Consider the following 57671-nt stretch of genomic DNA (forward strand, 5'->3'; position numbering starts at 1 on the left):
AGGCATACTGCTGGGCAAAATCGAGCAGCTCTGGCGCATCAAGCGGTTTTTCCGGGGCGTCATAGGGCAGATTAAGTAAGTGATATTTGTTGATGCCCAGCGTGTGGTAGGGCAGAAAATGAATTTCGCCAACGTGCAGCTCGTCGGCGGCAAAATCGGTAATGGCTTTTACAGAGGTTTCGTCGGCATTAAAGCCCTGAATCAGCGGCACGCGGATAATGATTTTTTTGCCCGCTGCGGCGAGTTTTTTCAGGTTATCCAGCACCCTGGCGGCGTTACCGTCGGTCCACTGTTTAAACGGCGCGTCGGCAACGTGTTTTAAATCGGCAAGAAACAGATCGATATAGGGCAGAGAAGGGGCGATATATTTCCACGGCACATGCAGACAGGTTTCTACCGCAGTATGAATGCCTGCCTCGTGGCAGGCTTGCAGCAGCGCCGTCGCCATTTCCGGCTGCATGAAGGGTTCACCACCCGAAAGCGTTAAGCCGCCGCCGCTGCGATCGTAAAACGGTTTATCGCGCAGAACGGTCGCCATGATCTCCTCAACGCTTTTCACTTCACCACACACGGTTAACGCCTGTGTCGGACAGCAGTCGGTTAACGCCGTCAGATGCTCCGGGGTTAACTTTTCCCGATGAATAAGCAAACCATTCAGCGCGCGCTCAATCACTTCCGGCGCGGCCTTAGCGCACAGCTCGCAGCCTTCCAGACACAGTCGTGCGTCATACAGCAGATCCTGCGTACGGGCGCGGCTTTCCGGGTTCTGACACCAGCGGCAGCCCAGCGAACAGCCTTTAAGAAATACGACCGTGCGGATACCGGGGCCATCATGGGTCGAGTAGCGCTGAATATTGAAAATCATAGTTGCCTCTCTGTTTCGTTCAAACATTAAAATACTTTCGAATGAAAGTTAGATTGATGTGCGTCAACTGTTCAGAGAGTTTTCCCGTGATAGTCTACATTCAGACAAAAAGTACATTTTGAGGATGGTTATGGAACTGTATCTGGATACTTCAGACGTTGTTGCGGTGAAGGCGCTGTCACGTATTTTTCCGCTGGCGGGTGTGACCACTAACCCAAGCATTATCGCCGCGGGTAAAAAACCGCTGGATGTTGTGCTTCCGCAACTTCATGAAGCGATGGGCGGTCAGGGGCGTCTGTTTGCCCAGGTAATGGCTACCACTGCTGAAGGGATGGTGAATGACGCGCTTAAGCTGCGTTCTATTATTGCGGATATCGTGGTGAAAGTTCCGGTGACAGCCGAGGGGCTGGCAGCGATTAAGATGTTAAAAGCGGAAGGGATTCCGACGCTGGGAACCGCGGTATATGGCGCGGCACAAGGGCTGCTGTCGGCGCTGGCAGGTGCGGAATATGTTGCGCCTTACGTTAATCGTATTGATGCTCAGGGCGGTAGCGGCATTCAGACTGTGACCGACTTACACCAGTTATTGAAAATGCATGCGCCGCAGGCGAAAGTGCTGGCAGCGAGTTTCAAAACCCCGCGTCAGGCGCTGGACTGCTTACTGGCCGGATGTGAATCAATTACTCTGCCACTGGATGTGGCACAACAGATGATTAGCTATCCGGCGGTGGAAGCCGCTGTGACGAAGTTTGAGCAGGACTGGCAGGGAGCGTTTGGCAGAACGTCGATTTAACCGGACGTTCTGCATCCTCATAAATTGCTGATGACGTGGCGGAGTGCACCGATGCCTGCCGCGCTTGGAAATCTGTGCCCGAACCGTAGGCCAGATAAGGCGTTCACGCCGCATCTGGCGTCTGGAGCAAATGCCTGATGCGACGCTTGTCGCGTCTTATCAGGCTTGGAGGTGGCAATTACTGCCCGCACACCTCACACCCCGGATTGCGCATCAGTTTCATTTCGCGAAACTGACAGGTCATCGCATCGTACATGACGATTTTCCCGCTGGCCGGTTTGCCATAACCTGCCAGCAGTTTGATCGCTTCCATTGCCTGCAACGAACCAATTACGCCTATCAACGGTGCCATCACGCCTGCTTCTACGCAGGTTAACGCGTTCTCGCCAAACAAACGGCTAAGGCAGCGATAGCACGGTTCGCCGTCCTGATAAGTGAAGACCGTGATTTGCCCTTCCATACGAATTGCCGCGCCGGAAACCAGCGGCACCTTCGCGGCAAAACAGCCTGCGTTCAGTTGATTACGTACCGCAACGTTATCCGTACAGTCGAGCACCAGATCGTGTTCAGCAATCAATGCTGCAAGTTCTGCGTCATCTAGCAGTGCATTGACTGGCGTAATCGCGATATGTGGGTTGATCCGCGTCAGGGCGTCACGGGCGGATTCCACCTTCGGTTGCCCGACCGTGGCATCACTGTGCAGTGTCTGGCGTTGCAGATTCGAGAGCGAAACCGTGTCGAAGTCGAGCAGCGTCAGGTTGCCGACACCGGCGCTTGCCAGATACTGCGAAGCTGCGCAGCCGAGTCCACCGAGGCCGACTACCAGCACACGAGAATCTTTTAGCGCCTCCTGACCGTCAAAATCAAAACCGCGCAGAATGATTTGCCGGTTGTAGCGCAGCATCTCCTGATCGCTGAGTTCCGCCATTACAGGCCTCCGAACAACGCGTTAAACGGTTCTACTTCCACCCATTCGCGCACGTCCACATTGCCGCGATCGCGTTCCAGCACGATAAAGCAGTTGCCGAGACTAAAGGAGCTAAATATATGTGAACCCTGATGTCCGGTGGTCGTCACTTCAAGTTCACCGTCGGCGTTGCGTTGCAGCACGCCGCGCTGGAAATCAAGACGTCCTGGCGTTTTTTTCAGGCGGGACGCTGTGCGTACGCGCTGGCGCGCGGGCAGGCCGCTGGCGGTGTTGCCGCTTAGTTTTGCCAGCAAAGGCTGTACCAGTTGATAGAAGGTCAGCGTCGCTGAAACCGGGTTGCCCGGCAGGCCGCAGAACCAGCTATTGCTGAGTTTACCGAACGCGAACGGTTTACCTGGTTTAATCGCCAGCTTCCAGAAGGCGATCTCCCCCAGCTCTTCAAGAATCATTTTGGTGTAATCCGCTTCACCCACTGAAACACCGCCGGAACTGATCACTACATCCGCCTGGCTGTCGGCTTCAATAAATGCGGCGCGCAGGGCATGTGGATCGTCGCGGATAATCCCTAAGTTGATTACCTCGCAACCCAGCTGTTCTAACATCAGGTGTACGGCGAGACGGTTGGTGTCGTAGATTTGGCCGTCGCCCAGCGGCTGACCGGGCAACTGGAGTTCATCACCGGTAGAAAAAAGCGCTACACGCACTTTACGAATCACCGGAACTTCGGCAATCCCCAGTGAAGCAATTACTGGCAGCTCTGCGGTAGTCAGGCGAGTTCCCGCCGGGAAAACAACCGCACCTGCAGAGATATCTTCACCGCGACGGCGAATATTTTGCCCGCTACGCACTTCAGCAGTAAAACGCACGCCATTGTCCGTTTGTTCAGTCTGCTCCTGCATCACCACCGCTTCGCAGCCTTCCGGCACCGGCGCACCGGTCATAATACGAATGCAGGTACCCGCAGGCCATTCACCATGGTATGGCTGACCGGCAAAGGATTTACCGGCAACGGGCAGCGGTTGCCCGGAGGCAATATCGGCTAAACGCACCGCGTAGCCGTCCATAGCGGAGTTATCAAACCCCGGGACATCCAGTGGCGAAACGACATCGCTCGCCAGAATACGACCAAAACACTGAACCAGTGGCAGCGTTTCCTGGGTGGTCAGTGGGGTAACGCGAGAAAGCATCTCATTAAGCGCGGTGTCGAGCGACATCAATCCGGTGGTAAATTCCATGAAAACACTCCTGCGGAGGCAAAATCGAATTTGCCTATTATGTCAGAAAAACGCCATAGACTGTATGCCACCTCGGGCGTAGCGTTGGCTCCTGCCTTTACATGCCATATCCATCTTTCTATATTCAAAAATTGAATGAGTAATTCATAAAAATTCTGATATTTATAGCAAAAGTGGCGAGCCACCCTTAATGGACGAATACTATGGGCAAAGCAGTCATTGCAATTCATGGTGGCGCAGGTGCAATTAGCCGCGCGCAGATGAGTCTGCAACAGGAATTACGCTACATCGAGGCGTTGTCTGCCATTGTTGAAACCGGGCAGAAAATGCTGGAAGCCGGCGAAAGTGCGCTGGATGTGGTGACGGAAGCGGTGCGTCTGCTGGAAGAGTGTCCACTGTTTAACGCCGGAATTGGCGCTGTCTTTACGCGTGATGAAACCCATGAACTGGACGCCTGTGTGATGGATGGTAACACCCTGAAAGCCGGTGCGGTGGCGGGCGTTAGTCATCTGCGTAATCCGGTTCTTGCCGCCCGGCTGGTGATGGAGCAAAGCCCGCATGTGATGATGATTGGCGAAGGGGCAGAAAATTTTGCGTTTGCTCATGGCATGGAGCGCGTCTCACCGGAGATTTTCTCCACGCCTTTGCGTTATGAACAACTACTGGCAGCGCGCGAGGAAGGGGCAACAGTCCTCGACCATAGCGGTGCGCCACTGGATGAAAAACAGAAAATGGGCACCGTGGGGGCCGTGGCGTTGGATTTAGACGGCAATCTGGCGGCAGCCACGTCCACAGGCGGAATGACCAATAAATTACCCGGACGAGTTGGCGATAGTCCCTTAGTGGGTGCCGGATGCTACGCCAATAACGCCAGTGTGGCGGTTTCTTGTACCGGCACAGGCGAAGTCTTCATCCGCGCGCTGGCGGCATATGACATCGCCGCGTTAATGGATTACGGCGGATTAAGTCTCGCGGAAGCCTGCGAGCGGGTAGTAATGGAAAAACTCCCTGCGCTTGGCGGTAGCGGTGGCTTAATCGCTATCGACCATGAAGGGAATGTCGCGCTACCGTTTAACACCGAAGGAATGTATCGCGCCTGGGGCTACGCAGGCGATACGCCAACCACCGGTATCTACCGTGAAAAAGGGGACACCGTTGCCACACAGTGATGAACTTGATGCCGGTAATGTGCTGGCGGTTGAAAATCTTAATATTGCCTTTATGCAGGACCAGCAGAAAATAGCTGCGGTCCGCAATCTCTCTTTTAGTCTGCAACGCGGTGAGACGCTGGCAATTGTAGGCGAATCCGGCTCCGGTAAGTCAGTGACTGCGCTGGCATTGATGCGTCTGTTGGAACAGGCGGGCGGTTTAGTACAGTGCGATAAAATGCTGTTGCGGCGGCGCAGTCGTGATGTGATTGAACTTAGCGAGCAGAGCGCTGCACAAATGCGCCATGTGCGCGGTGCGGATATGGCGATGATATTTCAGGAGCCGATGACATCGCTGAACCCAGTATTTACTGTGGGTGAACAGATTGCCGAATCAATTCGTCTGCATCAGAACGCCAGTCGTGAAGAAGCGATGGTCGAGGCGAAGCGGATGCTGGATCAGGTACGCATTCCGGAGGCACAAACCATTCTTTCACGTTATTCGCATCAACTCTCTGGCGGGATGCGCCAGCGAGTGATGATTGCGATGGCGCTGTCATGCCGCCCGGCGGTGCTGATTGCCGATGAGCCAACCACCGCGCTGGATGTCACTATTCAGGCGCAGATCCTGCAATTAATCAAAGTATTGCAAAAAGAGATGTCGATGGGCGTTATCTTTATCACTCACGATATGGGCGTGGTGGCAGAGATTGCCGATCGGGTACTGGTGATGTATCAGGGCGAGGCGGTGGAAACGGGTACCGTCGAACAGATTTTTCATGCACCGCAACATCCTTACACCCGTGCGCTGTTAGCTGCTGTTCCGCAACTTGGTGCGATGAAAGGGTTAGATTATCCCCGACGTTTCCCATTGATATCGCTTGAACATCCAGCGAAACAGGAACCCCCCATCGAGCAGAAAACGGTGGTGGATGGCGAACCTGTTTTACGGGTGCGTAATCTTGTCACCCGTTTCCCTTTGCGCAGCGGTTTGTTGAATCGCGTAACGCGGGAAGTGCATGCCGTTGAGAAAGTCAGTTTTGATCTCTGGCCTGGCGAAACGCTATCGCTGGTGGGCGAGTCTGGCAGCGGTAAATCCACTACCGGGCGGGCGTTGCTGCGCCTGGTCGAATCGCAGGGCGGCGAAATTATCTTTAACGGTCAGCGAATCGATACCTTGTCACCTGGCAAACTTCAGGCATTGCGCCGGGATATTCAGTTTATTTTTCAGGACCCTTACGCTTCGCTGGACCCACGTCAGACCATCGGTGATTCGATTATCGAACCGCTGCGTGTACACGGTTTATTGCCAGGTAAAGACGCGGCTGCACGCGTTGCGTGGTTGCTGGAGCGCGTGGGCCTGTTACCTGAACATGCCTGGCGTTACCCGCATGAGTTTTCCGGCGGTCAGCGCCAGCGCATCTGCATTGCTCGCGCGTTGGCATTGAATCCAAAAGTGATCATTGCCGACGAAGCCGTTTCGGCGCTGGATGTTTCTATTCGCGGGCAGATTATCAACTTGTTGCTCGATCTCCAGCGTGATTTCGGCATTGCGTATCTGTTTATCTCCCACGATATGGCTGTGGTAGAGCGGATTAGTCATCGTGTGGCGGTGATGTATCTCGGGCAAATTGTTGAAATTGGTTCACGGTGCGCGGTCTTCGAAAACCCGCAGCATCCTTATACGCGTAAATTACTGGCGGCAGTTCCGGTCGCTGAACCGTCCCGACAACGACCGCAGCGTGTACTGCTGTCGGACGATCTTCCCAGCAATATTCATCTGCGTGGCGAAGAGGTGGCAGCCGTCTCGTTGCAATGCGTCGGGCCGGGGCATTACGTCGCACAACCACAATCAGAATACGCATTCATGCGTAGATAACATTCAGGCGGAGAATAAAATGGCAAGAGCTGTACACCGTAGTGGGTTAGTGGCGCTGGGCATTGCGACAGCGTTGATGGCATCTTGTGCATTCGCTGCCAAAGATGTGGTGGTGGCGGTAGGATCGAATTTCACCACGCTCGATCCGTATGACGCGAATGACACGTTATCTCAGGCCGTAGCGAAATCGTTTTACCAGGGGCTGTTCGGTCTGGATAAAGAGATGAAACTGAAAAACGTGCTGGCGGAGAGTTATACCGTTTCCGATGACGGCATTACTTACACCGTGAAATTGCGGGAAGGAATTAAATTCCAGGATGGCACCGATTTCAACGCAGTGGCGGTAAAAGCGAATCTGGACCGGGCCAGCGATCCGGCGAATCATCTTAAACGCTATAACCTGTATAAGAATATTGCCAAAACGGAGGCGATCGATCCGACAACGGTAAAGATTACCCTCAAACAGCCGTTCTCAGCGTTTATTAATATTCTTGCCCATCCGGCGACCGCGATGATTTCACCGACAGCGCTGGAAAAATATGGCAAGGAGATTGGTTTTCATCCGGTGGGAACCGGACCGTATGAACTGGATACCTGGAATCAGACCGATTTTGTGAAGGTGAAAAAATTCGCGGGTTACTGGCAGCCAGGATTGCCCAAACTGGACAGCATAACCTGGCGTCCGGTGGCGGATAACAACACCCGCGCGGCAATGCTGCAAACCGGTGAAGCGCAGTTTGCTTTCCCCATTCCCTACGAGCAGGCCACACTGCTGGAGAAAAACAAAAATATCGAGTTGATGGCCAGTCCGTCAATTATGCAGCGTTATATCAGTATGAACGTGACGCAAAAGCCGTTCGATAACCCGAAGGTCCGTGAGGCGCTGAATTACGCCATTAACCGTCCGGCGCTGGTGAAAGTTGCCTTTGCGGGCTATGCAACTCCAGCTACTGGTGTGGTACCGCCAAGTATCGCCTACGCGCAAAGTTATAAACCGTGGCCTTACGATCCAGTGAAAGCGCGCGAATTACTGAAAGAGGCGGGATATCCCAACGGTTTCAGTACCACGCTGTGGTCGTCACATAACCACAGCACCGCGCAGAAAGTGCTGCAATTTACCCAGCAGCAGTTAGCGCAGGTCGGGATTAAAGCCCAGGTGACCGCGATGGATGCCGGACAGCGGGCGGCAGAAGTTGAAGGTAAAGGGCAAAAAGAGAGTGGCGTGCGGATGTTCTACACTGGCTGGTCGGCTTCAACCGGCGAAGCCGACTGGGCACTATCGCCGCTGTTTGCCTCGCAAAACTGGCCACCGACGCTGTTTAATACCGCGTTTTACAGCAATAAACAGGTGGATGACTTCCTGGCTCAGGCACTGAAAACGAATGATCCGGCGGAAAAGACCCGCTTATATAAGGCGGCGCAGGATATCATCTGGCAAGAATCGCCGTGGATCCCGCTGGTGGTAGAAAAACTGGTGTCGGCACACAGTAAAAACCTGACCGGTTTTTGGATCATGCCAGATACCGGCTTCAGCTTTGAAGACGCGGATTTGCAATAAGCAACGCAGGGAGTGGAATGCTTTATTACGTTATCAAACGATTACTGGGGTTGATTCCGACGCTGTTTATCGTCTCGGTGCTGGTGTTTTTATTTGTCCACATGCTGCCCGGCGATCCGGCGCGATTGATTGCCGGGCCCGAAGCTGATGCGCAGGTTATAGAACTGGTGCGTCAGCAGCTGGGGTTGGATCAGCCGCTGTATCACCAGTTCTGGCACTATATCAGCAATGCTGTGCAGGGGGATTTTGGCCTGTCGATGGTGTCGCGTCGTCCGGTTGCCGATGAGATTGCCAGCCGCTTTATGCCAACGCTATGGCTGACCATAACCAGTATGGTCTGGGCGGTGATATTTGGTATGGCGGCGGGAATTATCGCCGCCGTCTGGCGTAATCGTTGGCCGGATCGATTGAGTATGACCATTGCGGTGTCGGGGATCTCGTTTCCGGCATTTGCGCTGGGGATGTTTTTAATTCAGGTATTCTCCGTTGAACTGGGCTGGCTGCCTACTGTGGGAGCAGACAGTTGGCAGCACTACATTTTACCCTCCCTGACGCTCGGCGCGGCAGTGGCCGCCGTGATGGCGCGCTTTACCCGTGCGTCATTTGTCGACGTTTTAAGCGAAGATTATATGCGTACCGCGAGGGCGAAAGGGGTGAGCGAAACCTGGGTTGTCCTCAAACACGGGCTACGCAACGCGATGATCCCGGTAGTGACCATGATGGGCTTACAGTTTGGCTTTTTGCTCGGTGGTTCTATCGTGGTGGAGAAAGTTTTCAACTGGCCCGGACTTGGACGCTTACTCGTTGACTCTGTAGAAATGCGCGATTACCCGGTGATTCAGGCGGAAATTCTGCTTTTCTCGCTGGAATTTATTCTTATCAACTTAGTGGTGGATGTGCTTTACGCCGCCATTAACCCGGCTATCAGGTACAAGTAAGGATGCGACTATTTAACTGGCGACGTCAGGCGGTGTTAAACGCCATGCCACTGGTCAAACCTGACCAGGTACGTACACCGTGGCATGAATTCTGGCGACGATTTCGCCGTCAGCATATGGCGATGACCGCCGCATTATTCGTTATTTTATTGATTGTGGTGGCCATTTTTGCACGCTGGATCGCTCCCTATGACGCCGAAAATTATTTTGATTATGACAATCTGAATAACGGACCTTCTTTGCAGCACTGGTTTGGCGTCGATTCACTGGGGCGCGACATTTTCAGCCGTGTCCTGGTTGGTGCGCAAATCTCGCTGGCGGCGGGCGTGTTTGCCGTGTTTATCGGTGTGGCGATAGGGACGTTGCTGGGCTTGTTGGCTGGATATTATGAAGGCTGGTGGGATCGGCTGATCATGCGCATTTGCGATGTGCTGTTTGCCTTCCCGGGTATTTTACTGGCGATCGCTGTTGTTGCGGTGTTGGGAAGCGGCATTGCTAACGTGATTATCGCAGTCGCCATTTTTTCCATCCCCGCGTTTGCCCGCCTGGTGCGCGGCAACACGCTGGTGTTGAAACAGCAAACCTTTATTGAGTCAGCACGCAGTATTGGTGCCAGCGATATGACCATTTTATTGCGTCATATCCTGCCTGGGACCGTCTCTTCTATCGTGGTGTTTTTCACCATGCGCATTGGCACCTCGATTATCTCTGCCGCCAGCCTGTCATTTCTCGGCCTCGGTGCGCAGCCGCCGACACCAGAGTGGGGAGCAATGCTCAATGAGGCACGAGCGGATATGGTTATCGCGCCGCATGTCGCTGTTTTTCCGGCCCTGGCTATTTTTCTGACCGTACTGGCGTTCAATTTGTTGGGCGATGGTTTACGCGATGCGCTGGATCCGAAAATTAAAGGATAGTTACGTTTGAATATTGCTTGAAAGGGTAATCACCTCACAGGAAATTATTGCCCTAAGCAAGTGTTGTAACTTTCTGCTGATTTTGTAGAATCGGGTAATTTGGTTAAAAAGCCGCAGCAAGGGACTATTTTTGCAGCGGCACAGCGTTCAGATAGTTATTTTGTTAAATGTATTAACATGCTGAGTTTATACGAAAAGATAAGGCTGATAATTTTATTTTTATTGGCAGCACTGTCATTTATTGGTCTTTTTTTCATGATTAACTATCAACTGGTATCGGAACGCGCGGTAAAACGTGCCGATAGCCGCTTTGAACTTATTCAGAAAAACGTTGGCTATTTCTTTAAAGATATTGAACGTTCGGCCCTGACATTAAAGGACTCACTGTATTTATTAAAAAATACAGAGGAGATTCAACGCGCCGTGATTCTGAAAATGGAAATGATGCCATTTTTAGACTCGGTGGGACTGGTACTTGATGATAATAAATATTATCTCTTTTCGCGGAGGGCGAATGATAAAATCGTTGTTTATCATCAGGAACAAGTAAATGGACCGCTTGTCGACGAGTCAGGGCGGGTTATTTTTGCCGATTTTAACCCATCGAAACGACCGTGGTCGGTGGCTTCAGATGACTCTAACAACAGCTGGAATCCGGCATACAATTGCTTTGATCGTCCGGGTAAAAAATGTATCTCTTTTACGCTACGTATCAACGGCAAAGATCACGATTTGTTAGCGGTAGATAAAATTCATGTCGATTTAAACTGGCGGTATCTGAACGAGTATCTTGATCAAATCAGCGCTAATGATGAAGTTCTATTTTTGAAACAAGGTCATGAGATCATTGCCAAGAATCAACTCGCTCGTGAAAAACTGATTATTTATAATAGCGAAGGTAATTATAATATTATTGATTCTGTCGATACGGAGTATATTGCAAAGACATCAGCAGTGCCAAATAATGCATTGTTCGAAATCTATTTTTATTATCCTGGCGGTAATTTATTGAACGCATCAGATAAACTTTTTTATCTACCGTTTGCGTTCATTATTATCGTGTTGCTGGTGGTATATTTCATGACCACTCGTGTGTTCCGTCGGCAATTTTCTGAAATGACCGAGCTGGTTAATACGCTGGCGTTTTTGCCCGACTCAACGGATCAGATCGAGGCTCTGAAAATTCGCGAAGGCGATGCGAAAGAGATTATCAGCATCAAAAATTCGATCGCGGAAATGAAAGATGCCGAAATTGAACGGTCAAATAAATTGCTCTCACTGATCTCTTACGATCAGGAAAGCGGTTTTATTAAAAATATGGCGATTATTGAGTCCAACAATAATCAGTATCTGGCTGTGGGGATCATCAAACTGTGTGGTCTGGAAGCCGTGGAGGCGGTGTTTGGTGTTGATGAACGCAATAAAATCGTCAGGAAATTGTGTCAGCGAATTGCCGAGAAATATGCGCAATGCTGCGATATCGTGACATTCAATGCCGATCTCTATTTACTTCTGTGTCGGGAAAATGTACAGACATTTACCCGTAAAATAGCGATGGTAAACGATTTTGACAGCAGCTTTGGCTACCGCAATCTGCGCATCCATAAGTCTGCCATTTGTGAACCTTTGCAGGGGGAAAACGCCTGGAGTTACGCAGAAAAACTGAAACTGGCGATTTCCAGTATCCGTGACCATATGTTCTCCGAGTTTATTTTCTGTGATGACGCGAAACTCAACGAAATAGAAGAGAATATCTGGATTGCGCGTAATATTCGCCATGCAATGGAAATTGGCGAACTATTCCTCGTCTATCAACCGATCGTTGATATTAACACCCGCGCCATTCTGAGCGCGGAGGCGTTGTGCCGTTGGGTTTCTGCGGAGCGGGGGATCATTTCACCGCTGAAGTTCATTACCATTGCTGAAGATATCGGGTTTATCAATGAGCTGGGTTATCAGATTATTAAAACGGCAATGGGTTAATTCAGACATTTTAGTCAACGTGCGTCGCTGAAGGATGATTTCTTACTGCATATTAATGTTTCGCCCTGGCAGTTAAACGAACCGCACTTTCATGAGCGTTTTACCACCATCATGAAAGAAAATGGCCTGAAGGCGAACAGCCTCTGTGTTGAGATCACTGAAACCGTGATCGAGCGAATTAATGAACATTTTTATCTCAATATTGAACAACTGCGTAAACAAGGGGTACGGATATCGATTGATGACTTTGGCACCGGTTTGTCAAACCTGAAACGTTTTTATGAAATTAATCCAGACAGCATAAAGGTGGACTCGCAATTTACCGGCGATATTTTCGGTACTGCGGGAAAAATTGTGCGCATTATTTTCGATCTGGCACGCTATAACCGGATCCCGGTGATTGCGGAAGGCGTAGAGAGCGAAGACGTTGCGCGCGAATTAATTAAATTAGGATGTGTTCAGGCTCAGGGGTATCTGTACCAGAAACCCATGCCATTCTCCGCTTGGGATAAAAGTGGAAAATTAGTAAAAGAGTAGTTTACGTATGTCCAGAATCAATAAGTTCGTACTTACAGTCAGTCTGCTGATTTTTATCATGATTTCAGCAGTTGCCTGCGGGATCTACACTCAAATGGTAAAGGAACGGGTGTATAGCCTGAAACAGTCCGTTATTGATACTGCTTTTGCGGTGGCAAATATTGCTGAATATCGGCGTAGCGTGGCAATTGATCTTATCAACACGCTAAATCCCACGGAGGAACAGCTGTTGGTTGGTTTGCGCACAGCTTACGCCGACTCGGTTTCCCCCTCTTATTTGTACGATGTCGGTCCTTATCTGATTTCCAGTGACGAATGTATTCAGGTAAAGGAGTTCGAGAAAAATTATTGTGCAGATATTATGCAGGTTGTGAAGTATCGACATGTCAAAAATACAGGGTTTATCTCTTTTGACGGTAAAACCTTCGTCTATTACCTCTATCCGGTAACTCACAATCGTAGTCTGATATTTTTGCTTGGTCTGGAGCGTTTTTCTTTACTGTCAAAATCGCTGGTGATGGACAGCGAGAACCTGATGTTCTCTCTATTTAAGAACGGTAAACCGGTGACCGGTGATGAATATAATGCTAAAAACGCCATCTTCACCGTTTCGGAAGCGATGGAGCACTTCGCCTATTTGCCGACCGGATTGTACGTATTTGCGTATAAAAAAGATGTTTATTTGCGGGTTTGTACATTGATTATTTTCTTTGCCGCATTGGTGGCAGTGATATTGGGTGCCAGTTGCCTCTATCTGGTACGCAGAGTGATTAATCGTGGTATTGTGGAGAAAGAAGCCATCATTAATAACCATTTTGAACGCGTACTGGATGGCGGGCTTTTCTTTTCGGCTGCCGATGTCAAAAAACTCTACAGTATGTATAACTCGGCGTTCCTGGACGACCTGACCAAAGCAATGGGCAGAAAATCCTTTGATGAAGATTTAAAAGCGCTGCCGGAAAAAGGCGGTTATTTGTGTCTGTTTGACGTCGATAAATTCAAAAACATTAACGACACCTTCGGTCATTTGCTGGGCGATGAAGTGTTGATGAAAGTGGTGAAAATCCTTAAATCACAGATCCCGGTAGATAAAGGTAAAGTCTACCGCTTCGGAGGTGACGAATTTGCGGTGATTTATACTGGCGGCACGCTGGAAGAGTTGCTATCGATACTAAAAGAAATCGTTCATTTCCAGGTGGGAAGCATTAATTTAAGCACCAGTATCGGTGTAGCGCATTCAAATGAATGTACTACCGTCGAACGCTTGAAAATGCTGGCGGATGAGCGGCTGTATAAGAGTAAGAAAAACGGCAGGGCACAGATTAGCTGGCAGTAATCATTATTCGCAGGCCGGACAAATGATTTTGCCCGGCCTGAATTAATTAAACCCGGCTACCCCACAAATCGTACTCATCGGCGTGCTCGACTTTCACACGCAGGATATCACCCGGCTTAACGTTGGTTTCACCATTGAGATAAACCGCGCCGTCGATTTCCGGTGCATCTGCCATGCTGCGACCAATCGCGCCTTCTTCGTCCACTTCGTCGATAATCACCAGAATTTCACGGCCCACTTTCTCTTGCAGGCGCTCGGCGGAAATCTGCTGCTGCAGCTGCATGAAACGGTTCCAGCGTTCTTCTTTCACTTCTTCCGGAACCTGGTCAGGCAGGGCATTGGCGTCTGCACCTTCAACCGGGCTGTATTTAAAGCAGCCAACGCGATCCAGACGTGCTTCTTTCAGGAAGTCGAGTAGCATCTGGAAATCTTCTTCCGTCTCGCCAGGGAAGCCGACAATAAAGGTTGAGCGTAGGGTCAGTTCCGGGCAGATTTCGCGCCACTGTTTGATGCGCGCCAGTTGGCGATCTACAGAACCCGGACGCTTCATCAGTTTGAGAATGCGCGGGCTGGCGTGCTGCAACGGAATGTCCAGATACGGCAGGATTTTGCCTTCTGCCATCAGTGGGATGACGTCGTCCACATGCGGATAAGGGTAAACGTAGTGCAGACGTGTCCAGATCCCCAGTTTCGATAACTGTTCGCACAGGCTGACCATGCTGGTTTTTACCGGCTCGCCGTTGTGGAAGCCAGTACGATGTTTAACATCAACGCCATAGGCGGAAGTATCCTGCGAGATCACCAGAATCTCTTTAACGCCCGCATCTACCAGACGTTTCGCTTCACTTAACACTTCGCCAATCGGACGGCTCACCAGGTCGCCGCGCATAGACGGAATAATGCAGAAGGTGCAGCGGTGATTACAGCCTTCCGAAATTTTCAGATAGGCATAATGACGCGGCGTCAGTTTCACACCTTGTTCTGGCACCAGGCTCAGGAATGGGTTGTGTTTCGGTTTTGGCACGTAGTGATGAACGTGCTCCAGAACCTGCTCATAGCTATGAGGCCCGGTGATTTCCAGCACTTTCGGGTGGACTTCGCGGATCTGATCTTCTTTTGCCCCCAGACAACCGGTCACAATTACCTTGCCGTTTTCATTCAACGCTTCACCAATGGCTTCCAGTGATTCTTGTACCGCGCTGTCAATAAAGCCGCAGGTGTTGACGATCACCATGTTCGCATCGTCATAGCTCGGTACCACGTCATAACCTTCAGTGCGGAGTTCGGTGAGAATACGCTCTGAATCGACAAGGTTTTTCGGACAGCCAAGGGAAACAAAGCCGATTTTCGGCTGGGGAGTTACTTTGCTCATAGCTTAAAAAATATTCAGTTACAGGAAAGGTCAGGGCAGGGATTCTACAGAGTTCTGGATAAAATTTGTATCGCAATCTCATTCGCTGGCGGAGGCGAAGGAAATGTAAATTTTGTTAATTCGGCGTGAAGAATTGATCCTGGACAGCATTTTGCTCAAAAAATAGCCATACTATTTAATTGCAACAAGGCTGGAAAGAGGAGGATCGAAGTATGTTCGTTGACAGACAGCGAATCGATCTGCTGAACCGGTTGATCGACGCACGCGTTGACCTCGCTGCATACGTGCAACTGAGGAAGGCAAAAGGATACATGTCCGTCAGCGAAAGCAATCATCTACGAGATAACTTTTTTAAACTGAATCGCGAACTGCACGATAAATCGCTGCGGTTGAATCTTCATCTGGATCAGGAAGAGTGGAGTGCTCTTCATCATGCTGAAGAAGCATTAGCGACAGCCGCAGTATGTTTGATGAGTGGGCACCATGATTGCCCGACTGTTATTACCGTCAACGCCGATAAGCTTGAAAATTGTCTGATGAGCTTAACGCTGAGTATCCAGAGCCTGCAGAAGCACGCCATGCTTGAGAAGGCCTGAAAACTAAGGGGGAGAAAGCGTCTCCCCCTTCATGTTTAAGTTTTTGTAAAAATGAATTTGTTATCTCCTCCACTGACTACGCTTTAAGCCAGAGTCAATCCGGAGGCGTTATGCATCGACAATCCTTTTTCCTTGTGCCCCTTATTTGTCTTTCTTCCGCTCTCTGGGCGGCTCCTGCAACGGTAAATGTCGAAGTACTGCAAGACAAACTCGACCATCCCTGGGCACTGGCCTTTTTACCCGATAATCACGGTATGTTAATCACTCTGCGCGGCGGCGAGTTGCGTCACTGGCAAGCAGGAAAAGGATTATCTGCGCCGCTTTCCGGAGTTCCGGACGTTTGGGCGCACGGGCAGGGCGGCCTGCTGGACGTGGTTTTAGCGCCTGATTTTGCTCAGTCTCGCCGCATCTGGTTAAGTTATTCCGAAGTTGGCGATGATGGCAAAGCCGGAACTGCTGTGGGTTATGGCCGCTTAAGTGATGATCTCTCAAAAGTGACCGACTTCCGCACCGTCTTCCGCCAGATGCCAAAACTGTCTACCGGCAACCATTTTGGCGGGCGGCTGGTATTCGACGGTAAAGGTTATCTTTTTATTGCTCTGGGCGAAAACAATCAGCGCCCGACGGCGCAGGATCTGGATAAATTACAGGGCAAACTGGTGCGTCTGACCGACCAGGGCGAAATCCCGGATGATAATCCTTTTATAAAGGAATCCGGTGCGCGCGCCGAGATCTGGTCTTATGGCATTCGTAATCCGCAAGGAATGGCGATGAATCCGTGGAGTAATGCACTGTGGCTGAATGAACATGGCCCGCGCGGTGGTGATGAAATTAATATCCCGCAAAAAGGCAAAAACTACGGCTGGCCGCTGGCAACCTGGGGAATCAACTATTCAGGCTTTAAGATACCGGAAGCGAAAGGGGAGATCGTCGCCGGGACCGAGCAACCTGTTTTTTACTGGAAAGATTCGCCCGCTGTGAGCGGCATGGCCTTCTATAACAGCGATAAATTCCCCCAGTGGCAGCAAAAATTATTTATTGGGAGCTGAAAGATAAAGATGTCATTGTGATGAGCGTCAACGGCGACAAAGTGACAGAAGATGGCCGTATTTTAACGGACAGAGGGCAGCGAATTCGTGATGTTCGCACTGGACCCGACGGTTATTTATACGTTCTCACCGACGAGTCCAGTGGGGAATTACTTAAAGTTAGCCCACGCAATTAGCTAACGGGAATCATCACCACTTTGCGCACTGCGGGGCGTTCAGTGAGTTGCTGATACCAGCGTTGCAGATTTGGACGCGGTGTCCAGGTCAGGCCAACGTTAAACAAATTGTAGATGAACGGTGCGATAGCGATATCGCCCACACCAAACTCGTCGCCAGAGAACCATTTTACTTTTGCCAGTTCCGCATCGAGCAGGGCAAACAGGGCGTCGCACTCTTTGCAACTGGCATCAATGGCGGCCTGATCGCGCTCTTCCGGTGGTGTTCTGACTAATCCCATCAGGATCCCGCGATGAGCATTACTGAGCGTCTGGTTTGCCCAGTCCATCCATTTTTCCGCTTCCGCACGACGTGCCGGTGAGTCGATCCACAGGCGTTTTTGCCCGTACTGTGCCGCCAGATAGCGGACAATGGCGTTTGATTCCCAAAGAATGAGATCACTTTCGTCGTCACGCAACAACGGCACCAGCCCGTTAGGGTTCATCGCCAGAAAATCAGCATCGTGATTTATCCCAAACTCACGGCCCGCGAGAATTTGCTCATAAGGTAGTTCCAGTTCTTCGAGCGTCAGCAATACTTTTTTTACGTTAGTTGAATTATTCCGACCCCACAGCGTAATCATACTCACCCCTTTTCCGACAGGCAGCCACAGACTGAACAGGACTCCGATGGTGAAGTAAAGTTAACTTTTAAGCAACAGCTGGCAAAAAAATGACACCAGAAGCAGCGAAGCGGCAGGATATTGCATAAACTTTAAAAACTTTACCAACTTACGGTTTCTTTAAGTTTGTGTGTGCGTTATTAATCACCGAACTTATCATACGGCGATATAACGTATTTTTTTGAATGGATACTCGGGTGGCATTTATGACGCAATACTCCTCTCTCCTTCGTGGTCTTGCAGCGGGTTCTGCATTTTTATTCCTTTTTGCCCCAACGGCATTCGCGGCCGAACAAACCGTTGAAGCGCCGAGCGTGGATGCGCGTGCATGGATTTTAATGGATTACGCCAGCGGTAAAGTGCTGGCAGAAGGCAATGCGGATGAGAAACTGGATCCTGCGAGCCTGACTAAAATCATGACCAGCTATGTGGTTGGGCAGGCGCTTAAGGCCGATAAGATTAAACTCACCGATATGGTGACGGTCGGTAAAGATGCCTGGGCGACGGGAAATCCGGCACTGCGTGGTTCATCGGTAATGTTCCTCAAACCGGGCGATCAGGTTTCGGTGGCAGACTTGAACAAAGGTGTGATTATCCAGTCCGGTAATGACGCCTGTATTGCGCTGGCAGATTACGTTGCCGGGAGCCAGGAGTCCTTTATTGGTCTGATGAATGGTTATGCCAAAAAACTGGGGCTGACCAACACTACCTTCCAGACGGTGCACGGCCTGGATGCGCCGGGGCAGTTCAGTACCGCGCGCGATATGGCATTGCTGGGTAAAGCATTGATCCACGATGTGCCGGAAGAGTACGCCATTCATAAAGAGAAAGAGTTCACCTTCAACAAAATTCGTCAGCCTAACCGTAACCGTCTGCTGTGGAGCAGCAATCTGAATGTTGATGGCATGAAGACAGGAACCACGGCAGGTGCGGGATATAATCTGGTTGCTTCGGCTACCCAGGGTGATATGCGTTTAATCTCCGTAGTGCTGGGGGCGAAAACTGACCGTATCCGTTTTAATGAGTCTGAGAAATTATTGACCTGGGGTTTCCGCTTCTTTGAAACTGTGACGCCAATTAAACCTGATGCCACCTTTGTGACTCAGCGCGTCTGGTTTGGTGATAAGATCGAAGTGAATCTCGGGGCAGGCGAAGCGGGCTCCGTGAGAGGTAGCCTGAGTTTAACGGACACTCCTTCCTGAAATAGAATGGCATCAGAAGGAGCTAATAATGAGCAGAAAAACCCAACGTTACTCTAAAGAGTTCAAAGCCGAAGCTGTCAGAACGGTTCTTGAAAATCAACTTTCGATCAGTGAAGGCGCTTCCCGATTATCTCTTCCTGAAGGCACTTTAGGACAATGGGTTACCGCCGCCAGAAAAGGGCTCGGTACTCCTGGTTCCCGCACGGTGGCTGAACTGGAATCTGAAATTCTGCAACTGCGTAAGGCGTTAAATGAAGCTCGCCTTGAGCGCGATATATTAAAAAAAGCAACAGCGTATTTTGCACAGGAGTCGCTGAAAAATACGCGTTAATCGAACAATGGCGACAACAATTTCCCATTGAAGCGATGTGTCAGGTATTTGGTGTATCCAGGAGCGGTTATTACAACTGGGTACAGCATGAACCCTCAGACAGAAAACAAAGTGATGAGCGGCTAAAACTGGAGATTAAGGTGGCACATATCCGCACTCGCGAAACATATGGAACCCGGCGGCTCCAGACGGAGCTGGCAGAGAATGGCATCATCGTTGGTCGTGACCGACTGGCACGTCTTCGTAAGGAGCTGAGGCTACGCTGTAAGCAGAAACGCAAGTTCAGAGCAACTACGAACCCGAACCACAATCTGCCAGTTGCGCCAAATCTGCTGAACCAGACGTTCGCTCCTACAGCACCAAATCAGGTCTGGGTGGCGGACCTGACGTATGTTGCCACCCGGGAAGGATGGCTGTATCTCGCCGGCATCAAAGATGTTTATACGTGTGAAATTGTCGGCTACGCCATGGGAGAGCGCATGACAAAAGAGCTGACAGGTAAAGCCCTGTTTATGGCGCTCAGGAGCCAGCGCCCACCTGCCGGGCTAATCCACCACTCTGATCGAGGTTCACAGTACTGCGCATACGATTACCGGGTCATACAGGAGCAGTCTGGTCTGAAAACATCAATGTCGCGTAAAGGTAACTGTTACGACAACGCTCCGATGGAAAGCTTCTGGGGAACGCTGAAAAATGAGAGCCTGAGCCACTATCGTTTTAATAACCGGGATGAAGCCATCTCAGTAATACGGGAATACATTGAGATTTTCTACAATCGTCAGCGTCGTCACTCTCGTCTGGGGAATATCTCCCCGGCAGCCTTCAGGGAAAAATATCATCAGATGGCTGCTTAAAAAAGAACAAATGGTAGTGTCCGCTATTGCCAGTACACCTCACCGTGACCATACCGCGTGGGCAGCTGAAAAACCTGAAGGCGAGCTACACGTTAACGGAACCGCAGCTTACCGCACCGCTGAAAAAAGGTCAGGTTGTCGGGACCATTGATTTCCAGCTTAACGGTAAATCCATTGAGCAGCGTCCGCTGATCGTGATGGAAAATGTGGAAGAGGGCGGATTCTTTGGTAGGATGTGGGATTTCGTGATGATGAAATTCCATCAGTGGTTCGGCAGCTGGTTCTCTTAATCTTCTGATAACCGGATGGCGCGAAACGTCATCCGGTTATACGTCATTAATACATCAACTTAATACGGTGCGTCTGCGCGTACTTCACATACTCATCTTCCGGGCAACAATCACTCACCACAATATCAAAGCGTTTCAGGTCACCCATGCGCGCCGGACGCACCTTGCCAAATTTACTGTGGTCGACAACCAGCACATGCTTTTGCGCCATCGACATGGCCCAGTGTTTTACCGGCAACTCTTCAAGATTAAAACAGGTAGCGCCTTTACTGACATGCACGCCCGCCGCGGAATAAAAAGCGATATCCGGGCAAAAATTATTCAACGTTTGCTGAAAATCGATGGGTTTGAAAATGGCGTTGCTGGCGTGAAATTCACCACCGCACAGAAATGCGCGGCAATGGGGTTTCTCTTTCAGCGCCAGAAAGGTATTTAGCGAATAACAAACGGCGGTAAAAGGGATTTCATTATCAATCGCTTCAATAATCCACGGCGTGGTGGTGCCACAGTCAAAAAAGAGGGTCTGATCGGGTTCTACCAGTGTCGCAGCCAGTTTTGCCGCCCGGCGTTTTTCTTCCACCAGGCGGGATTTTTGATCGCTTAACAGGTAATGGCTGGCACTGCGCGGTTCCAGAACAATATAGCCGCCGAGCAAAACGACGGGCGCACTGTGGTTGTTCAGATCGCGACGAATCGTCATCTCCGAAACCCCAAGCAGGGCGGCGGCGTCTTTAAGATGTAACTTATCGCTGCGTTTTAATTCTTGCAGCAGCTGCCCGATACGCTCTTCGCGACGTGTTTCCATAATCCCTCTGAATAGTTATTGAAGCGAGCCGCTCAATACTACACTTTTTAGCAGAGATCAGTCACGCACCCAGCCTTTGCGGATCGGTAATGCAAAACAGACGCGATACCACGATTGCAGACGTTGATAGAGTTTATGCCCCATCGCTTGCCAGATAATCTGGGCACTAAGGCAGCCAATCATACCTGCCAGCAATCCACCGAGCATATCCAGCGGCCAGTGGACGCCAAGATAAACGCGCGACCAGGCAATGACGACGGCCAGCACCATTAAAAGTGAGCCGGACCACAGGCGATGCCAGCATAAAAATGCCAGTGCAAAGGTGAAAATCACCGTACCGTGATCGCTCGGGAATGAGTCATCCGCCGCATGATGCAGGAAGTTATAGCCGATATTTTCGACAAAGGGTCGGTCGTGCGGAAAAAGATGTCCCATCGTCCAGGACACAAACAGGCTGACCGCCAGCGCGATAGCGATTTTTATCACCAGTTGCCGTTGTGCTGTAAGCCCCCACAACCAAAGTACCGCGGCCAGCAACGGCACCACGGTAATCAAATCTTTAGCAATAAAAATCGCCAACGAGATCATCCACGGAGCCGAGTCTGGCGTCGCGTTAATAAGAGAGAATAGAGAGAGATTCAAATTTTCCAGCATAACTTCCCGACGCAAAGTGATTAAAAGGGAGCCAATACAGGCAAGTCGTTGAGAATAAAGTGCAGGTTAAACTGGGTAAAGCGGCATCGTCTTATTTCCCTCAAGCGGCCTGTTTACGGTGGGTGATTGTAACGGGCATAGGTTAAATAAAACTTAAAGAAAGCGTAGCTATACTCGCAATAATGTAAGAATGTGCTTAACCGTGGTTTCAGCTACAAAATTCGCTTTCTCGTTAGCTGCGCTTTTATTAAACTCTGCGCGATTATTATTGGCGAAGAAATTGCATGCAAAATAAATTAGCTTCCGGTGCCAGGCTTGGACGTCAGGCGTTACTTTTCCCTCTCTGTCTGGTGCTTTACGAATTTTCAACCTATATCGGCAACGATATGATCCAACCCGGTATGTTGGCCGTGGTGGAACAATATCAGGCGGGCATTGATTGGGTTCCTACTTCGATGACCGCGTATCTGGCGGGCGGGATGTTTTTACAATGGCTCCTGGGGCCGCTGTCGGATCGTATTGGTCGCCGTCCGGTGATGCTGGCGGGTGTGGTGTGGTTTATCGTCACCTGTCTGGCAATATTACTGGCGCAAAACATTGAACAATTCACCCTGTTGCGCTTCTTGCAGGGCATAAGCTTCTGTTTCATTGGCGCTGTGGGATACGCCGCAATTCAGGAATCCTTCGAAGAGGCGGTTTGTATCAAGATCACCGCGCTGATGGCGAACGTGGCGCTGATTGCTCCGCTACTTGGTCCGCTGGTGGGCGCGGCGTGGATCCATGTGCTGCCTTGGGAGGGGATGTTTGTTTTGTTTGCCGCATTGGCAGCGATCTCCTTTTTCGGTCTGCAACGAGCTATGCCTGAAACCGCCATGCGTATAGGCGAGAAACTGTCACTGAAAGAACTCGGTCGTGACTATAAGCTGGTGCTGAAGAACGGCCGCTTTGTGGCGGGGGCGCTGGGATTCGTTAGCCTGCCATTGCTGGCGTGGATCGCCCAGTCGCCGATTATCATCATTACCGGGGAGCAGTTGAGCAGCTATGAATATGGCTTGCTGCAAGTGCCTATTTTCGGGGCGTTAATTGCGGGTAACTTGCTGTTAGCGCGTCTGACCTCGCGCCGCACCGTACGTTCGCTGATTATTATGGGCGGCTGGCCGATTATGATTGGTCTGTTGGTCGCTGCTGCGGCAACGGTTATCTCATCGCACGCGTATTTATGGATGACCGCCGGGTTAAGTATTTATGCTTTCGGTATTGGTCTGGCGAATGCGGGACTGGTGCGATTAACCCTGTTTGCCAGCGATATGAGTAAAGGTACGGTTTCTGCGGCGATGGGAATGCTGCAAATGCTGATCTTTACCGTCGGTATTGAAATCAGCAAACATGCCTGGCTGAACGGGGGCAACGGACTGTTTAATCTCTTCAACCTTGTCAACGGAATTTTGTGGCTGTCGCTGATGGTTATCTTTTTAAAAGATAAACAGATGGGAAATTCTCACGAAGGGTAAAAAAATGCCTGATTGATTTGTGCGATCAGGCATTCTCGAATTAATGGTGATGGTCGTCAATCTGGTGTTCGATAACCATCCCTTCACCTACGCTGGCAAGATGGCGAACATAAGGATGCGGGCGGTAAGCCGGAGCTGGCGCAGGAGCCACATAGACGGTTTGCGGCACAGTCGCGACGCTGACCGCTTGTGGAACGCTGACTGAATCAGGAACCACAACCACTTTGTATCCACTCGGCACATCGACGGTGACACTTTGCGCCATCGCCACACCAGTAAAGCCCATTAAAAGCGCGCCCAACAGTAGACAATTTTTCATAATCATTTCGCCTGAAATAATGCAGCGGGTTAATTTCCGCGAATTATGCAGCCTTCATTCAGGCATTGTGTTGCCGGGCGTGCTGCCGTTTTTATTGGTCAAATGGCGCTTCGTGTTTAAGAACTTTATCGATCACATCCAGTACGCCTTCACGGTTATTGTAGCCTGCCCGGTATTTTGCCGCTGCGACGACTGCGCTGCCGGCATTTTCCATTGCAAAACTAAAGCCTGCCTGACGCAGCATCTCAATATCGTTACCGCCATCGCCAAAGACCACCACTTCGCTGTCGTCTATTCCCCATAATTTCTGCAGTTGGCGAAGGCCATTGGCTTTATGTACGCCGGGGATAATCAGATCGATGCTGCCGTTGCCGGTGTGGACTGGCACCATAATATCGCCGATGGCCTCATGTAATGCTTTTTGTACTTGTGGAATCAGTTCATCGGAAAGATTCAGGCCAAACTTAAAGAAAATATCTTCTAAGTTGTCAAAGTTATCGACGTATTCCAGACGGTGATAATACATTTCCGCCACCGTTTTCATGGCATCGTCATATTTTTTGAGTGTATAGGCGCTATTTTTTCCGCAGGCAATAATTTCCACTTCCGGGCGCGTCAGCAAATGTTCCACGACAGTAGCAAACGCATCCTTCGACAGCTCGCCATTAAAAACATCTTTGCCTTCACTCATTACCCAGCCGCCGTTTTCAGCCACAAAGGCAATTTCATTCGCAATTTCAGGGAAGAAAGAGATCAACTGATAATATTGATTCCCGCTGGCGACCACAAAGCGAATGCCTTGTGCTTTCATTTGCTGATACTGAGCCATAAACCGCTCACGGTTATAGGTTTTTTGATCGCTTAAGAAAGTACCATCCATGTCTACCGCAATTAATTTAATGCTCATCAACTATTCTCCATCGCCGTCTGCGTTTTGGTATCGGGTTTGGCGACGGCTTTCGCGACAATAGCCGCGAGAATAACCAGCGCCAGTACAACCAGCATTGCACTACGTAATCCATAATGTTCGCCGAGATAGCCCAGCAGCGGCGGCCCGACGAGGAAAGCCAGATAACCGGTCGTTGCTACCACACTGACGCGGGTTGGTGCATCGGGGCCGGTATCGCTGGCGGCAGAAATGGTCAGCGGGAAGCCCAGCGAGGCACCCAGTCCCCAAAGTACAACAGACACTCCTGCGACCCAGGCGCTATCGACAAAAATAATCAGCCCAATACCCAACGCCCCCATTAGTGCACTGGCCCGAACCACGGCAACGCGACTGTAACTGTCGATGAACCAACCGCCGGTGAAGCGTCCAACGGTCATCCCCAGGGTAAAACCGGCATAAATCAGTGAGCCGGAAGTGGGGCTAAAACCGTGACCATCAACCATTAATAAGGGTAACCAGTCGTTGGCAGAACCTTCGGCAAAGGCCATCGCCAGCACTACAACACCAATCAACAGCAACTGGATATCGCGATAAAAAGGAATGCCTTTTTCGCCATGCTGGGTGCCATCGGCAGCATTTTTGCCCGTACCGTCAGGGATTGCCTGAATGGCGATATAAATAGGCGCGATACCTACCAGCGCCGCCAATAAAATGTGCACCGTTGCCGGAACGCCAAAGGCCGTCAGTGCCATCCCGACACCAGCGCCTGCCAGCGTGCCCAGGCTATAAAAACCGTGCATCATCGGCAAAACCGTTTTATTCATTTCTCGCTCAACGGCGGCACCTTCAACGTTTATCGCCACTTCCGCAGAACCAAAACTTGCCCCAAAGACGCCGAGACCAACGGCAAAGAGCAGGGGCGATGTCAGCCAGAGTGCCAGACTTAATATCATCATCCCGATCAATGCGCAGGACATCGTGACCAGGATGACATTACGTGTCCCAAAGCGTTTCACTAACCACGCCGAGCAGAGAATACCGCTCATCGAACCGATCGACAGACCAAAGAGAACACCGCCCATTTCAGCGATCGAGACAGAGAGAATATCGCGGATAGCAGGCGTACGGGTTGCCCAGGACGCCATTAACAGGCCTGGCAAAAAGAAGAACATAAACAGCGCCCAGGTTCGGCGTTTCAATGCATTACGTGAAGAATTTACGGTCATAGATCACGTCAAAATAAGAAGAGGGAAGACAACATTAGCAAGGTTGTGTACATTTGTACACAATTGCAGACAGAGGAAATGACATGCGTCGCGCTAACGATCCGCAACGGCGAGGAAAGATGATCCAGGCCACGCTGGAGGCGGTGAAACTTTACGGAATACATGCTGTTACGCACCGCAAAATTGCTACCCTTGCCGGGGTACCGTTGGGATCGATGACCTACTATTTTTCAGGAATTGATGAGTTGTTGCTGGAGGCGTTCAGCAGTTTTACTGAGATTATGTCCCGGCAATATCAGGCATTTTTTAGCGATGTTAGTGATGCTCAAGGCGCATGCCAGGCTATCACCGATATGATCTACAGCTCACAGGTTGCAACGCCGGATAATATGGAGCTGATGTACCAGCTCTACGCGCTGGCTAGCCGAAAACCGCTATTAAAAACGGTAATGCAAAACTGGATGCAGCGCAGTCAGCAAACGCTCGAACAATGGTTTGAACCCGGAACCGCCCGCGCGCTTGATGCGTTTATTGAGGGGATGACGCTGCATTTTGTCACCGACCGTAAGCCGCTATCGCGCGAGGAGATTTTGAGGATGGTTGAGAGGGTTGCAGGGTAGTAGATAAATTTTAGATAACAAAAAACCCATCAACCTTGAACCGAAATGGCGGGGTTGATGGGCTCCACAAAATGGGGACATCAAAGAAAAGCAGTGGCACTAATTAAGACTGATGCCCTGCGGAAAAGTTCTGCGGTTGTGCAAAAAAATTTCATTTTCAGGGCAACTTCAGTTTTATCCTAATCCTGGCCATACCATGACGATGATTGTCCCTGCCAGCGTCAGCAGGACGTTGGCGATTGCGTAGGTGCCCGCATAGCCCAGCGCAGGGATGTTACTGCGAGCTGTATCACTGATGATCTCCATTGCCGGCGCGCAGGTGCGTGCGCCCATCATTGCGCCGAACAACAGTGCGCGGTTCATTCGCAATACATAAGCACCGAACAAGAAACAGATAACCACGGGCACAAGACTGACAATTAATCCGGCAATCAACATCTGACCGCCAATCGCGCCCAGGCCGTTATTAATACCGCTACCGGCGCTCAGACCAACGCCTGCCATAAACACCATCAAGCCGAACTCTTTCACCATGCTTAATGCACCTTGCGGAATGTAACCGAAGGTCGGGTGGTTAGCACGCATAAAGCCCAGCATAATTCCGGCGAATAACAACCCGGCAGCGTTCCCCATGCCGAAACTGAATGTGCTGAACTGGAAGGTGATCATCCCGATCATCAGCCCAATAACAAAGAAGGCGCAAAATGCCAGCAGGTCAGTGACCTGGCTGTGAATCGAGATAAAGCCGATGCGATCGGCGATGGTTTTTACGCGACGGGCATCACCGCTGACTTGTAAAACGTCACCTTTGTTAAGCACGACGTTGTCATCTATCGGCATCTCAATCTGGCTACGAATGACGCGGTTAAGGAAGCAACCGTGATCGGTCAACTTCAGTTGTGCGAGACGTTTACCTACAGCGTTATGGTTTTTAACGACCACTTCTTCAGTGACGATACGCATGTCGAGAAGGTCACGATCGAAAACTTCTTTACCGTTACGGAAGCTGGGATCGAGTCGGGCATGGGCGTCGGGATAGCCTACCAACGCTATTTCATCGCCCATTTGTAGCACGGCATCACCGTCTGGATTTGCCAGAATCCCGTTACGTCGAATACGTTCAATGTAGCAGCCGGTTTGTCGATAAATACCCAGTTCACGCAGATTTTTGCCGTCGGTCCAGGCCACCAGCTCCGGGCCGACGCGATAGGCGCGGATCACCGGTAAATAAACCTTACGGTTGGCATCAGTGTCCAGGCCACGTTCGCGGGCGATTTGCTGGGCGCTGGTCTGTAAGTCCTGATGCTGCAATTTCGGCAAGTAACGCGCACCAACAATCAAACTCACCAGACCGATTAAATAGGTTAAGGCATACCCGAGGCTCAGATTATCCAGTGCCAGTGAGAGCTGCCTGCTTTCCATGCCGGAATGATGCAGTGTATCGCCAGCACCGACCAGAACCGGTGTCGACGTCATAGAGCCTGCTAACATACCGGCCGTCAGGCCAATATCCCAGCCAAACAGCTTACCTAACCCTAAGGCGATCACCAGCGCACTGCCAACCATCACCAGTGCTAACATTAGGTAATTTTTCCCATCGCGAAAAAAAATGGAAAAAAAGTTCGGTCCGGCTTCGACCCCGACGCAGAAAATAAACAGCATAAAGCCAAGATTAAGCGCATCGGTGTTAATGCTGAAATGTTGTTGGCCTAATAACAGCGATACGACTAAAACGCCAATGGAATTACCCAGTTGGATCGAACCAAGTCGTAACTTTCCGAGACATAGCCCAAGCGCGAGGACCACAAATAATAACAGAATGTAATTCCCATTTAACAATTCGGCGACGTTTATATTCACGGAGGCTAACTTCTTGTTTACTAGTAAGCTGTTGAAAGAAATGGTAATTTACGATAATGTGTTTTACCAGAATTCAGGGCGCAGATTCATTCAGCGCACCTAAACGATAGTAAAGTAACAATATATTTTACTAGTGTAATCACATTAGGTATCAACGGCTATATGAATTGCGTTGGCCTATATTAGCATGGAATGCGAAGCGGCTTTATCTTACTGAACGCCACACTGGCGAAAAATGTGTTCGATAGACGCAGTGTCAGGAGGAACGAGTGAAACATAAACAACGTTGGGCGGGGGCAATCTGCTGTTTTGTCCTCTTCATTGTGGTGTGCCTTTTTCTGGCGACGCACATGAAAGGCGCTTTTCGGGCTGCCGGGCATCCTGAAATCGGCTTGCTGTTTTTCATTCTTCCTGGAGCAGTTGCCAGTTTCTTTTCACAGCGTAGAGAAGTCCTGAAACCTCTATTTGGCGCAATGCTGGCGGCACCCTGTTCAATGCTCATTATGCGGCTGTTTTTTTCACCGACGCGCTCATTCTGGCAAGAGCTGGCATGGTTACTAAGCGCGGTGTTCTGGTGTGCGCTGGGGGCACTGTGTTTCTTATTTATCAGTAGTTTGTTTAAACCACAGCACAGAAAAAATCAGTAAAGCCCTCAACGCGAGGGCTTGTCAGACGATCAGGCGTCCAGATTTTCTTTCACCCATGCAGCAAAATCGGTATAGCCGCCGATATGTTGCTGATCGACAAAAATCTGCGGCACGGTTTCTACGGGTTTACCTGCCTTTTGTTGTAGATCTTCTTTAGTGATCCCTTCCGCACGAATATCTACATACTGATACTGAAAATCATCGCGTTCATTGCTCAATTTCTCAGCCAGATCTTTTGCACGCACACAGTAAGGGCAACCCGAACGACCAAAAATAACGGTTTGCATTATTTCTCTCCTCATAGATTTATGCCTGTAATGATCACGCTAAAATGTATTCGCTGAAAGTAGGTTTAACCTGTTGCATTAATTGCTAAAAGCTATAACTGTTAAACACAATACAGTGAAAAGTTTTAGACTGAAGGCTCACTTTGCAGAGGGAAGCGTATGCGCGCGATCGGTAAATTGCCTAAAGGCGTGTTGATACTGGAATTTATCGGAATGATGCTACTGGCGGTGGCGCTGCTGTCGGTAAGCGACTCCCTGTCGCTGCCTGAGCCATTTTCTCGGCCAGAAGTGCAGATTCTGATGATTTTTCTCGGTGTTTTGCTCATGCTTCCCGCTGCGGTGGTGGTTATTCTTCAGGTGGCAAAACGTCTTGCCCCACAGCTGATGAACTGTCCACCGCAATATTCACGTTCAGAAAGAGAAAAAGATAATGACGCCAACCATTGAACTTATTTGTGGCCATCGCTCCATTCGCCATTTCACTGATGAACCCATTTCCGAAGCGCAGTGCTGAGAGATCCCCTCATAATTTCCCCAAAACGTAACCATGTGTGAATAGATTTTGAGTAAGCAGGGTTGCAGCCACGAGTGAGTCTTCCCTTGTTATTGTGTAGCCAGAATGCCGCAAAACTTCCATGCCTAAGCGAACTGTTGAGAGTACGTTTCGATTTCTGACTGTGTTAGCCTGGAAGTGCTTGTCCCAACCTTGTTTCTGAGCATGAACGCCCGCAAGCCAACATGTTAGTTGAAGCATCAGGGCGATTAGCAGCATGATATCAAAACGCTCTGAGCTGCTCGTTCGGCTATGGCGTAGGCCTAGTCCGTAGGCAGGACTTTTCAAGTCTCGGAAGGTTTCTTCAATCTGCATTCGCTTCGAATAGATATTAACAAGTTGTTTGGGTGTTCGAATTTCAACAGGTAAGTTAGTTGCTAGAATCCATGGCTCCTTTGCCGACGCTGAGTAGATTTTAGGTGACGGGTGGTGACAATGAGTCCGTGTCGAGCGCTGATTTTTTCGGCCTTTAGAGCGAGATTTATACAATAGAATTTGGCATGAGATTGGATTGCTTTTAGTCAGCCTCTTATAGCCTAAAGTCTTTGAGTGACTAGATGACATATCATGTAAGTTGCTGATAGGTTTCCAGTTTTCCGCTCCTAGGTCTGCATATTGTACTTTTCCTCTTACTCGACTTAACCAGTACCAACCCAGCTTCTCAACGGATTTATACCATGGCACTTTAAAGCCAGCATCACTGACAATGAGCGGTGTGGTGTTACTCGGTAGAATGCTCGCAAGGTCGGCTAGAAATTGGTCATGAGCTTTCTTTGAACATTGCTCTGAAAGCGGGAACGCTTTCTCATAAAGAGTAACAGAACGACCGTGTAGTGCGACTGAAGCTCGCAATACCATAAGCCGTTTTTGCTCACGGATATCAGACCAGTCAACAAGTACAATGGGCATCGTATTGCCCGAACAGATAAAGCTAGCATGCCAACGGTATACAGCGAGTCGCTCTTTGTGGAGGTGACGATTACCTAACAATCGGTCGATTCGTTTGATGTTATGTTTTGTTCTCGCTTTGGTTGGCAGGTTACGGCCAAGTTCGGTAAGAGTGAGAGTTTTACAGTCAAGTAAGGCGTGGCAAGCCAACGTTAAGCTGTTGAGTCGTTTTAAGTGTAATTCGGGGCAGAATTGGTAAAGAGAGTCGTGTAAAATATCGAGTTCGCACATTTTGTTGTCTGATTATTGATTTTTGGCGAAACCATTTGATCATATGACAAGATGTGTATCTACCTTAACTTAATGATTTTGATAAAAATCATTAGGGGATTCATCAGTGCGCAGTGTGAGGCGATTATTAACAGCGCCCGTGCGACGTCCAGTTCCAGTTTTTTGCAGTGTAGTAGCATTATTCGCATTACCGACAAAGCATTACGTGAAGAACTGGTGACGCTGACCGGCGGGCAAAAACACGTAGCGCAAGCGGCGGAGTTCTGGGTGTTCTGTGCCGACTTTAACCGCCATTTACAGATCTGTCCGGATGCTCAGCTCGGCCTGGCGGAACAACTGTTGCTCGGTGTCGTTGATACGGCAATGATGGCGCAGAATGCATTAACCGCAGCGGAATCGCTGGGATTGGGCGGGGTATATATCGGCGGCCTGCGCAATAATATTGAAGCGGTGACGAAACTGCTGAAATTACCGCAGCATGTTCTGCCGCTGTTTGGGCTGTGCCTTGGCTGGCCTGCGGATAATCCGGATCTCAAGCCGCGTTTACCGGCCTCCATTTTGGTGCATGAAAACAGCTATCAACCGCTGGATAAAGACGCACTGGCGCAGTATGACGAGCAACTGGCGGAATATTACCTCACCCGTGGCAGCAATAATCGCTGGGATACCTGGAGCGATCATATCCGCCGAACAATCATTAAAGAAAGCCGCCCATTTATTCTGGATTATTTGCACAAACAGGGTTGGGCGACGCGCTAAAACCGCCACGTCGATGTATGATACGCGGGCTTTTGACCAGGTCTGACAGAGAGGTGCAGGGTGAAAATTGCCATATTGTCCCGGGATGGAACGCTCTATTCGTGTAAGCGGCTGCGTGAAGCCGCTATACAGCGCGGTCACCTGGTTGAAATTCTTGATCCGCTTTCTTGCTACATGAACATAAATCCTGCGGCGTCTTCTATTTACTACAAAGGCCGCAAGTTACCCCATTTTGACGCAGTGATCCCGCGTATTGGCACCGCCATTACCTTTTATGGGACGGCGGCACTGCGCCAGTTCGAGATGCTGGGGAGCTATCCGCTCAATGAGTCGGTCGCCATTGCCCGGGCGCGTGACAAATTGCGTTCCATGCAACTGCTGGCGCGTCAGGGCATCGACCTGCCTGTCACGGGCATTGCGCATTCGCCGGATGATACCAGCGATTTAATCGACATGGTCGGTGGTGCGCCGCTGGTGGTCAAGTTGGTTGAAGGCACGCAGGGAATTGGCGTCGTGCTGGCGGAGACTCGTCAGGCGGCGGAAAGCGTGATTGACGCTTTCCGCGGTCTGAACGCGCATATTCTGGTGCAGGAATATATCAAAGAGGCGCAAGGGTGCGATATCCGCTGTCTGGTTGTTGGTGATGAAGTGGTCGCTGCGATTGAACGGCGGGCGAAAGAGGGCTATTTTCGTTCCAATTTGCATCGTGGCGGCGCGGCAAGCGTCGCCAGTATCACACTACAGGAGCGTGAAATCGCGATAAAAGCCGCGCGAACGATGGCGCTGGACGTTGCTGGTGTGGATATTCTGCGTGCTAATCGCGGGCCGTTGGTGATGGAAGTGAATGCGTCGCCGGGGCTGGAAGGAATAGAAAAAACCACCGGTATCGATATCGCGGGTAAAATGATCCGCTGGATCGAACGCCACGCTACGACAGAATATTGCCTGAAAACGGGTGGTTAGTCGCAATCACATTACTGATCATGGTTTTGCCTGCGCTTTTTGCGTAAGCTGTGCCGGTCTTTTTATCGAAAGAGGTTGTACAAAATTATGACATCGCTGGTCGTTCCTGGTCTGGATACGCTGCGTCAATGGCTCGATGACCTGGGGATGAGTTTTTTTGAATGTGATAACTGTCAGGCTCTGCATCTGCCCCATATGCAGAATTTCGACGGTGTCTTTGATGCCAAAATCGATCTGATCGATAACACGATCCTGTTTTCTGCCATGGCGGAAGTCCGACCTTCAGCCGTATTGCCGCTGGCGGCGGATTTATCTGCCATCAATGCCAGTTCGCTGACCGTGAAAGCATTTCTTGATATGCAGGATGATAATCTGCCAAAGCTGGTGGTTTGCCAGTCTTTATCCGTTATGCAGGGCGTAACCTATGAGCAGTTTGCATGGTTCGTGCGTCAGAGCGAAGAGCAGATTTCGATGGTCATTCTTGAAGCTAATGCCCATCAACTGCTGTTACCGACTGACGATGAAGGGCAAAACAACGTTACCGAAAACTATTTTCTCCACTGATAATTCCTTTCGAGCACGCAGTCGCTGCCGCAGTGACTGCGCGCTGCAAAATTATCTGCTGTTTTTAACCTTTTCTTAAAGATTATTTCACTTCTCTTGTGTCGATTTGGCTTTATCACATAGAGCAAATACGCATAAAAATTTGTTAAATACCGTTTTTTAATCCGAGCTATAGTCTCAAACCCTGGCTAAAGTTATTCTTGCGATGCTTCTATATAGCGAGCAGTGCTGGCCGGGAGAGAGTTCTCTTTTCTTACACCGCGCCGATAAAAAAATATGCACGTTTATTGCATATCTTTCAGTGTGACAACTTTTGTTCGTTTGTTAACGAACTTTCAGAAGGAAAGAGATGTGACCGCCTTAAATAAAAAATGGCTATCGGGTCTGGTTGCGGGTGCTCTGATGGCCGTCTCTGTCGGCACGCTCGCGGCTGAACAAAAAACACTCCACATTTATAACTGGTCTGATTATATCGCCCCTGACACGGTGGCCAATTTTGAAAAAGAAACCGGTATTAAAGTCGTCTACGATGTTTTCGACTCTAACGAAGTACTGGAAGGCAAATTAATGGCGGGTAGCACCGGCTTTGACTTGGTGGTTCCATCTGCCAGCTTTCTAGAACGCCAGTTGACTGCGGGAGTTTTCCAGCCGCTGGACAAAAGCAAATTGCCGGAGTGGAAGAATCTCGACCCGGAGCTGCTGAAGCTGGTCGCCAAACACGATCCCGACAATAAATTTGCTATGCCCTATATGTGGGCGACGACCGGGATTGGCTATAACGTTGATAAAGTTAAAGCTGTGCTGGGCGAAAACGCGCCCGTCGATAGCTGGGACTTGATCCTCAAACCTGAAAATCTGGAAAAACTGAAAAGCTGCGGTGTCTCTTTCCTGGATGCGCCAGAAGAAGTTTTTGCTACCGTGTTGAATTATCTCGGCAAAGATCCCAACAGCACTAAAGCGGATGATTACACCGGACCGGCAACCGATCTGCTGTTAAAGCTGCGCCCGAACATTCGTTATTTCCATTCATCTCAATACATTAACGACCTGGCAAACGGCGATATTTGCGTCGCTATCGGCTGGGCAGGTGATGTCTGGCAGGCGTCAAACCGCGCGAAGGAAGCGAAGAATGGAGTGAATGTCTCGTTCTCGATTCCAAAAGAAGGGGCGATGGCGTTCTTTGATGTATTCGCCATGCCAGCGGATGCCAAAAACAAAGACGAAGCCTATCAGTTCCTGAATTACCTGCTGCGCCCGGATGTAGTAGCGCATATTTCCGACCATGTGTTCTATGTCAACGCCAATAAAGCAGCCACGCCGCTGGTGAGTGCGGAAGTCCGTGAGAACCCGGGTATTTATCCGCCTGCGGATGTTCGTGCGAAGCTGTTCACTCTGAAAGTGCAGGACCCGAAAATCGACCGTGTGCGCACCCGCGCGTGGACCAAAGTGAAGAGCGGAAAATAATCCGCAGCCTTAGATGCCGGGCGGGCGCACCACACCCGCCGGCAATTCGCACCATCATGGTGCGCTTGCACACATTCAATGCCGGAGAGCAGCCGTGAATGACGCTATCCCTCGCCCGCAGGCGAAAACCCGTAAGGCGCTGACGCCGCTATTAGAAATCCGCAACCTCACCAAATCCTACGATGGTCAACATGCGGTGGATGATGTCAGCCTGACCATCTACAAAGGTGAAATCTTCGCGCTGCTGGGCGCATCCGGCTGTGGCAAGTCCACGCTGCTGCGTATGCTGGCAGGTTTCGAACAACCTTCTGCCGGACAGATAATGCTTGATGGCGTCGATTTGTCACAGGTTCCGCCTTACCTGCGCCCCATCAATATGATGTTTCAGTCTTACGCGCTGTTTCCGCATATGACCGTGGAACAGAACATCGCTTTTGGCCTGAAACAGGACAAACTACCGAAAGCGGAAATTTCCAGTCGGGTCAATGAGATGCTCGGCCTGGTGCACATGCAGGAGTTCGCCAAACGTAAACCGCATCAGCTTTCTGGTGGTCAGCGACAGCGTGTGGCCCTGGCCCGAAGCCTTGCCAAGCGCCCGAAACTATTACTGCTCGACGAGCCGATGGGCGCGCTGGATAAAAAGCTGCGTGACCGGATGCAGCTTGAAGTGGTGGATATTCTGGAGCGCGTCGGTGTGACTTGTGTGATGGTCACCCACGATCAGGAAGAGGCGATGACCATGGCGGGGCGCATCGCCATTATGAATCGTGGGAAATTTGTCCAGATTGGCGAACCGGAAGAGATCTACGAGCATCCGACTACCCGCTATAGCGCCGAATTTATTGGCTCGGTAAACGTCTTTGAAGGCGTACTCAAAGAGCGTCAGGAAGATGGCTTGGTGCTTGATTCGCCGGGGCTGGTGCATCCACTGAAAGTCGACGCGGATGCCTCGGTGGTCGATAACGTGCCGGTACATGTGGCGCTGCGCCCGGAAAAAATCATGCTTTGCGAAGAGCCGCCCGCCAATGGTTGTAACTTCGCGGTGGGGGAGGTGATACACATTGCCTATCTCGGCGATCTTTCGGTGTATCACGTTCGTCTGAAAAGTGGGCAGATGATTAGTGCCCAGCTACAAAACGCCCATCGTCATCGTAAAGGGTTACCGACCTGGGGCGACGAAGTGCGTTTGTGCTGGGAAGTGGACAGCTGTGTGGTGCTGACGGTTTAAGGAGCAAAGATGAATACACTTGAACCTGCTGCCCAGTCGAAACCGCCGGGCGGATTTAAGCTGTGGTTGTCGCAGCTGCAAATGAAGCATGGGCGCAAACTGGTCATTGCGTTGCCATATATCTGGTTGATCTTGCTGTTTCTGCTGCCATTTCTGATTGTCTTTAAAATAAGCCTGGCGGAGATGGCGCGCGCTATTCCACCTTATACCGAACTGATGGAGTGGGCTGACGGGCAACTGTCCATCACTCTTAATCTCGGTAATTTTCTGCAACTGACCGACGATCCGCTCTATTTCGATGCTTATCTCCAGTCGCTACAGGTGGCTGCGATTTCGACATTTTGCTGTTTACTGATCGGCTATCCGCTGGCGTGGGCGGTGGCGCACAGTAAGCCTTCGACCCGTAATATTTTATTACTACTGGTGATCCTGCCGTCGTGGACCTCGTTTCTGATCCGCGTTTATGCTTGGATGGGAATATTAAAAAACAACGGTGTGCTGAATAATTTTCTGCTGTGGCTGGGGGTTATCGATCAACCGCTGACCATTCTTCATACCAATCTGGCAGTTTATATTGGCATTGTTTACGCCTACGTGCCGTTTATGGTGCTGCCGATTTATACCGCGTTGATTCGTATTGATTATTCGCTGGTGGAAGCAGCGCTGGATCTCGGTGCACGACCGCTGAAAACGTTCTTTACTGTGATCGTGCCGCTGACTAAAGGTGGGATTATTGCCGGATCGATGCTGGTGTTTATCCCGGCTGTGGGCGAGTTTGTGATCCCGGAACTGCTCGGTGGCCCGGACAGCATCATGATCGGGCGCGTGCTATGGCAAGAGTTTTTCAATAACCGCGACTGGCCGGTGGCCTCGGCGGTAGCGATCATCATGTTGCTGCTGCTAATTGTGCCGATAATGTGGTTCCACAAACACCAGCAAAAAAGCGTGGGAGAACACGGATGAATAATTTACCGGTAGTTCGTTCGCCCTGGCGGATTGTGATTTTGCTGCTGGGCTTTACCTTTCTCTACGCGCCAATGCTGATGCTGGTTATCTATTCGTTTAACAGCTCGAAGCTGGTGACGGTGTGGGGCGGCTGGTCAACGCGCTGGTATGGTGAGTTATTGCGCGATGACGCGATGATGAGTGCGGTTGGTTCAAGCCTGACAATTGCTGCCTGTGCGGCAACGGCGGCGGCGATCCTCGGGACTATTGCGGCGGTGGTGCTGGTGCGCTTTGGCAGGTTTCGCGGATCAAATGGCTTTGCCTTTATGATCACCGCGCCGCTAGTAATGCCAGATGTCATCACGGGCTTGTCGCTGTTGTTATTATTCGTCGCGCTTGCTCATGCCATTGGCTGGCCTGCGGACCGCGGTATGCTTACCATCTGGCTGGCGCATGTCACTTTCTGTACGGCTTATGTGGCGGTCGTTATTTCGTCGCGTCTGCGGGAACTGGATCGCTCGATAGAAGAAGCCGCGATGGATCTCGGTGCGACGCCGCTGAAAGTGTTTTTCGTCATTACGCTACCGATGATCATGCCCGCGATCATTTCTGGCTGGTTACTGGCTTTTACTTTGTCGCTTGATGATCTGGTGATCGCCAGCTTTGTTTCCGGGCCGGGAGCCACCACGTTACCGATGCTGGTCTTTTCCAGCGTGCGGATGGGGGTGAATCCGGAAATCAACGCCCTGGCAACATTGATCCTCGGCGCGGTCGGAATTGTCGGATTTATCGCCTGGTATCTGATGGCGCGCGCAGAAAAACAGCGGATACGCGACATCCAACGTGCAAGACGTGGCTGAAGACACTAAAATTTGCCAACCTGGCTACATAATGCCGCGCATGTCGCGGCATTGTTTTCATGGAAGACGAAACGTTGGGATTTTTTAAGAAAACATCTTCATCTCATGCTCGCCTGAATGTGCCTGCGCTGGTGCAGGTGGCGGCGCTCGCCATTATTATGATCCGTGGCCTCGACGTGCTGATGATTTTCAATACGCTGGGCGTGCGCGGTATTGGCGAGTTCATTCATCGCAGCGTACAAACCTGGAGTTTAACGCTGGTCTTTTTAAGCAGTCTGGTGCTGGTTTTCATTGAGATCTGGTGTGCGTTTTCACTGGTGAAAGGGCGTCGCTGGGCGCGCTGGCTATATCTGCTGACACAAATCACCGCCGCAAGTTACTTGTGGGCGGCTTCGCTGGGGTACGGTTATCCGGAGCTGTTCAGCATTCCCGGTGAATCAAAACGTGAAATCTTCCATAGCCTGATGCTGCAGAAGCTGCCGGATATGCTCATCCTGATGCTGCTGTTCGTTCCCTCGACCAGTCGGCGGTTCTTCCAGTTGCAATAATGTGTATAATCGTCGCCCCTGATGATGTGAAGGTCAATGTATGCAGTGCGCACTTTACGACGCGGGTCGCTGTCGTTCCTGTCAGTGGATAACGCAGCCGATTCCAGAGCAACTCTCCGCTAAAACCGCCGATCTTAAAAATCTGCTCGCCGATTTTCCGGTTGAGGAATGGTGCGCGCCGGTGTCAGGCCCGGAACAAGGGTTTCGTAATAAAGCCAAAATGGTGGTGAGTGGTAGCGTTGAAAAAACACTGCTCGGTATGCTGCATCGCGATGGCACGCCGGAAGACCTTTGTGACTGCCCGCTTTATCCAGCCTCATTTGCGCCCGTTTTTGCGGCGCTAAAACCGTTTATCGCCCGAGCGGGGTTAACGCCCTACAACGTGGCGCGTAAGCGTGGCGAACTGAAATACATTCTGCTGACTGAAAGCCAGAGTGATGGCGGCATGATGCTGCGCTTTGTACTGCGTTCTGATACCAAGCTGGCGCAACTGCGTAAGGCGCTGCCGTGGTTACACGAACAACTACCGCAGCTGAAAGTTATTACCGTCAATATTCAGCCGGTACATATGGCGATTATGGAAGGGGAGACGGAGATCTACCTGACCGAACAACAGGCACTGGCGGAGCGTTTTAATGACGTACCGCTGTGGATCCGTCCGCAAAGTTTCTTCCAGACTAATCCGGCGGTCGCCAGCCAGTTGTACGCCACCGCGCGCGACTGGGTACGACAGCTGCCGGTTAAACATATGTGGGATCTGTTCTGCGGTGTGGGGGGCTTTGGTTTACACTGCGCGACGCCTGACATGCAGTTAACCGGGATCGAAATTGCGCCAGAGGCCATTGCCTGTGCAAAGCAGTCAGCCGCTGAACTGGGCTTAACTCGTTTACAATTTCAGGCGCTGGACTCCACTCAGTTTGCCACTGCTCAGGGGGAGGTGCCGGAGCTGGTGCTGGTTAACCCGCCGCGCCGCGGCATTGGTAAACCGCTGTGTGATTATCTTTCAACGATGGCACCGCGTTTTATTATCTACTCCAGCTGTAACGCCCAAACCATGGCGAAAGATATCCGCGAACTGCCAGGTTACCGCATCGAACGGGTACAGCTTTTTGATATGTTCCCGCACACCGCGCACTATGAAGTGTTGACGCTGCTGGTGAAGCAATAAAAAAGCCACAGGTGCGGCTTCAGATTGCTGATCAGGTGCGCTTTGTTCATGCCGGATGCGGCGTGAACGCCTTATCCGGCCTACAAAATCATGCTAAATCAATACATTGCAGAGTTGATGTGGGCCGGATAAGCGCAGCGCATCAGGCAATCTTACTTTTGTCATCAGTCTCAATTACTGCGGAAACCACTGGTCATTGATTTTCTGATATGTACCGTCAGCTTTAATTGCTGCCAGCGCGTTATTCAGTTTTTCCAGCAGAGCTTTGTTATCCGGACGTACAGCGATACCCAGGCCGGTGCCGAAGTATTGCGGATCGGTCACTTTTTCAGTCGCAACGCCCAGTTGCGGATTGGTTTTCAGCCATTCGTTTACCACCGCGGTGTCACCAAATACCCCATCAATACGACCATTTTTCAGATCGATAAAGGCATTCTGATAACTGTCATAGGAGACAGTTTTCACTTCCGGGTGCTGATCCTGAATATATTTCTGGTGCGTCGTACCGTTTTCCATCCCAATGCGTTTGCCTTTCAGGTCGGCAAACGTTTTGTAGGTATCTTTTTTGGAAATCACGACGGCTGAGTTTTCATAGTAGGGTGTGGTAAACGAAACCTGCTTGCTACGCTCCGGGGTGATATCCATACCGGAGATTACGGCGTCATATTTTCTGAATTTCAGTGACGGGATCAGGCTGTCGAACGCGTGATTAGTAAAAGTACATTCTGCCTGCATTTGTTTGCACAAGGCTTTTGCCAGATCGATATCAAAGCCGACAATCTCATTATTAGCACCTATAGATTCAAAGGGTGGATAGGTGGCTGAAACGCCAAAATTGATTTTCTCTGCGGCAGAAGCACCGAAAGTAAAGGAAGCAAGTAAAGCGGCAAGAACTAACTTTTTCATGATGGAACTCCCGTCTGTCAATCTTATGATTTTTGGCCGTGTCTGCGGCATGGGATAACAATGCCATCAAGTGAATTTATATGCAATAAACATGATTAAATAATTTAAATGAAATAAAAAAAGACGGATAACTTAGTGAGTTGTCCGTCTTCATTATAAGAATTTATGCACTATGTAGGCCGGATAAGGCGTCCACGCCGCATCCGGCACAGGCACCGTGCTGATGTCTGATGCGACGCTGGCGCGTCTTATCAGACCTACAAACCCCCCCGGCGAATGTACGCAGCTACATTAATTCCGCCGTTCGAATGCCAGTGCTTTGCGCTCGATCAGACGCATCATCAGCGTCAGCAGGCCGTTGACGACCAGGTAAATAATCCCTGCCGCACCGAACACCATTACATCGTAGGTGCGTCCGTACAACAACTGGCTGTATCCCATCACTTCCATCAGCGTAATGGTGTAAGCCAGAGAGGTACTTTTGAACACCAGCACCACTTCGTTGGAATAAGAAGAGAGCGAGCGTTTAAAGGCATACGGCAGCAGGATCGCCAGCGTATCTTTTTTGCTCATTCCCAGGGCGCTACAGGACTGCCACTGACCTTCTGGGATCGCACGAATTGCACCGTAAAACAGCTGCGTGGTATACGCCGCACTGTTCAGCGATAACGCAATCAGCGCACATAACCACGGTTCTGACAACAAATGCCACAGTGCCGGATACTCCTGCAACGTCGGAAACTGGCCCGGCCCGTAATAAATCAGGAAGATCTGCACCAGCAGCGGCGTACCGGTAAACAGCGTGATATAACCCCGCACCAGCCACACCAGCACCGGCGTTTTCAGCGTCAGGATGATGGTAAAAATCAATGCCAGAATCAGTGCCACAATCAGCGAGGCAACGGTTAGCGTCAGGCTGGTGTGCAGCCCTTTCATCAGCTCGGGTAAATACTCAAACATTAGCTGGGCCTCCGCTCAAAACGTGTCGCGCGCAGGTCAATGCGTTTGAGAATGTACTGACTGAGCAGGGTGATCACCAGGTAAATCGCCGCCGCCACAATGTACCAGGTAAATGGTTCCTGGGTACGAGTAGCAATGCTTTTGGTTTGTAACATTAAATCATTCACACTAATCAAACTGACCAGCGCGGTATCTTTCAGCAGCACCAGCCACTGGTTACCGAGGCCAGGCAGCGCATGACGCCACATCTGCGGCATCACCAGACGGAAAAAGATAGCCGATTTCGACAGCCCCAGCGCCTGACCAGATTCCCACTGGCCCACCGGTACAGCTTTCAACGCGCCGCGCAGCGTTTGCGAGGCATAGGCGGCATACAGCAGTGACAGAGCGATGACACCACAAAGGAACGGACTCACGTCGAAGTTCTCAATGTCCATCTGCACCGGGATCTGCACGAACCCAAGATTGATAGTGAAGCCATCCGAAAGCGTCAGCAGTAACTGCGAGGAGCCAAAATAGATAAACAGCACTACCAGAATTTCTGGCAGGCCACGCAGAATGGTTACCAGCGCTGAACCTGCCCACGCGACAGGACGCCATTTCGCTGACTCCCATACCGCAAAGAACATCGCCAGCGCCAGCCCGACAATCAATGCACAAACGGCAAGGCCGACGGTCATCCCGGCGGCGCTTGCTAAAGGAAAAAATTCATTCATCAGGAATTACTTCTGGAACCATTTGTTGTAGATGGTTTCGTAAGTGCCATCTTTCTTCACTTTTTCCAGCGCAGTGTTGAGTTTCTGCTGCAGTTCAGTGTTTCCCTGACGTACCGCGATGCCGAGGCCAGTACCGAAATAATCTTTATCGGTCACTTTATCGCCCACTGCCGCCAGTTTTGGGTTATCTTTCAGCCACTCAGTGACCACTGCGGTGTCACCAAATACGCTGTCGATACGCCCGTTTTGCAGATCCAGTTTTGCGTTCTGGTAGCTGTCATACGGAACGGTGGTGATTTCCGGGTGCTTATCCATAATGAACTTCTGGTGTGTCGTCCCGTTCTGAACGCCGACTTTTTTGCCTTTCAGCTGATCAACACTGGTGTATTTGCCTTGCTGACCCACAAACAGGGCAGAGTTGTCATAGTACGGGGTAGTAAACAGTACCTGCTTTTCACGCTCCGGAGTGATATCCATGCCCGCCATCACTGCTTCTACGCGACGGAATTTCAGGCTTGGGATCAGGCTGTCAAACGCCTGGTTAGAGAAAGTACAGGTTGCATCAATCTCTTTACACAGTGCCTGCGCCAGGTCGACGTCAAAACCAACGATCTGGTTGTTTGCATCAATCGATTCAAACGGAGGATAGGGGGCTTCGGTAGCAAAACGAATGGTTTCGGCAGCTGTGGCGGAAAGACTAAAACCTGCAATTAACGCGGCAATCAGAACTTTTTTCATTGTTGTTATCCCGAATCTTAGTGAGAGAGATAGTTTTTAAATGCTTCGGTTTGCGGCTCGGTAAAGCAGCTCGCGTCGCCTTGTTCTACGATATGACCATTTTCCATATACACCACTCGGCTGGCGGTTTTACGCGCCACTTCAACTTCGTGGGTGACGATCACCTGGGTAATATTCGTTTCTGCCAGCTCACGAATGATGCTGACGATTTGTGCCGTAATTTCCGGGTCCAGTGCGGCGGTCGGTTCATCGAACAGCAGTACCTGCGGTTCCATCATCAACGCACGGGCAATAGCAACACGCTGCTGCTGACCACCAGAAAGATGCAGCGGGTAACGATCGCTATAAGGTTTGAGACGCAGACGTTCCAGCAGTTTTTCTGCACGGGCCAGCGCCTGATCTTTACTCAACCCCAGTACACGGCAGGGCGCTTCAATCAGGTTTTGCTGCACGGTCAGATGCGGCCACAGGTTGTATTGCTGAAACACCATGCCAACGTTACGACGCAAATCGCGAATCGCTTTGTCAGAGGGTGTTTTGGTGAAATCGAAATGGTTGCCTGCAATGTTGAGCGTACCGGAGCGCGGCATCTCAAGCAGATTGAGTACACGCAGCAGCGAGCTTTTACCCGCGCCGCTGGGGCCAAGTAACACCAGCGTTTCGCCCTGTGGGCAATCCAGCGTGATATCGAACAGCGCCTGATGCGCGCCGTAGAAGCAATTAATGCCGTTTAATTGAATACTCATTGACACTCGTATACTGGCAGTCTGATAGCTATTGAGGTCGAAGATAGTACCTTTGACAGAATAATTATGCAATATTTATGCTTTAAAAGTTAAAAGCAAAGCGCATTATTCAATAAACATAGCACAAAATAACGGGGGCGGTGGTCGGTGAGCATAAATGTCGGCATTCCTCACGAAATGCCGGATAATTTACGGGGTTTATTGGTTGATCAAGGCGTTAGCGATTCTCGATGGACTGACGGAGCGTACCCGCCGTGGCATGAACGCTACCGCCTAAGTAGCGCACATCGTCGATGACCCAACACTGGCCTTCCTGAATCATTAACACTTCATCCTGCCAGCCCTGGTCACCCTGTTTGAGATCCACCCGCAATGGAATGTTACGGGCATCACGATTAGGGATAGTCGATGCACTGGCAACGTGGGCGCTGTCTGGCAAGGTGGTTCGACTGGAGAACGGATCGCTGCTTAACAATTCACGATGACTATTATCGCGGCTGGCATCGCTAAGTTGGGTTGCCAGTTTGTCACTCAAATAGGGGCGCAGGGCGGTAATGTCATTGCTGCGATGTTGAATGCGGTAGTCGTAGAATTGTTGAGCCACACTGTCAGGCCCTCCCTGGACACAGGAACCGGTGCGGGGGCCGTTATCTTTATAAGCTGGCGTGACGGTGGTACAGGCACTCAGCAGCAGTGCACATGGAATAAGTAGAGATAGTGAACGGTAGCGCATAATCATTTCCTTATTAGCTTGCTGTCTGCGTCACACTACGACCAAACGCTATCAGATTATTTAATACATTGTTTTTAATACAATTCTGAAACAATCTGAACACCTGATTGGGTTTGAGTCCATTGCTGGCGACCCACTCAAGGTTGCTCGTAGCTGACTTACTTAAATTACCCAAACAATAGACAGTGTAAACCATTTGTGAGGTTGAGCGTGTTATATGGCTGAAATGATCATTTAAGGTAAATATGATAGTTCTGAAATGGTGGTATAAATCCTCCTGTAGAGGTTAAGAGCATCTGCAAGAAGCCAGTTTCACATTTATAACGCGTGATAAATGAATGCGGTTATTGTCTAATCATTACAAAATTTTTCACATGCGATAAGAGATCCTGCGATTAAGATGATTGCCAAAATTACGTTGTATTTTTGAAAATGAGCGAAATTTGATAGTCCCAGCTTTGACTCTCGATAATATTATTTATGCTACAATTGTGGGTAAAGAATTTAAGCTAATGAATTTGAGTGAAGAATAAATTAAATTGCTTCAGTATTTCGTTAATTAATATAAATACAAAAGGCGTTGTGCTTTTATAATTATAAAGCGCGAGGAGTTCGGTGGATTATCGTTTTTCTTGGGTGATTTTTAATATGATAAACAATATATCTGATCAAGCATCATCATTTCCAGGCACACAACTAAATCAAAGTGATAATTTCCTGGATTCACTGAGGGAATTTTTCGCGATATTAAATCCCAGTCGTAAGGGTGAGTTGTCTACATGGGATACCATCTACTTGCATCTGATATTAGCAATAAATGCTGACAGTGATCTCATAAAAAATGATGTGTTGCTCGCGGAAAATATTCCATCAGCGAATTACCAATTTAATACATTTTTTAGCAATACTTTCGAGATTGATGTTAAAAAATATCTGGGTAAATCAGAAGATAACGAAGTTGAAATAAAAGCGGGTAATGAAAGAATCTCTATTGGAATACGTAATGTATCGAATGGAAAACTTGAAAGACAACAGTTTCTTTTCCCACTGGACTATGAGAATAAATTACAAGAACAATTAGATAAGTATTTTACGATTGAATCGCACCCATTATTATACAGGTATACCATTGGTAGTAAGATTGCGAATGTGATTTTTGAAAAGTTATACAGTCGTATTGACTTTAACAAAGAACAATATATATCCTTTATAAAGGACGCATTTATTCATTTTTATGATTATAGCAGGCGATATGCTATTAGTGAGAATATCGATAAAGACGCTGTAACAAACAATATCGCATTGATGAGCACTTTTTATGACAGTGATAATACGTCAGGTGAGGTTTTAAATAATGATTTTACAGAAGAAGAGTCATTTGAAACTGCGTTAGATGTAGAGCATGCAATAGTGCTTGGATTTGCTGATGATAATTTTGAAACAAAACCTGTTCATTATCAGGATTTATTAACACGATTTAGTGCCTTTCAAGATACCGTGTTTAATCTGTTTCCTGAAATGCACTCTTCGCATTACCACGATATTTGTAGCGTAAGTGTGGATATGACAAAGGGAACGCAATGCATGATTCACTTGATGGTGAATGAAGAAGTTTTCATGTCTCTGCCTGTTCCAGTTGCCACGATGGTACGTGAAGATGCAAGTAATTTAGTCAATCTTAAAACACTACTCAATGATGGTTGTTTCATTAAATATAGTCATTTTAATGACGTGGCATTAATAAAGCAAAACATAAGTAATCTCTATTTATCACACACTGTTGTGAATGAAAGCATATTGAAAAAATGTTGTTTTGAAAACGGCAGTTTAGGTGATGTTAAAATAACAAATAGCAATGTAATAAACAGTGCATTCAAAAATATTTCGTTTAGATCTGTTAAAATTAATAACGTAAATACTCATTCTTTAAAATTTATTAACTGCAATTTTTTCAATGTTGATATGATAAGAGTTAATCTCAGCAAATGTCTTTTTCATGAATGTAGTATGCATGGTGTCAAGATAAAACCCTGGTTGCCTGTAAAATGGACAAAAGAATTAATAAGTGATTATTTGTATGGCTGTTTACTATCTCTGTACTCTATCTGTGCAAGGGATATATATAATATGAACGCCGGGAATAACGTGAAGGTTGCTGCGGATGCTTTCCTTGAAATTATTTTCTCTCTTAAAAATAAATATTGTATTAAACTATTAAGCGCTCAGGATCGGGCGTTTATATACGAGTTTGCAAGAATGATCTTCGCTTATATTAATGACAAAAGCATTGAGATCTTATTACTTTCTTGTTTTGCGGCGGCTGACCAAAAAGCAATCCAGCGGTATAGACCTCAGTCACAAGATGGGGAAGACTTTAGGAGTCATTTACAATATAAGTTGCCTCTTTCCGCTCATTAATGTTGTTGGTGCAACATAATAAGACAGGTAAGCGGTACCCTATAATGAAACCAATATCGGGTTATGCAACGGATAATCGTAAAGACTTAAGTGGGTGTTTTTGACACAATGAGATGATTTCCTAAACTGATCAAAACCTTCTTCCCAACATGGCATATCAGTCCGATAATGCTTTAGAGATCGAAGGCTTAACAAACAAGGAGATCGATCATGCAATTTTCTACAACCCCAACTCTGGAAGGCCTGACCATCGTTGAATATTGCGGTGTGGTGACCGGCGAAGCGATTTTAGGTGCCAATATTTTCCGTGATTTCTTTGCCGGTATCCGCGATATCGTTGGCGGACGTTCCGGTGCGTATGAAAAAGAACTGCGTAAAGCACGGGAGATCGCCTTTGAGGAATTAGGCTCCCAGGCGCGGGCGCTGGGGGCCGATGCCGTAGTTGGTATTGATATCGACTACGAAACGGTCGGGCAAAACGGCAGTATGCTGATGGTTAGCGTCAGCGGTACGGCGGTGAAAACGCGTCGATGAGAAGAGTCTTCTGGCTGGTCGCTGCCGCTCTGTTACTGGCAGGGTGTGCAGGCGAAAAAGGCATTGTCGAGAAAGAGGGATATCAGCTTGATACCCGACACCAGGCGCAGGCGGCGTATCCGCGCATTAAAGTGCTGGTGATCCACTACACCGCAGATGATTTTGATAGCTCGCTGGCGACACTGACTGATAAGCAGGTCAGCTCGCATTATCTGATCCCTGCGGTGCCACCGCGATACAACGGTAAACCGCGCATCTGGCAACTGGTGCCGGAACAAGAACTGGCCTGGCATGCGGGGATTAGCGCCTGGCGCGGGGCAACGCGCCTTAACGACACCTCTATTGGCATTGAGCTGGAAAACCGTGGCTGGCAAAAATCATCCGGAGTGAAATATTTTGCCCCGTTTGAACAGGCACAGATTCAGGCGCTTATTCCGCTGGCGAAAGATATTATTGCCCGTTATCACATCAAGCCGGAAAACGTAGTGGCACATGCGGATATCGCACCGCAGCGCAAAGACGATCCGGGGCCATTATTTCCCTGGCAGCAACTGGCGCAGCAGGGGATTGGTGCCTGGCCGGATGCGCAGCGGGTGAACTTTTACCTTGCCGGGCGCGCGCCGCACACACCGGTAGATACCGCGTCATTGCTGGAGCTTTTGGCGCGCTACGGTTATGACGTAAAACCTGATATGACACCGCGCGAGCAGCGGCGCGTGATTATGGCATTCCAGATGCATTTCCGCCCGACGTTATATAACGGCGAAGCGGATGCAGAAACTCAGGCGATTGCCGAAGCATTGCTGGATAAATACGGGCAGGATTAGCGCGGCAGTTTTCCGTGGTCGCGTAGCCAGGCGGCAGTTTTCTCGATGCCTTCATCCAGGGTGATGACCGGCTGATAACCTAACTCTTCCTGCGCACGCGTAATATCCAGCGTAAAGTCAAAATTCAACTTGGAGGCGCCGTAGTGGGTCAGCGGCGGCTCTTTTGCTGACTTGCGGCCTAAACGCTCCATGCTGCGGGCGATCATATCCAGCATCGGGTAAGGGACGGAACGAATACGACAGTCAATATTCAACTCGTCGATCAGCTTCTGCACGATGCTGCGCAGTGTGCGATGCTCGCCGTTGGTGATGTTGTACACACGCCCGGAAGGTAGCTTATCGCAGGCTTCCTGGCTTGCCAGCCACATTGCGTGCACGGCATTTTCATAGTAGGTCATATCGACCAGCGCACTGCCGCCATGCGGTAACAGAATACTGCCGTAGTGGTGCATCATATGCGCCAGACGGGGAATAAAGACTTTATCGTGCGGTCCGAACAGACTTTGTGGGCGCAGAATAGTAAAGCGCGTTTGTGGATTCGCCTGCGAAAGCATATTGATCACTTCTTCGCTGGCTGCTTTGCTGCGGGCAAACTCGTTGGCGAAGCGGTGAGGGCGAAAATCTTCTTTAATATTGCGATGGTGGTGATAATCGAAGTACAGGGAGGGGGAAGAGATATGAATAAAGTTACGCACACCCCAGGCGACAGCCCATTCACCCAGGCGGCGAGTGGCGCGAACGTTAGCCAGATCGAAAGCCTGTTGTGTCCCCCAGGGTGAGGTAAAGCTGGAGCAGTGCCACAGCGTATCAATGCCCGCGAGCATCACTTTAGCTTGTGATGAAACCAGCTCGGTCAGATCCGTCGGAACAAACTCTGCGCCCATTTTTTCCAGCAATTTACCCATTGCTTCGTTGCGACCGCTCGCACGCACGCTGATGCCTTTCTGGCATAAAAACTCTACCGCGTTTCGACCTAAGCCGCTGGTGGCGCCGGTAACCAGTACCTTCATATCAATCCACTGTTGTTGAGAAAATGACGTGCGCATTCTTCCGTGATTTCCCCCATGATGCAATGGGAAACATGAAAGAATAACGCAGGTTTTGTCGATTAATCTGTGCTTTGTTCTGCCAGTCTGGCGATTTGTTTTGCCATTCCGCGAAAAATAAACAGATGCGCGGGGATCATCAATAACCAGTAAAACAGCCCCGGCATACCGTGCGGATGCCAGAAAGCGCGGACATCGATAGTACGATAGTCACCTTTATCTTCCAGGGTAAAACACAGTCGTCCCAGCCCCGGCGCTTTCATGCCAAATAACAACGTAAGTTGCTTTTTCGGTTCAACGACAATCACTTTCCAGCTATCCACCGCATCGCCGGTCTGTAAATATTCGCGCTCCGGGCGGCCTTTCGCCAGATTATGACCGATCGCGCGGTCCATCAACGCCCGTGTCTGCCACAAAATATTGCCAAAGAAATAACGCTCTTTACCGCCGATTTGGTTCACCACCAGCCATAAAGCCGCAAGGCTGGCGGACGTTTTAACGGTAAACCCCGCCTGTTTGGCGAAATAACCGTACTCCGGTCGCCAGCGGGCAAAGGCCTGAGCGTCGTAGCCCCAGTCGCTGGAGTTGACCAGTTTTTCTTCCTCTTTCAACGTGCTACGTACCGCGTCATCGAAAGCGATCAGCCGTTGTGGGATGAGTGCACGTAGCGCGGTATCATCTGCCAGCAGATCGTGTTTCAGCCCCTGAATCAACGCCCTGGCGGTGGTGGGCGGTACGGAAGTAATCACATTGAGAAACCACACCGAAATCCAGCGGGTGGGGAGGGGGATGGGGATCAACCAGCGGCGCTTACCGCTCACCGCCATAAAATGTTCAAACTGTTGCTGATAACTGAGCACCTCTGGTCCGGCGGCTTCGAAGATGCGGTGTTCGTTGGCTGGATGGTCTAACAGCGCCACCAGATAGTGCAGCAAGTTTTCCAGCGCGATGGGCGTGGTGCGTGAACGTACCCAGCGTGGCGGCGTTAACACTGGCAGGTTGTAGACCATATCGCGCATGACTTCGAACGCCGCTGAACCTGCGCCAACGATAATTCCGGCCCGAAGTTCGGTCACTGGTACATTCGCTTCACGAAGAATGTCCGCCGTAGCCTGACGAGCTCGCAGATGATCCGACTGCTCATGTGGCGGGGCCTGCAACGAACTGAGAAAGATTAATTGCTTAACTGGTACTTCACGTAGCGCATCGCGGACGTTGAGAGCCAGCTGGCGCTCCTGAGCGATAAAATCGCCGCCTTCGCCCATGCTGTGCACCAGAAAATAGACGGTATCGATATCCTGCAACAGGGCCGGAAGGTTATCCGGCCAGCTGAGATCGACTTTATGGCAACTGACGTTTGCCAGTTGCAGCTTTGCAAGCCTGTCGACATGACGTGCCGCCGCTAGGATCTGATGCCCTTGCTGGCTGAGTGTGCGCACCAGATGCTGACCAATGTAGCCACTGGCACCGAGAACTAAAATGCGTTGCGGCACGTCTCTCTCCTTAACGCGCCAGGAATGCGCGCCAGTGGGCGGCGACTTCCGCCAGTTGTTCGCGCGAGACGTCAAGATGCGTCACCAGGCGGACAATCGGCGAGGCGTTAATCAGCACGTTTCTCGCTTTCATGTATTCGCCTAACGCGGCAGCATTTTCTTCCCCGACGCGAACAAACAGCATATTAGTGTCCTGACGCATCACATCCGCGCCTGCTTCACGCAGTTGCTCCGCCATCCAGGCGGCGTTGTCGTGATCTTCCTGCAACCGTGCGACGTTATTTTCCAGGGCATACATCCCGGCGGCAGCCAGAATCCCGGACTGACGCATCCCGCCACCGGCCATTTTCCGCCAGCGGATGGCACGTTTAATGTAATCACGATTACCGACGAGTAATGAACCGACTGGCGTCCCAAGACCTTTCGACAGGCAAATGGTGAACGAATCACAATATTGCGTGATCTCTTTCAGTTCGCAGCCGTAAGCCACCACGGCATTAAAGATGCGCGCACCGTCAACATGCAGCGCCAGATTGCGCTCGCGGGTAAATTCCCATGCTTCTTTCAGGTATTCACGCGGCAGCACTTTGCCGTTGTGGGTGTTTTCCAGACTGAGTAATTTGGTGCGGGCGAAATGGATATCGTCGGGTTTGATTTTCATCGCCACTTTATCCAGCGGTAGCGTGCCGTCGGCAGCCGCGTCGATGGGTTGCGGCTGAATACTGCCCAGCACCGCTGCGCCACCGGCTTCAAACAGATAGTTATGCGCGGCCTGACCGACAATATACTCTTCGCCACGTTCGCAGTGACTGAGCAGAGCGACCAGGTTGGCCTGAGTGCCGGTAGGCAGAAAAATGGCGGCTTCTTTACCGGAAAGCTCTGCTGCATAGTCCTGCAGAGCATTAACGGTAGGGTCGTCTCCGTAAACGTCGTCCCCAACCGGGGCGGCCATCATCGCTTCGAGCATGGCGCGGCTCGGTCGGGTAACGGTATCACTGCGTAAATCAATCATGGCATGTCCTTATTATGACGGGAAATGCCACCCTTTTTACCTTAGCCAGTTCGTTTTCGCCAGTTCGATCACTTCATCGCCGCGTCCGCTGATAATTGCGCGCAACATATACAGGCTAAAACCTTTGGCCTGTTCGAGTTTGATCTGCGGTGGAATGGCTAATTCTTCTTTGGCGACCACCACATCCACCAACACCGGACCGTCGATAGAGAAGGCGCGTTGCAGGGCTTCATCAACTTCAGAGGCTTTTTCTACACGGATACCCGTAATGCCGCACGCTTCGGCAATGCGGGCAAAGTTGGTGTCGTGCAGCTCAGTACCGTCTGTCAGGTAACCTCCGGCCTTCATCTCCATCGCCACAAAGCCCAGCACGCTGTTATTAAAGACGATAATTTTCACCGGCAGTTTCATCTGCACTACTGAGAGGAAATCGCCCATCAACATGCTAAAACCGCCATCGCCGCACATGGCGACCACCTGACGTTCCGGCTCGGTTGCCTGCGCACCCAACGCCTGCGGCATGGCGTTAGCCATCGAACCGTGGTTAAACGAACCTAACAGGCGACGCTTGCCGTTCATTTTCAGATAACGTGCCGCCCATACCGTTGGCGTGCCGACGTCACAGGTAAAGATGGCGTCATCGGCGGCAAAATGACTAATTTGCTGCGCCAGATATTGCGGGTGAATGGCTTTCTCGCTCGGTTTAGCTAAATCGTCCAGCCCTTTGCGGGCATCGCGGTAATCTTCCAGCGCTTTATCCAGAAACTTGCGATCGGTTTTTTCTTCCACCAGTGGCAGCAATGCGCGCAGGGTTGATTTGATATCGCCGACCAGCGCCATATCTACCTTGCTATGCGCGCCGATGCTGGCTGGATTAATATCAATCTGAATAATTTTGGCATCGGTCGGGTAGAACGCACGGTAGGGGAACTGAGTACCGAGTAGCACTAACGTGTCGGCGTTCATCATGGTATGGAAACCTGACGAGAATCCGATTAACCCGGTCATTCCAACATCATACGGATTATCGTATTCGACATGCTCTTTACCGCGTAGGGCATGAACAATAGGTGCTTTAATTTTCCCGGCAAACTCAACTAACTCTTTATGCGCCCCCGCGCAGCCGCTGCCACACATCAGGGCGATATTGCTGGAATAACGCAGCAGTTGCGCCAGTTTGCGTAACTCTTCTTCTTCCGGCATCACGACTGGCTGTGGCGCATGATACCAGTGCGTGGTTGCCCCTTCTGGCGCAGGTTTTAACGCCACGTCGCCCGGTAATACAACAACGGAAACGCCACGGTTAAGCACCGCTTTGCGCATAGCAATTGCCAGCACTTGTGGGATCTGCTCCGGGCTGGAAACCAGCTCGCAATAGTGACTACATTCGCGGAATAGCTCTTGTGGGTGGGTTTCCTGGAAATAGCCGCTGCCAATTTCGCTGGAGGGAATATGAGCGGCAATCGCCAGTACCGGAACGTTATTGCGGTGGCAATCGAATAGGCCGTTGATCAAGTGCAGGTTGCCTGGGCCGCACGATCCGGCACAGACCGCCAGTTCTCCTGAAAGTTGTGCTTCAGCGCCAGCGGCAAACGCCGCCACTTCTTCATGGCGGGTGGACATCCACTCGATGGTGCCCATGCGATTAAGACTGTCGCTAAGACCGTTCAGAGAGTCGCCCGTGACTCCCCAGATGCGTTTCACGCCTGCCGATTCGAGTGTTTTGGCGATATAAGCTGCAACCGTTTGTTTCATGGTTCTCCATCTCCTGAATGTGATAACGGTAACAAGTTTAGTTCATCTGACGGAGGGGGAAGGGATGGGAGAGAAAGGAGGCACTAACGGTTAAATAGCCCGATGAAAGGAATATCATCGGGCATAAGGCGATTATGCGAGAACCAAATCCCCCTGCGGATGGCAGGAGCAGGCCAGTACGTAACCTTCAGCGATTTCGGCGTCGGTCAGCGTCATTGTACTGCTCACCGTATATTCACCGGAAACCACTTTTGTCTTACAGCAGCCGCAAACACCCGCACGGCAGGCAGCGACAACCGGAACGTTATTGCTTTCCAGCGCCTCCAGTAGCGTGGTGCCAACCGGGGCGTAAAATTCTCGTGCCGGTTGCAGTTTGGTGAATTTCAGACCGCTGGTCGCCGCTTCTGCTACTGGGGTGAAGAATTTCTCTTTAAAGAAACGCGTCACGCCGAGCGCTTTCACTTCCTGCTCTACCCAATCCATATACGGAGCCGGGCCGCAGGTCATCACGGTACGTGAAGCTAAGTCAGGTACATCTGCCAGCAGTTCGCGAGTGAGGCGACCAGCGATAAAGCCTTCGGTAACGTTATTTTCTGCCACCAGCGTTACCGGATAGTTACGCCACTCATCGGCGAAAATAACATCCTGCGGCGTACGCACGTTGTAGATCACCCGCACATCGGCCTGTGGACGGTTCTTCGCAAGCCAGCGACGCATCGACATAATCGGCGTGACGCCGCAGCCTGCCGCCAGCAACAGGAATTTATCTTCTGCTTTATCGTCGCAGGTAAATTCCCCCATCGCGTCCGAAAGCCAGAGATAATCACCGCGTTTTACATCGCGCGTCAGCCACTGGGAGCCGACACCGTCATCAATCCGCCGCACGGTCAGGGTGATATATTCACTCACGCCTGGCGTGGAGGAAATGGTGTAAGCACGCAGCGTTTCCGCTGAGTTTCGCACGCTGACCAGTGCATATTGCCCGGCGCGATATGGGTAGTGATCGTGGCAAATCAGGGAAATCGTCCACACATCCGGCGTTTCTTGCGTAATGTGATGAACCTGTATCCGCCACGGGCATTGATTCGTTGGCATCGTCATCGACAAACTCCTTACGCGTTCAACAGTTGCTTCATGTCTTCTTCAACAGTGGTGATAGAACGCAGGCCGAATTTCTCGTTCAGCACCGCCAGCAGGTCTGGTGTCAGGAAACCAGGTGCAGTCGGGCCGGTGACGATATTTTTCACGCCCAGAGAAAGCAGCGTCAGCAGAATGACAATCGCTTTCTGTTCAAACCAGGAGAGCACCAGCGACAGCGGCAGATCGTTCACACCACAGCCCAGTTTCTCTGCCAGAGTGACAGCCAGAATAATTGCTGAGTAAGCATCGTTACATTGACCTGCATCTACCAGACGCGGCAGACCTTCGATATCGCCAAACTCAAGTTTGTTAAAGCGATATTTACCACAGGCGAGGGTCAGGATCAGGCAGTCATCCGGCACGCTGGTGGCGAAATCGGTGAAGTAGTGGCGCTCGCCGCGTGCGCCGTCACAGCCACCAAGCAGGAAGATATGACGCAGTTTTTCACGGCTAACCAGATCAATCAGCGTATCGGCTGCACCAAGCAGCGTCTGGCGACCAAAGCCCACGGTGATCAGGTGAGGAATTTCGCTGTACGGGAAGCCCGCCATTTGTTGCGCCTGGGCGATGACCGCAGAGAAATCTTCGCCATCCAGATGACGCACGCCAGGCCAGCCAACGATGCTGCGGGTCCAGATACGATCGTCATAAGCGCCTACGGTTGGGTCGATGATGCAGTTCGAGGTCATCACGATGGGGCCAGGGAAACGAGCGAACTCCACTTGCTGATTCTGCCAGCCGCTGCCGTAGTTACCGACCAGATGCTTGAATTTACGCAGCTCCGGGTAGCCATGCGCAGGCAGCATTTCGCCGTGGGTGTAGACATTAACGCCCGTGCCTTCGGTCTGTTCCAGCAGGTTGTAGAGATCTTTGAGATCGTGACCGGAAATCAGAATGCATTTACCCGCCGTCGCTTTGACGTTGACCTGGGTTGGCGTCGGGTGACCGTATTTACCGGTTTCGCCTGCATCCAGAATGCTCATCACTTTGAAGTTCATCTGGCCGATTTCCATTGAACACTCAAGAAGCGCGTTCATATCGGCAGGCCAGGTCCCCAGCCACGCCATGATTTTATGGTACTGGGCATAAATATCGTTGTCGTATTGACCGAGAACATGCGCGTGTTCCATATAGGCCGCCGCACCTTTCAGGCCATACAGGCACAGCAGACGCAGGCCGAGAATGTTTTCGCCAATCGCCGCTTTATCTTTGTTAGGGGTAAATTCTGCTGCCTGACGTTGCAGCTCGCCGAGATCATCGCTCACCAGTTGCAGGTCAGCCATCGGGTTATCGACGCGCGCGTTGGCATCTACAGCCAGGCATTGTGCTTTCAGCGCCTCGCGCAAGGCAATCGCTTCACGAGCGTAGCCGACAATACGCGGAGAATCGAAGTTAACGTTGGTCAGGGTTGAGAAAAAGGCACGTGGCGCGAAGCTGTCAACATCGTGGTTGATGATGCCGTATTCACGCGCTTTTACCGCCCAGGCAGAAAGCCCTTGCAGCGCCGCGATGAGTAAATCCTGAAGGTCAGAAGTTTCCGCCGTTTTACCACACATCCCCTGCGCGTATGAGCAGCCGTTTTCTGCCGGAGTACGGATAGTTTGTTCACATTGCACACAAAACATGATCACACCTTTTAAAGTTATATTTAATATACATGTTTAAGGGTAAGACGCTTAACGCGGGGATAAAAGGGATTTTTCATGCAACTTTAAGGGAGATTGATTTAGCGCAATTTTGGCGGCAGGGAACTACCGCCAGAGAGGTATTACGCAGAGAAAAAGGCGATGAGGATCGGCACTAACAGGCTAAGAATAAAACCGTGAACAATTGCCGCCGGGACCATATCCAGCCCGCCAGTACGTTGAAGAACGGGCAGGGTGAAATCCATTGATGTGGCACCGCATAAGCCCAGTGCAGTAGAGCGGCTGCGGCGAATCAGCCCAGGGATCAACATAATAGCAATCAGTTCACGGGCCAGATCATTAAAAAACGCCGCGCTCCCGATTACCGGACCAAAAGATTCGGTCAATAAAATACCGGAAAGAGAATACCAGCCGAAACCGGAGGCCATTGCCAGCGCGGTATTGATGGGGAGATCAAGAATAAAGGCGTTAATTAAACCACCAATTAATGAACTGACAACCACCACCACGGCGACAATCATTCCCCGGCGATTAAGGACAATCTGCTTTAAGGTCATGCCATTATTGCGCAACTGAATACCAACGAGGAAAAGTAGCAAAATTAACGTGTATTCACTGGCTTCGGTCGCGTGTTGTAAGAAAGCCAGTCCACTCAGACCAATGGCAAAACCAATCACTACTACGCCGCACAGTTTTAGCGACTCCAGCGCCATCGCAATACGCGACGGGAGTTTTTCTTGCTGATGGTGGTTGCGCCACGGCAGGCCTCGCTCCAGCCACATCAGGGCGGCAATATTACACAGTAAAATAACGGTAATACTGACGGCAGAATAATGCAGAATCGCCAACAGGTTACTGGCGAGGTTATCGAGAAACGCCAGACTGATACCCATAAAAAAGAGAATAAGGTAAACCATCCAGCTTAATAGCTGATTAATAGCTTTTAACGCAGCTTGTTGGCGAAGCGGAATGAGGTAACCCACAATCAGGGGAACCAGAATGATTAACAGCCCAGAAAACATGAAAATCCAGTCCTTGCAAAGAAGAAGTCGAAATGCGCGATGACACACTACTGAAAGCGGAAGGGCGAGTAAAGTTGCAATTAAAAGGAAATGTTATGCATATCAGAGGGGGATTGGATTTGCCCCTATATTTCCAGACATCTGTTATCACTTAACCCATTACAAGCCCGCTGCCGCAGATATTCCCGTGGCGAGCGATAACCCAGCGCACTATGCGGATGCCATTCGTTATAATGCTCGAACGCCTCTGCAAGGTTCTTTGCTGCCGTTAACCCGTCTGGTTT

General features: G+C 50.3%; 56 protein-coding genes, 1 pseudogene and 4 other annotated features (3 of these 61 cut by a window edge). Of the genes and pseudogenes, 30 read left to right on the forward strand and 27 right to left on the reverse strand.

Translation table 11 applies throughout. The annotated features are described in order from the left end of the window. A protein-coding gene (ybiY, locus tag SF0774) for a pyruvate formate-lyase 2 activating enzyme (RefSeq protein NP_706701.1) crosses the window boundary here: on the reverse strand, window positions 1–892 show its 5' portion. The gene continues 35 nt to the left of window position 1, outside the view; the window shows 892 of its 927 coding nt (coding positions 1–892); the start codon lies at window positions 890–892; the stop codon falls past the left edge of the window. A 31-nt stretch (window positions 893–923) separates the two neighbouring features. Between ybiY and mipB the strand changes: the two genes are divergently transcribed. Further along, window positions 924–1658: a transaldolase gene (mipB, locus tag SF0775; RefSeq protein ID NP_706702.3), complete on the forward strand. Its 735-nt coding sequence runs from the start codon at window positions 924–926 to the stop codon at window positions 1656–1658. 178 nt (window positions 1659–1836) lie between these two features. Here the strand turns inward: mipB and moeB are convergent, their stop codons facing one another. Together moeB and moeA are read right to left on the reverse strand one after the other, a co-directional pair. Then, window positions 1837–2586: a molybdopterin biosynthesis protein MoeB gene (moeB, locus tag SF0776; protein NP_706703.1), complete on the reverse strand. Its 750-nt coding sequence runs from the start codon at window positions 2584–2586 to the stop codon at window positions 1837–1839. Beyond that, window positions 2586–3821 carry a molybdopterin biosynthesis protein MoeA gene (gene moeA, locus SF0777; RefSeq protein ID NP_706704.1) on the reverse strand — a complete coding sequence of 412 codons (1236 nt, stop codon included), beginning with the start codon at window positions 3819–3821 and terminating at the stop codon, window positions 2586–2588. Before moeA ends, moeB begins: the two co-directional genes overlap by 1 nt. 203 nt (window positions 3822–4024) lie before the next feature. On the opposite strand from moeA, the gene ybiK reads away from it, so the two are divergent. The 7 genes and pseudogenes from ybiK to SF0784 all read left to right on the forward strand — a co-directional run bounded on the left by ybiK (window position 4025) and on the right by SF0784 (window position 14114). Beyond that, complete coding sequence (gene ybiK / locus SF0778) at window positions 4025–4990, forward strand: isoaspartyl peptidase (RefSeq protein ID NP_706705.1); 966 nt, start codon at window positions 4025–4027, stop codon at window positions 4988–4990. A gap of 19 nt (window positions 4991–5009) precedes the next feature. Then, complete coding sequence (locus SF0779; protein NP_706706.2) at window positions 5010–6848, forward strand: glutathione ABC transporter ATP-binding protein; 1839 nt, start codon at window positions 5010–5012, stop codon at window positions 6846–6848. Window positions 6849–6867: 19 nt separating this feature from the next. Next, entirely contained in the window at window positions 6868–8406 is a 1539-nt protein-coding gene (locus SF0780) for a glutathione ABC transporter substrate-binding protein GsiB (protein NP_706707.2), read from the forward strand. Between the two features lie 17 nt (window positions 8407–8423). Further along, a complete protein-coding gene (locus tag SF0781; protein ID NP_706708.1) occupies window positions 8424–9344 on the forward strand; it encodes a glutathione ABC transporter permease GsiC in 921 nt (306 codons plus the stop codon). A gap of 2 nt (window positions 9345–9346) precedes the next feature. Beyond that, on the forward strand, window positions 9347–10258 hold the full coding sequence (locus SF0782; protein ID NP_706709.1) for a glutathione ABC transporter permease GsiD: 912 nt from the start codon (window positions 9347–9349) through the stop codon (window positions 10256–10258). 194 nt (window positions 10259–10452) lie between these two features. After that, window positions 10453–12778 (forward strand) — a sequence feature (Similar to Escherichia coli K12 conserved hypothetical protein gi: 1787055 (783 aa). BLAST with identity of 98% in 775 aa. This CDS contains an in-frame stop codon. The sequence has been checked and is believed to be correct.). Beyond that, a pseudogene (locus SF0783) lies at window positions 10453–12778 on the forward strand. (Overlaps the previous feature by 2326 nt.) Before the next feature lie 7 nt (window positions 12779–12785). Then, window positions 12786–14114 carry a hypothetical protein gene (locus SF0784; RefSeq protein ID NP_706710.1) on the forward strand — a complete coding sequence of 443 codons (1329 nt, stop codon included), beginning with the start codon at window positions 12786–12788 and terminating at the stop codon, window positions 14112–14114. 46 nt (window positions 14115–14160) lie between these two features. Here SF0784 and rimO read toward each other — a convergent pair whose 3' ends face one another. After that, window positions 14161–15486, reverse strand: coding sequence for a ribosomal protein S12 methylthiotransferase (gene rimO / locus SF0785; RefSeq protein NP_706711.1), 1326 nt, complete (start codon window positions 15484–15486; stop codon window positions 14161–14163). 212 nt (window positions 15487–15698) lie between these two features. On the opposite strand from rimO, the gene bssR reads away from it, so the two are divergent. Next, on the forward strand, window positions 15699–16082 hold the full coding sequence (bssR, locus tag SF0786) for a biofilm formation regulatory protein BssR (RefSeq protein ID NP_706712.1): 384 nt from the start codon (window positions 15699–15701) through the stop codon (window positions 16080–16082). Window positions 16083–16192: 110 nt separating this feature from the next. After that, complete coding sequence (yliI, locus tag SF0787; protein ID NP_706713.1) at window positions 16193–17131, forward strand: dehydrogenase; 939 nt, start codon at window positions 16193–16195, stop codon at window positions 17129–17131. Between the two features lie 172 nt (window positions 17132–17303). Here the strand turns inward: yliI and yliJ are convergent, their stop codons facing one another. Next, window positions 17304–17936: a transferase gene (gene yliJ, locus SF0788; RefSeq protein ID NP_706714.1), complete on the reverse strand. Its 633-nt coding sequence runs from the start codon at window positions 17934–17936 to the stop codon at window positions 17304–17306. Window positions 17937–18154: 218 nt separating this feature from the next. Between yliJ and SF0789 the strand changes: the two genes are divergently transcribed. The 4 genes from SF0789 (at window position 18155) to SF0792 (ending at window position 20646) form a co-directional block, all read left to right on the forward strand. Beyond that, window positions 18155–19171, forward strand: a complete 1017-nt coding sequence (locus SF0789; RefSeq protein NP_706715.1) for a D-alanyl-D-alanine carboxypeptidase subunit A — start codon at window positions 18155–18157, stop codon at window positions 19169–19171. Continuing rightward, window positions 19137–20398, forward strand: a mobile genetic element. (Overlaps the previous gene by 35 nt.) Then, the gene (locus tag SF0790) at window positions 19200–19502 is read left to right on the forward strand and encodes an insertion sequence element IS600 transposase (protein ID NP_706716.1); all 303 of its coding nucleotides are present in this window, start codon (window positions 19200–19202) and stop codon (window positions 19500–19502) included. Its footprint overlaps the feature before it by 303 nt. Beyond that, entirely contained in the window at window positions 19538–20356 is an 819-nt protein-coding gene (locus SF0791; RefSeq protein ID NP_706717.1) for an insertion sequence element IS600 protein, read from the forward strand. (Lies within the feature at window positions 19137–20398.) Then, complete coding sequence (locus tag SF0792; protein ID NP_706718.1) at window positions 20383–20646, forward strand: D-alanyl-D-alanine carboxypeptidase subunit A; 264 nt, start codon at window positions 20383–20385, stop codon at window positions 20644–20646. Before the next feature lie 46 nt (window positions 20647–20692). Here SF0792 and deoR read toward each other — a convergent pair whose 3' ends face one another. Continuing rightward, window positions 20693–21451 (reverse strand): DNA-binding transcriptional repressor DeoR, encoded by a 759-nt coding sequence (gene deoR, locus SF0793; RefSeq protein ID NP_706719.1) that lies wholly within the window; start codon window positions 21449–21451, stop codon window positions 20693–20695. Window positions 21452–21508: 57 nt separating this feature from the next. Further along, window positions 21509–22105, reverse strand: a complete 597-nt coding sequence (gene ybjG / locus SF0794; RefSeq protein NP_706720.2) for an undecaprenyl pyrophosphate phosphatase — start codon at window positions 22103–22105, stop codon at window positions 21509–21511. A gap of 284 nt (window positions 22106–22389) precedes the next feature. Between ybjG and cmr the strand changes: the two genes are divergently transcribed. Continuing rightward, a complete protein-coding gene (cmr, locus tag SF0795) occupies window positions 22390–23616 on the forward strand; it encodes a multidrug efflux system translocase MdfA (RefSeq protein ID NP_706721.1) in 1227 nt (408 codons plus the stop codon). Window positions 23617–23656: 40 nt separating this feature from the next. On the opposite strand, the gene ybjH is transcribed toward cmr, so the two are convergent. The 3 genes from ybjH to SF0798 form a co-directional block, all read right to left on the reverse strand. After that, entirely contained in the window at window positions 23657–23941 is a 285-nt protein-coding gene (gene ybjH / locus SF0796; RefSeq protein NP_706722.1) for a hypothetical protein, read from the reverse strand. An 85-nt stretch (window positions 23942–24026) separates the two neighbouring features. Continuing rightward, window positions 24027–24815: a hypothetical protein gene (locus SF0797; RefSeq protein ID NP_706723.2), complete on the reverse strand. Its 789-nt coding sequence runs from the start codon at window positions 24813–24815 to the stop codon at window positions 24027–24029. A 26-nt stretch (window positions 24816–24841) separates the two neighbouring features. Beyond that, the gene (locus SF0798; protein NP_706724.1) at window positions 24842–26050 is read right to left on the reverse strand and encodes a DeoR family transcriptional regulator; all 1209 of its coding nucleotides are present in this window, start codon (window positions 26048–26050) and stop codon (window positions 24842–24844) included. A gap of 83 nt (window positions 26051–26133) precedes the next feature. Between SF0798 and SF0799 the strand changes: the two genes are divergently transcribed. Then, the gene (locus SF0799) at window positions 26134–26670 is read left to right on the forward strand and encodes a DeoR family transcriptional regulator (protein ID NP_706725.2); all 537 of its coding nucleotides are present in this window, start codon (window positions 26134–26136) and stop codon (window positions 26668–26670) included. A gap of 174 nt (window positions 26671–26844) precedes the next feature. On the opposite strand, the gene SF0800 is transcribed toward SF0799, so the two are convergent. Continuing rightward, window positions 26845–28530, reverse strand: a complete 1686-nt coding sequence (locus tag SF0800; RefSeq protein NP_706726.1) for a transporter — start codon at window positions 28528–28530, stop codon at window positions 26845–26847. A 269-nt stretch (window positions 28531–28799) separates the two neighbouring features. Between SF0800 and ybjM the strand changes: the two genes are divergently transcribed. Beyond that, window positions 28800–29177 carry a hypothetical protein gene (gene ybjM / locus SF0801; protein NP_706727.1) on the forward strand — a complete coding sequence of 126 codons (378 nt, stop codon included), beginning with the start codon at window positions 28800–28802 and terminating at the stop codon, window positions 29175–29177. 29 nt (window positions 29178–29206) lie between these two features. On the opposite strand, the gene grxA is transcribed toward ybjM, so the two are convergent. Further along, window positions 29207–29464 carry a glutaredoxin gene (grxA, locus tag SF0802; RefSeq protein ID NP_706728.2) on the reverse strand — a complete coding sequence of 86 codons (258 nt, stop codon included), beginning with the start codon at window positions 29462–29464 and terminating at the stop codon, window positions 29207–29209. Window positions 29465–29623: 159 nt separating this feature from the next. On the opposite strand from grxA, the gene ybjC reads away from it, so the two are divergent. After that, window positions 29624–29911 (forward strand): hypothetical protein, encoded by a 288-nt coding sequence (gene ybjC / locus SF0803; protein NP_706729.1) that lies wholly within the window; start codon window positions 29624–29626, stop codon window positions 29909–29911. A 63-nt stretch (window positions 29912–29974) separates the two neighbouring features. Beyond that, window positions 29975–31303: a mobile genetic element, on the reverse strand. Here the strand turns inward: ybjC and SF0804 are convergent. After that, the gene (locus SF0804; RefSeq protein ID NP_706730.1) at window positions 29988–31196 is read right to left on the reverse strand and encodes an insertion element iso-IS10R transposase; all 1209 of its coding nucleotides are present in this window, start codon (window positions 31194–31196) and stop codon (window positions 29988–29990) included. (Overlaps the previous feature by 1209 nt.) Here SF0804 and mdaA point away from each other — a divergent pair. The 9 genes from mdaA to rumB all read left to right on the forward strand — a co-directional run bounded on the left by mdaA (window position 31248) and on the right by rumB (window position 39695). After that, window positions 31248–31955, forward strand: a complete 708-nt coding sequence (gene mdaA, locus SF0805) for a nitroreductase A (protein NP_706731.1) — start codon at window positions 31248–31250, stop codon at window positions 31953–31955. Before the next feature lie 60 nt (window positions 31956–32015). After that, on the forward strand, window positions 32016–32918 hold the full coding sequence (gene rimK / locus SF0806; protein ID NP_706732.1) for a ribosomal protein S6 modification protein: 903 nt from the start codon (window positions 32016–32018) through the stop codon (window positions 32916–32918). Between the two features lie 87 nt (window positions 32919–33005). Next, window positions 33006–33482, forward strand: coding sequence for a sensory transduction regulator (gene ybjN / locus SF0807; protein NP_706733.2), 477 nt, complete (start codon window positions 33006–33008; stop codon window positions 33480–33482). A gap of 351 nt (window positions 33483–33833) precedes the next feature. Beyond that, window positions 33834–34946, forward strand: coding sequence for a putrescine ABC transporter substrate-binding protein (gene potF, locus SF0808; RefSeq protein ID NP_706734.2), 1113 nt, complete (start codon window positions 33834–33836; stop codon window positions 34944–34946). 13 nt (window positions 34947–34959) lie between these two features. Next, entirely contained in the window at window positions 34960–36174 is a 1215-nt protein-coding gene (gene potG, locus SF0809) for a putrescine ABC transporter ATP-binding protein (protein ID NP_706735.3), read from the forward strand. 9 nt (window positions 36175–36183) lie between these two features. Continuing rightward, window positions 36184–37137 carry a putrescine ABC transporter permease gene (gene potH / locus SF0810; protein NP_706736.1) on the forward strand — a complete coding sequence of 318 codons (954 nt, stop codon included), beginning with the start codon at window positions 36184–36186 and terminating at the stop codon, window positions 37135–37137. Further along, the gene (potI, locus tag SF0811) at window positions 37134–37979 is read left to right on the forward strand and encodes a putrescine ABC transporter permease (protein NP_706737.2); all 846 of its coding nucleotides are present in this window, start codon (window positions 37134–37136) and stop codon (window positions 37977–37979) included. Before potH ends, potI begins: the two co-directional genes overlap by 4 nt. A gap of 59 nt (window positions 37980–38038) precedes the next feature. After that, on the forward strand, window positions 38039–38527 hold the full coding sequence (ybjO, locus tag SF0812) for a hypothetical protein (RefSeq protein ID NP_706738.2): 489 nt from the start codon (window positions 38039–38041) through the stop codon (window positions 38525–38527). Window positions 38528–38567: 40 nt separating this feature from the next. Further along, the gene (gene rumB, locus SF0813) at window positions 38568–39695 is read left to right on the forward strand and encodes a 23S rRNA (uracil(747)-C(5))-methyltransferase RlmC (RefSeq protein ID NP_706739.1); all 1128 of its coding nucleotides are present in this window, start codon (window positions 38568–38570) and stop codon (window positions 39693–39695) included. Window positions 39696–39869: 174 nt separating this feature from the next. Here rumB and artJ read toward each other — a convergent pair whose 3' ends face one another. The 6 genes from artJ to ybjP all read right to left on the reverse strand — a co-directional run bounded on the left by artJ (window position 39870) and on the right by ybjP (window position 44494). Further along, window positions 39870–40601 (reverse strand): arginine ABC transporter substrate-binding protein, encoded by a 732-nt coding sequence (gene artJ, locus SF0814; RefSeq protein NP_706740.2) that lies wholly within the window; start codon window positions 40599–40601, stop codon window positions 39870–39872. 291 nt (window positions 40602–40892) lie between these two features. Beyond that, window positions 40893–41561 carry an arginine transporter permease subunit ArtM gene (gene artM / locus SF0815; protein NP_706741.1) on the reverse strand — a complete coding sequence of 223 codons (669 nt, stop codon included), beginning with the start codon at window positions 41559–41561 and terminating at the stop codon, window positions 40893–40895. Then, the gene (gene artQ / locus SF0816; RefSeq protein NP_706742.1) at window positions 41561–42277 is read right to left on the reverse strand and encodes an arginine transporter permease subunit ArtQ; all 717 of its coding nucleotides are present in this window, start codon (window positions 42275–42277) and stop codon (window positions 41561–41563) included. Before artQ ends, artM begins: the two co-directional genes overlap by 1 nt. A 6-nt stretch (window positions 42278–42283) precedes the next feature. Beyond that, a complete protein-coding gene (artI, locus tag SF0817) occupies window positions 42284–43015 on the reverse strand; it encodes an arginine ABC transporter substrate-binding protein (protein ID NP_706743.1) in 732 nt (243 codons plus the stop codon). 17 nt (window positions 43016–43032) lie between these two features. Then, on the reverse strand, window positions 43033–43761 hold the full coding sequence (artP, locus tag SF0818) for an arginine transporter ATP-binding subunit (protein NP_706744.2): 729 nt from the start codon (window positions 43759–43761) through the stop codon (window positions 43033–43035). A 217-nt stretch (window positions 43762–43978) separates the two neighbouring features. Next, the gene (gene ybjP, locus SF0819; RefSeq protein NP_706745.2) at window positions 43979–44494 is read right to left on the reverse strand and encodes a lipoprotein; all 516 of its coding nucleotides are present in this window, start codon (window positions 44492–44494) and stop codon (window positions 43979–43981) included. A 648-nt stretch (window positions 44495–45142) separates the two neighbouring features. Between ybjP and SF0820 the strand changes: the two genes are divergently transcribed. The 3 genes from SF0820 (at window position 45143) to SF0822 (ending at window position 48273) form a co-directional block, all read left to right on the forward strand. Further along, entirely contained in the window at window positions 45143–46912 is a 1770-nt protein-coding gene (locus SF0820) for a hypothetical protein (RefSeq protein NP_706746.2), read from the forward strand. A gap of 210 nt (window positions 46913–47122) precedes the next feature. Continuing rightward, the gene (locus SF0821) at window positions 47123–47446 is read left to right on the forward strand and encodes a hypothetical protein (RefSeq protein NP_706747.1); all 324 of its coding nucleotides are present in this window, start codon (window positions 47123–47125) and stop codon (window positions 47444–47446) included. Next, on the forward strand, window positions 47443–48273 hold the full coding sequence (locus SF0822; RefSeq protein NP_706748.1) for a regulator: 831 nt from the start codon (window positions 47443–47445) through the stop codon (window positions 48271–48273). The genes SF0821 and SF0822 overlap by 4 nt, the downstream gene beginning before the upstream one ends. On the opposite strand, the gene SF0823 is transcribed toward SF0822, so the two are convergent. The 8 genes from SF0823 to SF0830 all read right to left on the reverse strand — a co-directional run. Continuing rightward, entirely contained in the window at window positions 48270–49319 is a 1050-nt protein-coding gene (locus SF0823) for a nucleotide di-P-sugar epimerase or dehydratase (protein NP_706749.2), read from the reverse strand. The genes SF0822 and SF0823 overlap by 4 nt on opposite strands. A 62-nt stretch (window positions 49320–49381) precedes the next feature. Continuing rightward, window positions 49382–50812: a hypothetical protein gene (gene ybjT, locus SF0824; RefSeq protein NP_706750.2), complete on the reverse strand. Its 1431-nt coding sequence runs from the start codon at window positions 50810–50812 to the stop codon at window positions 49382–49384. Window positions 50813–50822: 10 nt separating this feature from the next. Next, the gene (gene ybjU, locus SF0825; RefSeq protein ID NP_706751.1) at window positions 50823–51824 is read right to left on the reverse strand and encodes an L-threonine aldolase; all 1002 of its coding nucleotides are present in this window, start codon (window positions 51822–51824) and stop codon (window positions 50823–50825) included. Between the two features lie 36 nt (window positions 51825–51860). After that, window positions 51861–53579, reverse strand: a complete 1719-nt coding sequence (poxB, locus tag SF0826; protein ID NP_706752.1) for a pyruvate dehydrogenase — start codon at window positions 53577–53579, stop codon at window positions 51861–51863. 132 nt (window positions 53580–53711) lie between these two features. Continuing rightward, window positions 53712–54680 (reverse strand): HCP oxidoreductase, NADH-dependent, encoded by a 969-nt coding sequence (locus SF0827; protein NP_706753.2) that lies wholly within the window; start codon window positions 54678–54680, stop codon window positions 53712–53714. Between the two features lie 11 nt (window positions 54681–54691). Beyond that, window positions 54692–56350, reverse strand: coding sequence for a prismane HCP protein (gene ybjW / locus SF0828; protein NP_706754.3), 1659 nt, complete (start codon window positions 56348–56350; stop codon window positions 54692–54694). A gap of 137 nt (window positions 56351–56487) precedes the next feature. Then, window positions 56488–57435 carry a surface protein gene (gene ybjE, locus SF0829; protein ID NP_706755.1) on the reverse strand — a complete coding sequence of 316 codons (948 nt, stop codon included), beginning with the start codon at window positions 57433–57435 and terminating at the stop codon, window positions 56488–56490. A 66-nt stretch (window positions 57436–57501) separates the two neighbouring features. Then, window positions 57502–57671: a mobile genetic element, on the reverse strand; it runs 1161 nt beyond the window's last position. After that, window positions 57513–57671 carry the 3' portion of an IS2 transposase TnpB gene (locus tag SF0830; protein NP_706756.1) on the reverse strand. 747 nt of this gene lie beyond the right edge of the window, so the window shows 159 of its 906 coding nt (coding positions 748–906); its start codon lies off the right edge, out of view — the gene reads right to left on this strand; its stop codon occupies window positions 57513–57515. Its footprint overlaps the feature before it by 906 nt.

The organism is Shigella flexneri 2a str. 301, from assembly GCF_000006925.2.
Taxonomy (GTDB): Bacteria; Pseudomonadota; Gammaproteobacteria; order Enterobacterales; family Enterobacteriaceae; genus ECMA0423.

What these genes read in the sequence shown, in the direction of transcription:
- mdaA (NP_706731.1), top strand. Translation starts at nt 31,248, where the DNA reads ATGTGTATCTACCTTAACTTAATGATTTTGATAAAAATCATTAGGGGA.
- ybjU (NP_706751.1), bottom strand. Translation starts at nt 51,824, where the DNA reads ATGATTGATTTACGCAGTGATACCGTTACCCGACCGAGCCGCGCCATG.
- SF0822 (NP_706748.1), top strand. Translation starts at nt 47,443, where the DNA reads ATGAGAAGAGTCTTCTGGCTGGTCGCTGCCGCTCTGTTACTGGCAGGG.
- bssR (NP_706712.1), top strand. Translation starts at nt 15,699, where the DNA reads ATGTTCGTTGACAGACAGCGAATCGATCTGCTGAACCGGTTGATCGAC.
- ybjO (NP_706738.2), top strand. Translation starts at nt 38,039, where the DNA reads ATGGAAGACGAAACGTTGGGATTTTTTAAGAAAACATCTTCATCTCAT.
- ybjG (NP_706720.2), bottom strand. Translation starts at nt 22,105, where the DNA reads ATGCTGGAAAATTTGAATCTCTCTCTATTCTCTCTTATTAACGCGACG.
- SF0823 (NP_706749.2), bottom strand. Translation starts at nt 49,319, where the DNA reads ATGCGCACGTCATTTTCTCAACAACAGTGGATTGATATGAAGGTACTG.
- SF0797 (NP_706723.2), bottom strand. Translation starts at nt 24,815, where the DNA reads ATGGATGGTACTTTCTTAAGCGATCAAAAAACCTATAACCGTGAGCGG.
- artI (NP_706743.1), bottom strand. Translation starts at nt 43,015, where the DNA reads ATGAAAAAAGTTCTGATTGCCGCGTTAATTGCAGGTTTTAGTCTTTCC.
- SF0789 (NP_706715.1), top strand. Translation starts at nt 18,155, where the DNA reads ATGGATACTCGGGTGGCATTTATGACGCAATACTCCTCTCTCCTTCGT.
- SF0821 (NP_706747.1), top strand. Translation starts at nt 47,123, where the DNA reads ATGCAATTTTCTACAACCCCAACTCTGGAAGGCCTGACCATCGTTGAA.
- ybiK (NP_706705.1), top strand. Translation starts at nt 4,025, where the DNA reads ATGGGCAAAGCAGTCATTGCAATTCATGGTGGCGCAGGTGCAATTAGC.
- SF0781 (NP_706708.1), top strand. Translation starts at nt 8,424, where the DNA reads ATGCTTTATTACGTTATCAAACGATTACTGGGGTTGATTCCGACGCTG.
- rumB (NP_706739.1), top strand. Translation starts at nt 38,568, where the DNA reads ATGCAGTGCGCACTTTACGACGCGGGTCGCTGTCGTTCCTGTCAGTGG.
- moeA (NP_706704.1), bottom strand. Translation starts at nt 3,821, where the DNA reads ATGGAATTTACCACCGGATTGATGTCGCTCGACACCGCGCTTAATGAG.
- rimO (NP_706711.1), bottom strand. Translation starts at nt 15,486, where the DNA reads ATGAGCAAAGTAACTCCCCAGCCGAAAATCGGCTTTGTTTCCCTTGGC.
- ybjP (NP_706745.2), bottom strand. Translation starts at nt 44,494, where the DNA reads ATGCGCTACCGTTCACTATCTCTACTTATTCCATGTGCACTGCTGCTG.
- SF0820 (NP_706746.2), top strand. Translation starts at nt 45,143, where the DNA reads ATGATAAACAATATATCTGATCAAGCATCATCATTTCCAGGCACACAA.
- potH (NP_706736.1), top strand. Translation starts at nt 36,184, where the DNA reads ATGAATACACTTGAACCTGCTGCCCAGTCGAAACCGCCGGGCGGATTT.
- deoR (NP_706719.1), bottom strand. Translation starts at nt 21,451, where the DNA reads ATGGAAACACGTCGCGAAGAGCGTATCGGGCAGCTGCTGCAAGAATTA.
- yliI (NP_706713.1), top strand. Translation starts at nt 16,193, where the DNA reads ATGCATCGACAATCCTTTTTCCTTGTGCCCCTTATTTGTCTTTCTTCC.
- SF0784 (NP_706710.1), top strand. Translation starts at nt 12,786, where the DNA reads ATGTCCAGAATCAATAAGTTCGTACTTACAGTCAGTCTGCTGATTTTT.
- SF0804 (NP_706730.1), bottom strand. Translation starts at nt 31,196, where the DNA reads ATGTGCGAACTCGATATTTTACACGACTCTCTTTACCAATTCTGCCCC.
- SF0782 (NP_706709.1), top strand. Translation starts at nt 9,347, where the DNA reads ATGCGACTATTTAACTGGCGACGTCAGGCGGTGTTAAACGCCATGCCA.
- artP (NP_706744.2), bottom strand. Translation starts at nt 43,761, where the DNA reads ATGAGTATTCAATTAAACGGCATTAATTGCTTCTACGGCGCGCATCAG.
- grxA (NP_706728.2), bottom strand. Translation starts at nt 29,464, where the DNA reads ATGCAAACCGTTATTTTTGGTCGTTCGGGTTGCCCTTACTGTGTGCGT.
- SF0791 (NP_706717.1), top strand. Translation starts at nt 19,538, where the DNA reads ATGTGTCAGGTATTTGGTGTATCCAGGAGCGGTTATTACAACTGGGTA.
- artJ (NP_706740.2), bottom strand. Translation starts at nt 40,601, where the DNA reads ATGAAAAAGTTAGTTCTTGCCGCTTTACTTGCTTCCTTTACTTTCGGT.
- SF0798 (NP_706724.1), bottom strand. Translation starts at nt 26,050, where the DNA reads ATGACCGTAAATTCTTCACGTAATGCATTGAAACGCCGAACCTGGGCG.
- ybjC (NP_706729.1), top strand. Translation starts at nt 29,624, where the DNA reads ATGCGCGCGATCGGTAAATTGCCTAAAGGCGTGTTGATACTGGAATTT.
- SF0780 (NP_706707.2), top strand. Translation starts at nt 6,868, where the DNA reads ATGGCAAGAGCTGTACACCGTAGTGGGTTAGTGGCGCTGGGCATTGCG.
- SF0799 (NP_706725.2), top strand. Translation starts at nt 26,134, where the DNA reads ATGCGTCGCGCTAACGATCCGCAACGGCGAGGAAAGATGATCCAGGCC.
- ybjN (NP_706733.2), top strand. Translation starts at nt 33,006, where the DNA reads ATGACATCGCTGGTCGTTCCTGGTCTGGATACGCTGCGTCAATGGCTC.
- artM (NP_706741.1), bottom strand. Translation starts at nt 41,561, where the DNA reads ATGTTTGAGTATTTACCCGAGCTGATGAAAGGGCTGCACACCAGCCTG.
- poxB (NP_706752.1), bottom strand. Translation starts at nt 53,579, where the DNA reads ATGAAACAAACGGTTGCAGCTTATATCGCCAAAACACTCGAATCGGCA.
- ybjH (NP_706722.1), bottom strand. Translation starts at nt 23,941, where the DNA reads ATGATTATGAAAAATTGTCTACTGTTGGGCGCGCTTTTAATGGGCTTT.
- SF0790 (NP_706716.1), top strand. Translation starts at nt 19,200, where the DNA reads ATGAGCAGAAAAACCCAACGTTACTCTAAAGAGTTCAAAGCCGAAGCT.
- moeB (NP_706703.1), bottom strand. Translation starts at nt 2,586, where the DNA reads ATGGCGGAACTCAGCGATCAGGAGATGCTGCGCTACAACCGGCAAATC.
- potG (NP_706735.3), top strand. Translation starts at nt 34,960, where the DNA reads ATGCCGGGCGGGCGCACCACACCCGCCGGCAATTCGCACCATCATGGT.
- cmr (NP_706721.1), top strand. Translation starts at nt 22,390, where the DNA reads ATGCAAAATAAATTAGCTTCCGGTGCCAGGCTTGGACGTCAGGCGTTA.
- SF0827 (NP_706753.2), bottom strand. Translation starts at nt 54,680, where the DNA reads ATGACGATGCCAACGAATCAATGCCCGTGGCGGATACAGGTTCATCAC.
- potI (NP_706737.2), top strand. Translation starts at nt 37,134, where the DNA reads ATGAATAATTTACCGGTAGTTCGTTCGCCCTGGCGGATTGTGATTTTG.
- artQ (NP_706742.1), bottom strand. Translation starts at nt 42,277, where the DNA reads ATGAATGAATTTTTTCCTTTAGCAAGCGCCGCCGGGATGACCGTCGGC.